This window comes from Butyrivibrio sp. AE3009 (assembly GCF_000420845.1).
In the GTDB taxonomy this organism is placed as follows: Bacteria; Bacillota; Clostridia; order Lachnospirales; family Lachnospiraceae; genus Butyrivibrio.
Genome location: NZ_ATVS01000013.1, coordinates 57672 through 99574, shown reverse-complemented (window position 1 = coordinate 99574; position 41903 = coordinate 57672). Strand labels below are relative to the sequence as shown.

Genomic DNA, 41903 nt, shown 5'->3' with positions numbered 1-41903 from the left:
CGTCCGCCACTAACTTAAAACAAGAATCCGCCGAAGCCTCATCAGCGTCTTAAGTCCGTTCGACTTGCATGTGTTAGGCACGCCGCCAGCGTTCATCCTGAGCCAGGATCGAACTCTCACGTTTAAATGTTTTGTTCAATCCGGCCAGAACTAAAAGCTTGGCTTTAATGTTCTGTCCGTTATTACTTTTGGTTTGTTAATTCTGAATAATTTCTCATGGAAATTTTCAGGGTTGCATTACTGTTTATTTGTCAAGGTGCAGGAGCCTAGAATCCGCTCCACTACTGCCTTTGCGAGCTTTTCGATGTGTCTTGTCCGCAGCGGCAACGTAGATAAATATATCACTGTGCAATATAAGTGTCAACACTTTATTTAACGATTTTTTTCACACTAAATATCAAACCGGTTTTTTCATGCGTTTTTCTTAATTACAATGGGCCATATAACCGTGGCAAACAGCGTAATAAGACTAAATGAGATCAGGTTCCCCCAATGCTTGCCAAAAGCAGCGGTTATAGTAGCACCGGCAAACCACTGGTTCCAGGCCAGCAGTATTCCAAGTCCTATGCATGTAAGGATTGGAAGATTAGTTGAGCCTTCAGGTATCTCATAATGAATATAATGGCGTTCAACGTAGCTACCCACCGACAATCCAAGCAGCAGTCCACATCCCTTGAAGGTATCGTTCATCATTTTCTGAGGATCAACCAGCAGCACTCCGTCTATGTAGTCCATGGGATAAGCCTTAAGCTGGATATATGCCAGCGTAGCGATGACCGCAACAATTCCTATAATAGAAAGAATATCCTGAGCCTTCTCGTTGCCTTCAACCTTTTTTCCAACTATTCCTATGATAAAAATCAGAAGTGAGGAATGAAGGAATCCCACCAAAACGTCCTGAGGAGTATGAACGCCAAGGAAATTCCTGGAAAATCCCGTCAGCAGTATCAGCACCGCACAGAGTATCGCTACGGCCTTGCGCTTATTTTTTTGCCATACGAAGGTTGTTCCGTACATGGTGGTGGCGCACATGGTATGGCCACTGGGAAAAGAGTACCCGGTCGCCGCTACTTTGGAATCCCCCGCAGGTTCTATCAGATCAGATCGGATCCAGGGTCTGTAGGCACATACCGTCAGCTTGATGATTCCGTTGATGACTTCGCCGCAGCTTAATGTAGACATGAAGCGATAGCCCCATTTCTTATCCACTGACCAGAAAATTATATAAGGTAAAAACGGTAGAAGATCCACCGCAAGTTTGGACAGCGCATTAAAGAATTCATCAAAAATTCCGCCTGATGCCCCTCTAAGGCCCTGCAGAAACAGCAGATACTGAATATCAAAGCTCATTATCATTCCCTCCTATAACATATCATTTGTTATAAAAATCAAATATTCTCTTATTAAAATCCCTTGCTTCGTTGTAGGCTTCGTGGCTAAGCCCTTTATAAATGTGGACCTCACAGCCAAGTTTCCTTGCTATTTCGGCTGAGGCTTCACCCGTAACTATTTTATCTTCGCTTCCTCCCAGCACCAGAACAGGGCATTTTATGGAGTCCAGCTTGTCATAGGTGTCGACGGACAGACAGGCTTTAGCCAAAGTGATGAAGCTCTCTTTTGGCATGAACCTCTGCGTTTTCAAAAGAAGAGGAAGAGCAATGCGGTATTTCTTCATATATTGCTCAGAATATCCTTTTTCAAGATAGTCCTTAACTATGTCTCTAAAACGCCCTGCCTGTGCCAGTTTTATCCAGCCACCTATGACCGCTTTCATGGTGTCGTTGGGCCTTGAGGCAGTTACGCCAAGCACCAGCTTTTTGACATATTCAGGGTGATTTATGGTAAGATCCTGGGCTATCATACCGCCCTGGGATGCGCCAAAAAGGTAAACTGACGAAAGCCCCAGCTTATCCAGGACTTTTTTCACATCTTCGGCCAGATCATGAATGGTGCAGCCCGTCGCCGGCGGAAACTTCCTGTCAATCACATATATCCGATAGCTTCGTCCGAATATGCGATAATACCAGGAAAGCGGCTGCGCCCCGCCGTCTATCGATGCAAACCTCAGCCCCGGAATCATGACAAGGGGCTTATCTCCTGTGCCGAAGGATATTACTGTTACCTTTCCATCTTCCAGTCTGACCGGAAAATCATTCGCATTGTAAGGCATCTTTTACCTCCGTCCGTCTTCTAGTATATCAAACATTTATGTGCTATATAAAGTGCATTTATGGATAAAAAAACTCCGAGCCGCTATATAAACGACTCGGAGCCGAAAAATATACTTGAATAATTACATGTTTTTGTAAGGATTCTCAAATCCATTTTCTTCAAGTTCAGCCGCCATAAGCAGATCCGTGAATCCCCTCTTTTGCGCTTCCTCCCCCATAATTTTGTTGATGATCGCTTTTCTTCGTATTCTCATTTTAATTCCTTCCCCAAGTAAACTTATAGCTCATGAACATGCAAATATTCTATCCCAAGCGGGCCATTACGGCGACATACAACCAGGTTCTTGTTCCGGATATTATCATATAGCCTGGGTGTTACATTACATTTATATCTGGTAAAATCCTTAAGCTGTACCGTTACATAATAATCGGGTATGAGATGATTCCTGTTGCCCCCCTCGTATGATCCGGATACATATGTGCACTCTTCATGGATTTCAGGACCACTCAGGCAATAACAGACAGTTACTACAGTAACCCCAATAACAGCTAACATGGTCATGCCATAATGGATGACCTGACTTACTTTATTCTCGCCTTTGATTCGAATACAACCAATCAGCACCATTATTATAAAAGCTGCTACAGTGATAATTGCGATTGTCTTGAATCCTTGTGATGTCTGCGCCTCAATCTTTAATGTGAGCAAAAGATACAACATCACAAGGACCTGAACAAGCATGTGCCACCTTTCCCAGATTCGTATATGAGTCTCTTCCCACAGCTTTTTCGATTCATCCGTTTTCCAATGTTCATCTTCGTCCCAGGAGGCTACTTCAGGATAGATCAATGCAAATATATGCTTGATCCAAGGAACAAGCGCCAGTGAAAGTAGCATAGCTATTTGCGAGGTGAGGATTTCCAAATGATATAGAACAATTATGAGCACTTCAACAAGTAGTGATATCAGCCGGATGGTCTTACCTATGGTAACAAGTTTCTTGGCTCTTTCAATATCATAAGAATCATTCATTTTAGATTTCCAGCTTCTCCTTTATGTAAGACAGTACTCAAGCTCTATGTCCCTGCCGATATTTTCCGGTGACCAGGGAATATAGTGGTCTACAGGAACACCTTTATGTGCAAGGCCTTTCCCATGATCAATTCTTATATCTCTCGAAGTTGGATAAACCAACTTGAAATCATCAAAGGAAATCATAGAACAGTTCGAATAATCCGTGATGCCCATGGTGGGCCTTCCTACTATAGTAACTTTGGGAGAAAAAGACATCACTTCCACAAATGAATCTCCTGAAGAAGCGCATCCCTCATCAGTTATGATAAATACCTTTTGAGGCTCCTTTCTTCCGACAATACCGGCCACGAATTCATCTTCCTCGCTGACAATGAAACCTTTTCCCATATTTTCCGTATTATCAGCAACCATTTTGTTCACCATCGGAGCCATATCCTCCGGAATGTTATCTCCAAAAATGGTCTTCAGAAGCTGTATTCGATCCTTGCAATTTCTGACAGAATAATTGATCTCAATAGGATATTCAGGTTTATAATAATCCGTAACGGAATGTCCTTCAGGAAAACAGTACTCCAGAAGTGGTACAAACGCAGAATCTGCGCCTCCTCCATTTCCTCGTACGTCCACAATCAGCTTTTTGCATGTATCAAGAGCATTTTTGCAGTCAGCATACAGCTGACCTATTGAATTCATGTCCACAAAATCTGCCAGCTTAATATAAAGAGTGTCCTCTCCATATTTCTTAAAAAAATATCCGGGCTCCTCTTCATCTTTGGAATCAGTAATAATGGAAATGTCTTCTTGTGTATCATCCTGATGGATTACAGTAATATGCTTATAAAACTTCAGCACAGAAGGCCACATTTTGCCTTCACGTTCAGAAGTTTCATTCATAAAGAAGCTGCTTTCCTTTTGCGCAATATCATTTACCGATTCCCCATCGATTCCAACTATTCTGTCCCCGGGAACAAGACCGGTATCAGCATTTGCTTTTACCACATACAATGTATCTTCCTGTCTCATCACTGAAAATCCTATTGTTCCAAGAGTTTCATCCGTAAAACTTAGATGTCCTTCCACTCCAAAGGCAGAGAGATACTCCTGTACCAGATGTAGGAACTCCATCCGATCCATACCATCAGTTATTTTACTCAGGTAATCCTTAAAATCTCCGGCTCCATAATCCTTGCAGGTTGCAGAATCCTCCTGCATAATCGCAACTATTTCTTTGAATATATCTGTATAAGTCATTTTTTTCCCCCTTCTAATCTATTAGGTTGATTATTTTACTTTTGTCCAGCCAAACTGCTCGTATACTTCCTCAATTTTCTCTATAAGCCGGGCTCCATACACCCATACCTCCTCTCTCCAGGGATGTCCTAAGTATCCAAAAGCAAAGTTTTCTTCGATAAAAAAGTAATAATCTCCGTCCGGAATAAAGCCTATTTTGGGTTCTTCGGGATGTCTCGGATCATAGAGATATGCCTCATGATGCCAGTCAAGGGCGTACATGCGCTGCCCTTCATTGGTTGTTTCAACAAAAATCTTTTTCATTATCTCAGGGACAAGGTCTATCTGATCGTCTGTCATATCGTCACAACCATATATGGCATAGGATTCTTCCAACTTAATGTACTTCGACCATCATATTACTGCATTATAGCATTGCATGACCACTAATAGGGGATTTTCTGACGAATGACATTTGAAATGGGATGAATGATACTTTGTCTCCTTGAGAATAAAAAAACCATCACTTTGCATAAACAAAGTGATGGCATAAATATACTCAATATGCTTTATCCCTTAGGGGTTGCTTCTTGCTTCATAATAGCCTTGATCTTGGGATTCTGCATCAGTTTAATTGACTCAACGGCACATCTGTAGATCATAGCCATTTCTCTCTGTGAACTGTTGGAAGCATCACATTTTTTCTCAAGCATCTCAAAATGCTGAATTGCCTTATCCGCTATCGACTTGGAAATAACCATTCCGTTGCAGTAAAGTGTCCCCGTTTCTGCATCAAATCTAGCTTCCTCAAGTGTCTTAGTTGCGAATTGTCCTGCTCCCATTGATGCTGCAAGCTGATTAATTAAATCTGATCTGTCTGCCATTTTCTTCACCTCAAAAAACTTTATTTTTGACTCATTTCTATTGTCGATGAAAAATTATAGTGTAATCATCTAAATCGTTCAATTTTAATATACACTAAAATCCAATATTTAAAAATGTTATTTCGAAAATGCCACAATCAAAATGAAACTAATTATTAATTCATAAAAGTCAAGACGTTAATTTTTTTTGTTCCGGTGATAGAATAAAAAAGATTTTGAAACAGGGGGGAGAACATGAATCAATCACACGCAGATGCAGAAAACATCAATAAGGAGAACAGCCTTAGCACCTTTGATCCGGATGCACATGTCATGCTGGACTACGACGATCAGCCCTATGGCGATGACAACGTGCTTGTTCGCTCATTCAAAAGAAGAGCATTTCTGTCAGATCTCTGATCATATGCCTTTCAGGCAGTTCTTCAAATAATCCATGTACTTATAATATTCCTCATCAGTACTTAGATGTTCCAGGATAATGGGCATATCCTTATATGCGCCGTCCCATATGGGGCCGAAGGCTCCCGCCACGTTGACGCAGCATCTGGCTCCGACGAAATCCGCCAGCCTTAGCTGCAGCACCGATGTCATTGCCTGAAGACAACCCAGTTGTGGGACCAGGGAACAGGGAGCCCAAACAAAGTTTTTACCTTGCCTGTGGGACAGCGATACCAGGAATAGTTCCAGCCGGCGCCCATGTCCATATATACCGCATTGGTGACGCCCAGCCTCTGCAGCTCTTCCATGAATTCGTCAAAATGCAGCATCTTCACTGAGTCAATGATGCACAGCTGCCCGTTAAGTTCCGCCAGAGTCCTGTAGCAGCGTGCTCTTGGCCTGTCGAAGTTCATGACCACTTCTTTGTCCCTGATAAGGGCAAATTGCATGAATCCGGCTCCTCCGGCATCCGCTGCCGTCTTCATAGCTTCTGTTTTATTCTCAAACTCGAACCTGAAATTCCCATCATAGAACACAAATGCGGCAAAAGCGTCCTTGTCGTAGGGGCTATCGTAGAATACGCCGCCCGATGCATGGTCGCCTTCTATGTCGTCCTCATCAAAGCCGATGCTTACAGTGTGCTGAAATGCTGCTCCCGAGCACCATGTAATGCTTTTGTCAGACTTGGATGGCCTGTCCTTACGCACAAGATCCACTTCAGAATACTTGGGGAAAAAGACATATACCGTCCCCGTGTTGTAGATCACTGTCTCATCCCCCGGGAGGATCTCCTCTACAGCCAAATTTGACGCAGCGATACTCTCCGGGATACTTACATGATACTGTGAGATCAGCCCCATGAAGATAAATATAAAAGCAGGCAGTACCAGTATAGACGACGCATATAACAGGTGATATAGCAGCTTCAAAGGCTTAAAAGCTATCTTTTCCGGTCCCCAGAGATACATTATAAGAGCTGCGATCTGCATTAACATAAGGCCAAGATATACCGCATGCAAGAGATTAAGCCACATCTGAGCTACAAAAAATGCGGTATAGGCTCCCAGGGACAATAATGTCATCCCCATGATCCACATTCCTTTTAGACGTTCCGATACCTTCATTTCTTTTTTCTCCTCCTGCGCTTTTGCTCCACCATCTCCTGCCGCAAAACCTTGAGGGAATCCAGCTGGGATTCTATACATACTATAAGAAGCAAAATAGCTATGTCCGTCAGATACTGAAGCGCATTTTCCCACCTGATAGTGATATCAAAGGATAACATAGCATTTGATATTATTAGTGCAAAATATATGACAACCTTAAAAGAGATTGCCATCTGATTAAAGATAACATTCTTTGGATTGCCTTTTTTGGCGTAATTTATAAAAAAGTGATTGACGGTAATAATGATCGTAAGCAGAAAAGACATGCCTGCAGCCGCCAGATAGACGCTCCCCTGAACTCCCACCACAAGGTAAGTATCAAAGTCCTCCTGCCCCCAGAGCCTCTCCAGTACCAGATCTCCCTCCTGAAACATCAGACAAAAGAGTATTCCTCCCATGAGGCCCTTGGCCACGTCCCATCTGTAGTGATAATACGCAAAATACATTGAGATAATGGTGATGACCTTCACCAGAATGATAAAAAGAGTGAAATTGTCCCCCATACGTCTGTTAAGTATCAGCGCGCAGATGCTGGTAATAATTGCAAATATGCTGGCAGCGGCCATTAGATATTCACTTAAGAATACAGATTCCTTTCGATTTTCCATATATTCATTGTACCATCCTATTTCTTAACCAAATAATTAAGAATTGGTTAAGAATTGTGCAAGAGACAGGTTAAGACTTCCGTATTTCATTGCGGTAAAGTAACAACAGTAACAAACATCCGCATAACGAAACGAGGGACATTAAAATGATCAGACTTTTAAATAACAAAAAAACTACAGCCGCAATAATAGCAACAGTTATTGCCGCAGCCGCAGGTATCGGAGGCTACTCCGTAAGCTCCAACGCAGCCATGGCGGTTGATGCCTACACAGTGGACTTTGGAGGTCTTGAAAGTGAGATTGAGGTAAACGGCACCGTGGAAAGTAACAAAGATATGGTCTGCTATTCAGAAATCGCAGCCCGTGTAGGAAAGATCCACGTCAAGGAAGGCGACTTTGTTAAAAAAGGTGATCTCATCATATCCTATGACCTTGAGGAACTTGAGCGTCTGGAAACAATGACAGACCTTCAGGCCAAAGCCGATCTCGGAAGCTATAACAACTCAGTTCAGACCGGCAACAGAACCGCAGGTCTCTACGGAGAGGCTAAGAGAAACCTGGCAACACTTGAGCAGCAGATCTCAGATACCCAGGAAGCCATCACAAGAACCCAGAACGCTCTCACCGAGAGAAAGGCCGCACTTGCTGATTTTGGAGCCAAGCTCCAGATATCTCTTATAGATTGGGCCGACCAGCCTGACTCAGATGAATACGAGAATCTTCAGAAGCTGGTTCAGACCAACGCCTATGAGCAGCAATACGCTCCCGACATCGTTAAGCTCCAGGAAGAGTTGAATGTCCTCAACGTTCAGCTGGCCAATCTCAAGGAGTACAAAGCCGAGATGACAAGCCAGAAAGCCAGCACCGTGATGAATCTCATGACGGAGGGTGCCAAGGAACAGCTTGAAGCAGTCAAAGAAGCCAACGATATAAGCAATAATGAGAAGCTTGCGGATTACGCCGCAGCCAAGGAAGGTATCAAGGCTGAATTCGACGGCATCATCACACAGATCGGCGTCATTGAAGGAAGCGATATTGCAAGAGGTACCAATCTTTTTACACTTAAGTCCTCTTCCGACATAATTATCAAAAGCACAGTAAACAAGTATGATATAGTTAATATTGAAGAAGGCCAGCCCGCCAGTGTCAACATCAAGAACAAGGACTATCAGGGCGTGGTTTCAAGGATTGCGAGAATGACCAAGGACTCGGGAACTGGCACCGGAATCGGCGTTGAGATAACTCTTCTAACTCCCGATGACGACATCATTCTGGGGCTTGAAGCCAAATCAAAAATATATACAGCCAGCCTTACACAGGTTCTCAGAGTCCCGGTGGAAGCCCTCAGTGAGGACGAAGAAGGCAGCTATGTATTCGTTGCCAAGGATGGAAAAGCAGAAAAAGTATTCGTTGAATGCGGCATCCGAAACGATGACATGGTTGAAATAACAGATGGTCTTGATGAGGGAACTCTCGTAGTCTGGAAGGATTCCGAAGAACTATCCGAAGGTATGGGCGTAAAGGTGAAATAATAATGATTACTGAAAAGAGAAGAATATTAAGCGCAAAGGATTTGTCCAAGACATTTTCCAACGGTTCAGTGCAGCAGCACGTGCTGAAAAACCTGAATCTTTCCATATACAAAGGAGATTTTACCGTTATCATGGGTAACTCCGGCTCCGGCAAGAGCACTCTCCTCTATGCCCTGTCCGGAATGGACCGCCCCAGCATGGGCACCGTCACCTACTACACGGATCAAAGCGGCGCCGAAACAGAGATATCAACCTACAACAACGACAAGCTGGCGACTTTCCGCAGAGACCACGTAGGCTTCGTTTTCCAGCAGAATTACTTGAACGACAGCATGAGCGCCCTTGATAACGTCATGGTCTGCGGTCTTCTGAAAAACAGCGACAGAAAGGCCCTGGCAAAAAAGGCTAAGGATCTCCTTAGCAGCGTTGAAATCGAAGAAAACGACTACAGGAAGTTCCCCACTCAGATGTCCGGCGGCCAGCAGCAGCGAGTTGCCGTGGTAAGAGGCGTCATCAACAGCCCCGAGGTTCTGTATGCCGACGAGCCCACCGGCGCTCTTAACTCTCAGAACACAGAAAATGTTCTTAATATATTATCCAACCTAAATAACGAAGGTCAGAGCATCGTCATGGTAACCCACACCATTAAGGCCGCTGAAAGAGGCAACAGGATCATTTACCTCTCAGACGGAGTCATCAGCGACGAAATAGACCTCGGTCCCTACGCAGGAGACTACAAAGATCCCGCCAACCCACAGCTTGAAAAGGCCAAGGAGCGCCACCAGCGCCTCAAGAATTTCCTCCAGGATATGGGCTGGTAATCAGAACCAGCAACTTGAAAGGATACTACCGTGTACAGATTTTTCTTTATCGCAAAGAATAACATAAAAAAGCAAAAGAGCGACATGATCACCTTCTTTATCCTGTCGATGCTCTCTTCTCTCTTTATCTTCATCAGTGCATCTTTCCTTGCCGATACCGGCAAAGTCATCGACACCAACAGGGAAAAGATCAATTCAGCAGACATCATGGTTCTTGCAACCTACAACGAATCAATGCTGAATAAACTGGAGGAAATCATCAAGGGTAATGTCTATCTTAAGAACTATGAAGTCCAGGACTACCTTAACTGCAATTCCAAGTATAGGAAAAAAGGTGATAAGAACTGGATTGAGTACTCCTTCCACCTCTACAGATATGAGCAGGAATGCAAGATTCAGACCATGAGTACCAAGGCAGATGGTCTTAGCGGCAATGCAGCGGTAGTCCCCATTTCACTTAGCAATGCCTATCCAAAAGGCTCTGTCCTGCAGCTCAAGATCGGCGACAATGTCTATGACCTTAAAGTGGCAGATTACAATGAGGACAACATCTTCTGCTCTCCCATGAATCTGGGAACCTACAAGGTATATATTTCCGATGATCTCTACGAGACAATACGTTTCGAAAATCCTATGGACGCCTACGATTCCAGGTGCGTGAAGACTCAGATCACCGACACAGCAAGGAAAAAGCATATCGACACCAATAAGCTGAATGATGAGCTGGGAGATGAAGTCCTTACCTGGTACAACGAATATGTGAAGGATCATCCCGATGCTGTCATAAACATGAATTTCCTTCCGGCGGAGCTTATGAAAACCGGGTCCATGATTCTTCCTTTGATCTTCGTTGCGCTGATATTCCTTTTTGCCGTGATAATTCTTGCAATAGCAATTGTTATTATAAATTTCAGTGTAAAAAACTTTATCATGACCAATATGAAAAACACCGCTATTATGGAGGCTTCAGGCTACACTGTCCGGGAGCTGGTACTGATCCTTTTATTCCAGCTGCTTCTGATATCGGGCCTGGGCGCAGCCATTGGCATTTTAGCAGGAGCTCTCCTTCTTGATAAGATTGGTATCATCATACTTATCACCCTGGGACTTAAATGGAATCAGCCCATCAATATCGCGGTTATTCTGGCTGTTTTCCTTAGTATCTGCCTGCTGGTGGCAATTCTCACCGTGATTCTTGGCAGGGAGTACAGCAAAGTCAGCGTTCTGTCTGCATTAAAAGGCGGCGTTAACACCCACAGTTACAAAAAGAACCTCTTTTCCTTCGACAAGACTTCTTTTTCAATACCTGTGACCCTTGCCCTCAAGGACACTTTTGGCAAATTCAGCAATCAGCTGGGCGTTATCTTTATCATGATGATCCTTGCGGTGTCTTCAATCGTGGCCTTTGGAATGGTTGATACCTACGGAAGTGATGAAGGCGTTCTGGAAATGGGCGGCTTTGACGTATACGATGCTTATTTTACCGGCGATGCTGCCATGGAAGAATCGGTTGCTGCCATGAAAACAGTAGCCAATACCCGCCGCGAGATATGGAATGGCCTTAATTTCTACAACAAGAAGATCAAGCAGTCCATCACCACCAGAGCCATTTCCGACACCTCCAATATCATCGGTGGTTCCGTCATAGAGGGACGCTGGCCCAAATATCCAAATGAGGTCATGCTGGCCACCAATTCTGCCGGTAAACTCGGACTGTCCGTGGGAGATGTGGTCACAGTAAGGAATGATATGGCCACCGAAACCTATATTGTCTGCGGTATCAGCCAGACCATGAACAATATGGGCATGATGGCTTACATGACCACCGAAGGCCTTGCCAAGGTATTCACCCTTCCCGATTCCATGAATGTCTGCATTAACTTCAAGCCCGGTGTATCTTTCGCAGATTTTGAAAAGGAGTTCAAGGATGCATATCCTGAAGTAACCGTTACTGACTACACCGAGGCAGCACACCAGACCGTTGGCCTTATCACAAGTGGTCTTAAGATGTTTGCATATTTCGTCGCTTTTCTTACGATCCTCATCGTTGCCTTTGTGGAGTCCCTCATCGTCAGGACCAACATCAACAAACAGTGGCGTAATCTCGGCGTCTGCAAGGCGCTTGGCTTTACCTCAAGACAGCTCATAGTTCAGGTCATGATGTCCAATCTGCCTGCAATACTGATAGGCGTATGCGTTGGTCTTTTGCTGTCTCCTTTCCTTGGCAGCAAGCTGATGATCTCAACAATGCTGATATTCGGCTTTAAAAAGATCAACTTCAGTATCGGACCTGTTTCCTATATCCTCACCGCTCTTATCATCTGCGGAGTGGCTCTTGCAACCGCAGCTTTTATGGGAAGAAAAATTAAAACACTTGAACCGGTGAAGATGATTACCGAAGAATAAGCCCCTGTGGTACAATAATCCATGTGGAGATGACATAACTATGCACTATAACTGCCTTATTGTGGATGATGAAATTGAACTTGCGAAGATGACCGCCGAATACTTCAGGATGTTCGACGTTTCCACCTGCTATGTGGACAGCGCTACCTCCTGCTACAACTTTTTTGACGAAGGTAACACCACAGACCTGGTGCTTCTGGACATTAACCTGGGTGACGGTTCAGGCTTCGAAGTATGCAAGAAGCTCCGCGAAGATATGCAGCTTCCCATACTGTTTATAAGCGCAAGACAGAGCGACGACGATGTTCTCATCGCCCTGTCCATCGGCGGTGACGACTATATCAAAAAGCCCTACAGCCTCTCTGTTCTTCTGGCCAAGGTCAAGGTTAACCTTAAGCGAATTGAGCAGATGAAGAATGCAGGCGCTCTGCAGGCACACAGCCCTGTAGCTGACACTGCAGATACTGATACCGGATTTCTTATGGACTATCCTACCATGTCCGTAATAATAGATGGAAAGAGCATTCCCCTAAAAGCCAAGGAGTATGCTCTTTTGGACTGTCTCTACAAGCACCACGACACCATAGTCAAGAAGGAGGTCCTCTTCGATGAAGTCTGGGGAGATACCTTTTTCAGTGACAGCACGCTAAACGTCCATATAAGGAAACTACGGGAGAAGATTGAAGAAAATCCAAATGAGCCAAAGCTCATCAAAACTGTTTGGGGAACGGGGTATATTCTGGAACTGTCATGAAAAGTCTAAAGCGCATCTTTATTTCTTTTACCATATTTATGATAATCACCCTTATCTTCTTCGGTAATCTAAGTCGCAAGACTGAATATGGCAAAAGAGACATTGTCTATTACAACGACCTTCTTCACCGGGTGGAGAAAGACCTTGAGGAGGGAGTGCCTGAAGCCGATGTGGAGGCCAGATACTCCTGTCTTATTGTCATGTCTACCAAGATCAATGATCCCGAGCTGGCAGATCTCTACACCAAAGGTGCCCTTGTTATGGACCTTGCGGTGAATGATGAATATGTGGGCAAGGTCGCCTGGAACGACAGAGAGGAGAACTTTAACAGCAGCAGATACAAGTTCCTGACAGCCTCTGTCCTTCTGTGGATGGCGGTTCTTGTCTGCGGATATCTGCTAATGCTCTATATGTATACAGTCTTTTTGAATCCCATTGAAGAACTTAAGGATTTTGCCTCTGATATCGCCAAAGGAGAGCTTGATAAACCTCTTCCCATTCACAAAACAAATATGTTCGGAAGCTTCGTTGAAGGCTTTGACATGATGCGCGAGCAGATAAAACTCTCCATGGACAGGGAGCGCAAGGCTGAGATTGCAAGAAAAGAGCTGATTCAGGGTCTGTCCCATGATATCAAGACTCCCCTTGCTGTTATCAATGCAACCTGCGAGGTTCTGGAACTCAAATTTTCAAGAAAACTTAAGGAACTGTCCTCTGCCCCGTCCCAAGACGCCTCCACGCAGTCGCAGATAGCAGAATGCGACGATACACTGGACAAAGTAAGGATCATCTCTTCCAAGGCCGCAAACGTAAGCAATCTCATGAGCGATGTTATGCATGCTAACCTCGAAGAGATGGAAAAGATTGAAATAAATGTAAGCGAAGAAAACACAACAATTCTTGAGGAGCATATAAAGAACCTGTCCACCTTCGGAAACATCATTCTGGAGAATCATATCTACCCATGCCTTGTCTACATGGACAGACAGCGTATGGAGCAGGTAATTGGCAATATCATCGATAACTCCGCCAAATATGCAGGCACCGATATCACTGTATCCTTCTCGGAGACCGAGGATATCCTCATGGAAAACGGCAAAAACGGCCGCTTCATCAAGATTAAGATCCGGGATAACGGCCCCGGTGCCGACAAGGATGATCTGCCGCTTCTTGCGGAAAAATACTACAGAGGCAAGAACGCTTCTAACAAATCAGGTTATGGCCTTGGCATGTATCTGTGTAAAACCTATATGAACAAGCAAGGCGGCGGTATGGAATATTACAACGACAACGGCTTTGTCGTGGAGCTGCTTCTTAGAAAGGTATAACTTTAAGATTTAAATCCGTATTCTTTTTCGATGATTGGCATGGATGTTACCTTCATAGACTCAATGGATATGAAGGTTCCCTGCTCTACCATCTGAAACACCTTATCTATCTGCGCTTCCGTCCCCTGGATCTCCATGGAGACGGAGCCGTCCGGGTTGTTTTTCACCCAGCCGGTGGCACCCACCAGACCGGCAGCGTGAATTGTTCTGTATCTGAAGCCTACGCCCTGAACCGAACCATAGACCGTTATGGCTTTTCTTATTATCTTTTCATCATAATCTGACATATTTTTTCCCTTATCATTTCGGTTTTTTTCCATTTTTGACGAATTTGCATTTTCTATTATATATAACATAAATTTTTTGTCCAAAAACCTCAACAAAATGGTCAATTATTCCATATTGAAAGGTTCCTTTCCTTGTTGTAATATACATTTCTGTGCATTTTTTGAGAAAAGGAAGATTAGACAAATGGATAACCAGTTATACTCTTACGAAGAAGTATGTGAGATCATTCAGGACAAAGGACTGAAGATGATAATGAAGCGTGATGAGGATCTTAACAAGATCTGCCAGTTCGGCGATCGCGGTTCAATTTTGAATGTAAATACACTTTTATATAACCGTTACCAGATTCATGCCACAGAAAAAGATTATAACGCCATCAAGAGAATGGCAGAATCCGAAAACCTGGCAATCGTCCTTAGAGAGAACGACAAGGACGAGATTGAAGATGTAATCTCAGGCTATGAAGAAGTAGGAAGCAAGGCTGTTCTGTTTATCAAAAACGGTAACCGTCTCCTGCAGCTAAATGAAACCGAGAAAAATCTGCCTCATGAGATAGTATTTTTTACCAATGAGAATCTTGTCCTTATTCTGGACTGCCTCTGCGAGAACGATACTTATAAGCCCAAGAGCAAATCCAAGGTAGCAGCTCCCGTAGTAGTTGCACCCAAGGTTGTGGAGCCTGAGCTGTCCGACGACGAGATCAAAGAGGTCTATCCCGAGGGTAGCACCGTCTCACACGTAAAATACGGAGAGGGCGTAGTTAAGACTGTTGCCGCAGGCAAGATCACCGTTGCTTTTGCTGATTCCGTAGAAAAGATCTTCGCAGCCAAGGTCTGCATTAAGAATAAACTGCTTACTGTAGTCTAATAAATATCAGCCATTATTTATAAACCAAAAGGGGTTCCCACCACTATCGTGTGAACCCCTTTTATAATTGAAGTACGTATTTGGTTAAATTATGCTTTCTTCAGTTCTTTGAACTTGCGAATTGCCTTAAGCTCAAGGAAGATCAGAAGTGCAGCAAGGATAATATCCACAACAATGAAGGCAATCTGCCAGCTGTAGAGACCTGTGTGAAGGTTCTCAGGCTCGTAAGCACGGCTGTTAACAACAGTGTACATGATGTTCTTGGCTGCTGTTCTGAGAGCCTTGATTCCTGTAGCGCTGGTCTGATCGTTAACGGTGTTGTCGCCCATCTCATAAGCTACGAGCATAAGGTCGTTACCGTTTCTGATGGCAGCGTCTGCATCCATGAAGTTAGCGCCAAGGAAGTAGTCAGTGATAACCATTCCTCTGAAACCCCACTCATCACGGAGAACCTTGTTAAGAAGGCTGTCATTTGCACCTGACCAGTGAGGTCCGATGTAGCTGTAGGAGCTCATTACGGCCTGTGCGCCACCCTCTTTTACTGCGATCTCGAAGGGCTTCAAGTAAATTTCTCTGATTGCCTGCTCGGGAGCCCAGATGGAAACCATGTTCCAACGGTTAGTCTCCTGATCGTTCATAGCAAAGTGCTTGATGTAGCTGTATACGCCGAATTCCTTTGCGGCGATAACTTCCTGTGCGATCATTGTTCCTGAGAGAAGTCCGTCCTCTGAAACATATTCAAACTCACGTCCGCCAAGGGCAGCTCTGTGGGTATTGATGGCAGGTGCATACCAACCTGAAGCATCCATCTCATCGCACATCTTACCCATGATATGGCCATATTCATAGCCAAGCTTTTTGTTGAAGGTGCAGGCAAGTGTTACGGATGATGGCATACCGATTGAATATTTGCCGGTAAAGTTGTTGGTGATTGATGCAGGGCCGTCGCAGTCTGTTGTTCTGGCCTTCTGTACTGAAGGAACCTCAAGAGTCTGGTAACCGCCAAGACCTACAAGAGATACCATCTCGGATACCTTGAGCTGATCAAGGAGCTGCTCCCATCTCTCATCATCGTAGGAAGCTCCTCTTAAGTCCTCAAGCTTAAGTCCGTTATCTGCGCCTGTTACAGGCATTACATCACTGTCGTTATTGTATGCTGTAGGATTGTAATTAAGATTGCATACATACTCAGCCTTAGCCTCATCTGACATTGAATAACTTGCAGGTGCAGCAGTTGCCTCTTCATAGTTGGCAAAATGATCTGCTCTTGATAAATATGTTGCGGTGCCGAGTGCTGAATCAAAATGGTTGGTTGCTGCCACGCTGTCTGAAGAGCGCTTGTTTGACTCGTCAAATACAACGGTTGAATCTACTGTATAAGTCTTTTCATCAATAACTGTATGAGCATCTGCTCTGAGTGAGATCACATAGTCACCTGCCTCAAGAACATAGCTCTTTGCGTTCTTGTCATCGTAGGATGCAAGTGATTCCTCAGTAAATGAAAGTGTAAGTGTCTGTGAGTTACCGGGCTGAAGAAAATCTGTTTTCTCAAAAGCAACAAGATTAACTGCAGCCTTCTCTATACCGCTGTTGGTATAAGGTGGTGTATCATAGAGCTCTACAGCGGATTTACCTGCAACAGAGCCTGTATTTGTTACTGTTACGGAAACAGAAATTGTTCCGTTCTGTACTGTGAGGTCTCCCATCTTCTGCTCGAAGGTTGTGTAAGAAAGTCCGTAACCGAAAGGATACTGAACCTCCTCATCATAATTGATAAGACCTTCAACAGCAGCTGTCTCATAGAATCTGTAGCCTACATAGATTCCCTCTACGTAGTTAACGAAGTGAGGCTTGCTTACTCCAAGGTACATATCACCTGAATCAAGTGTGAACTCATCAACGTTGTCAAATGCATAATCACCGAAGTTGTTGAACCAGGGTGACTTATCAATATGTCTTACAAATGTATCGGAAGTCTTACCTGAAGGGTTCTTCTCTCCGCTTAAGATATCGCCGAGAGCAGGGAAACCGCCCTGTCCAAGACCCTGGCACCAGATAAGTCCCTTGATGCTGGGATATTCATCCACAAAAGACATCTCGAAGGTGTTGGCACCTGTGTAAACAACAATTACATTCTCATAGCTTCCGCAAACTGTATCAAAGAGATCTCTCTCTGTCTTGCTGAGCTGAAGAATATGCTGGCCTTCTGAGAAATCGTTATACTCAGTGGAATTCTGATTATATGTAAGTCCCTCAGCTGTCATGTCCTTGGGAAGGTCTGCGCCCTCACCGCCGGAACGGGCAAATACAATAACAGCTGTGTCTGAATAATTCTTGGCATTTTCAAGCATCTGTTCAGGATAAGTTGAAAGTGCAGGCTCAGGAAGAGTCCAGTCCTGACCAAACAGTCCGATCTCAGGTCTGTCTGTTCTGTAAGCTGTGTAGAAATCAGAAAGCTCCTGGTTGGTTTCGAATCCTGCCTGATGAAGACCGTCAAGAAGTGATGTGGTCTCGAAATCTGCTGAGAATCCGCCTGAACCGGTTCCACCGTAATAAGGATTGGTTGAGGACCAGCCGAATACGTTGAGCTTTTTCTGGCTTAAAGGAAGAATTCCTTTATTCTCAAGAAGTACGATTCCTTCTCCTGCGACATCCTCAGATAAAGCTCTTGCTTCATCAATTGTCTTGTCGCTGATTTCACCGTTTCCGGTTGCAAGTGTGATCATGTTTGACATAGGGCCAAAGCAGATCAGGTTAGCTATTGCCACAATAGCAAGAAGGAGTGCGAGCAGAGACTGTCTGCGCATCATGAAGCGCGTAGCCTTCTCTCTTCTGCCGGCAATAATAACTACTGCAATTGCAGCTACCAGCACTACCCCTAGTGCGATCAGATATGGAGCGATCAGCTTGAGTACGTTGATCACGTCCGCCATGTTTACAGTTAACATTTTTATTACCTCCCTTTTTTCGATAAATCGCATTTTAGGCAAAAAAATTTTGAGTTTCAACAAAATGTCCTATCCTGTCATTTTGAATCCCTCTTTTGTCAAAATTCGAATTTTTCCTATGGTATAATCTTTTTGTAACGTAATTAAGGAGGTTTTCATGCTGAATATTGCATTGGTTGAAAACGATAACGCAGATGCCAAGCTGTTTACCGATATAGCCAGCTCTTATTTTAATGCAGCAGGTGAGCAGTTTCATATAGAGACCTATACCACCGGCGAAGCTTTCCTTGCAAGCTATCAGGGGCAGTTTCAGATGGTATTCATGGATATTGAGCTGGATGGTATTAACGGCATGGATACCGCCAAAAAGCTAAGACAAAAAGACAATAACGTCATCCTCATCTTCCTGACCAACCTGGCCCACTATGCCATCGCAGGCTATGAGGTTAACGCCATGGATTACATCCTTAAGCCGCTTAAGGCCGATGCCTTCAGGCTTAAGATTCCCAAGGTTCTGGCCCTTGTCCATCAGCAGGACAAAAAGACCATTACGGTTCTGTCAAAGGGGCAGCTTCACACCTTCTCAACCGAAGAATTGTACTACGTGGAAGTTCTGTCTCACCGTCTCTACTACCATACGACCCGTGGCGAATACGACGTAAGAGGAACCATTTCCGACGCAGAAGAAGAACTGTACAAATACGATTTCAGAAGATGCAACAACGGATACCTGGTGAACCTTCGCCTTGTCACCGGAATAGAGGGAAATGACGTAAAAGTGGGGCCCCACGTCCTTCCTATCAGCCGCCCCAAACGCAAGCTATTTGTAAATGAACTGACGAATTACCTAGGAGGACAGCTATGATAGCCTTTCACCTTTCACCTTTTATAGTGCTGGTAGAGCTACTCGCCACCACCGGCATACTTCTTTTTTATCAGGAAAAAAGAAAATATTTCCCTCTGAGGCTCATCCTGACCCTCTTTGTTCTTGCCGGTTTTAACTTTCTGTGGGGACTTATCCCGGAGCAATTTGATACTTTTACCTATGTTCTGCAGTTTTTCCTGCTTGTTATCGGTATAACAGTCTGCTTCAAACTGAACTTCCTCTCCGCACTTTTTTGGGGCGCCGCGGGACTTACCCTTCAGCATATGGGCTATTCTGCCATGACCCTTGTGGGCTCTGTTTTCCAGGATCTGAATTATTCCTTTGGCCTTATTATCGTGGTTTTCATCTTCGTATTTGTGGGTGAATACTTCCTGATCACCAAGAAGATCGGACTGAACTTTGAGCTTAAGGAAAACTATGTCTATCTTACGGCAATCGCACTTGTAGCCATGTTTTCCACCACATTCCTTAATTCCTACAGAATGAACTACGCATCGGATGTAAGACTCATAACCATCACTTCAATTTACTCAATCATCTGTTCTTTTTTGACTCTTGCTCTGCAGCTTGGCTTATTCGAAAAAACCAGGATGGAGCAGGAAGTTCTTGTTTTGGATCAGATAATCGCCAACGACAGACAGCACTACGATGATTCCATGAAGAATATGGAAATGCTTAACATGTATTGCCATGACCTTAAGTATTTCCTTAGAAGAAATGCCGACGAAGTGGGATCCTTTAAGCAACAGGCGGACAAATTCCTTCAGACCTTCGATGCGGAAATTGCCACCTACAACCACGCCCTTGATACGATCCTCACTGAAAAATCTCTGTATTGCAGCAGCCACGATATTCAATTCACCTGTATGGCGGATGGTCAGCTCCTTAGTCACATGGACACCGCGGATGTATACTCGCTCTTTGGTAATCTCCTGTCCAATGCCATAGAAGCGGTCTCTTCCCTGCAAAATAAAGAGCGCCGGATGATCTCGCTGACCATCAGACGCCGCAATGACTTTGTTCATATTTTGATAGAAAACTATTATGACAGCAGGCTTACGTTCAATAACGGACTTCCGGTTTCAACCAAGGAAGATGCACATCTCCACGGCTATGGCTTAAAAAGCGTGCGTTACCTTATTGAGAAATATCACGGTAACCTCACTATCAACGCCGATGAGGATGTTTTCCATGTAAATATCCTGCTTCCACTTAAAGAATCTCTATAGCATCACCGGTATGGATATATTCCAGCTGCCCGCCCATGATGTTTTTCATAGCTTCATAGGCTGTGATTCCTGTACAGTGACAGGTATAGAACTGCGACCTATATGCTGTAAGAGCCTCTGCAGTAGCAGTTATCTCGCGCATCTGCTCCGGTGAGTACTCGGTCTTCTTAACAAGATGAAAGCCGCTGATGGCTATATCCGGCTCCTCACCGTATTTTGCCTTATATGCTTCCATGAAGTTAATAATCCCGTTGTGAGCACAACCTGACAACAGCACAGTTTTGCCCTCTGATTTAATAACAAGCGCTTGTTCATGAGAGAAATCGTCCTGAAGAAATTCATTTTCTCTTTTTATCTTAAGTCTTGAGTTGGTAAAAGGAATGTCTCTCACTCTTTTATCTACAACAAATAATGAGAGTTCGTCATCAATGATGTAATCCCCCTCAACAAATCTTACCTGTGGAAGCTTAGCAATATTCTTATCAATACCAATGTATCTGTTGCCTTCGCTCCCCTCGGAGTAATAATCGCCGGTAGCTCCCCTCTGCATATAAATAGGTGCCTTACTGTTAAGCTCCGCAAAAGGAATTATTCCTCCTGAATGATCATAATGTCCGTGACTTAAGATTGCCACATCCACTGCTGCAAGATCAATTCCCAGTACTCCGGCGTTGGAAAGCGTAACCTCAGAAGGTCCAAAATCCATAAGAAGCCTATGCTCCCCGGTCTCAATGTAAAAAGATAGTCCGTGAGCACAGCTGCAGCCATTATTTCCCTCGGTATTCTCGATAAGATTAACTATTCTCATTTCTTTTTCCTTAATTCACGTACCTTGTCTCTGAGTTCATCGGTGATTCCAATAAGTGGAATACGGTTAACCTCAGGCTGCTCAAATCCGGGCTTTGGCATGAATTTCTTGATTCCAAGAAGAAGTCTTTTCTGGTTGAGGGACAATTTCTCGGCATAGGCCTTAACAAGCAGGTGCTGCCTTGCCTCTGCGTTTTCCTTCTCTTCCATGATCTTCTGCTCAAGGCGTTTGGGTGCGGAAGCTACCATCTCATAGCGCTCCTGGGCCTTTAAATTAAACTCCTCATGCATCTTCTCAACGTTCTTAAGAAGGGCTGACAGGCTGGCCTCGGTAAGAGCGTAATCTGCTCCGAATATCATGGCGAAAATAATGGCAAGAACCTCATAAACAACAGGGCTGACAACGGCATGAACACCTTCAACCGCAGGTATCAGGAACTTAACCACCGCTACTCCCGCAAGTCCGAATGCGATACTCACCGGAACACAGATCCTTCCGTTGATATTAAGAGGAATTGTGCTGTAGTCCCACCATCTGGCGTGGAATCTTTTTTCCAGGATCCAGGAAGTGACATATTCCGCAACGGCGCTTCCGAGATAGCATATGATAAATATCCCCCAGATTGGAAAATCCGGAGAAGACAGAAAATCAAGCAAACTAAATAACGCGGATGTTACAACGACGCAAGATCCATATATTGGACAGATAGGCCCGAACAAAAATCCTCTGTCAGCCCATTTGCGCTCCTTGGCGGAGCAATATATAGACTCCCATACCCATCCAAGAAAACTGTAAAAAACAAATTCAACAAAATACTGTGCGATTATCATCAGACTCTCCTATATACACATATTACAGGTTAAGAATTTCCTTGATTTCTTGCAGATTTTTAATCTCATAGTCGATTCTTACGTCTCTGTCCAGCGGAAGTCCCTTTGGATTGTACCAGCAGCACTTGATACCTGCATTATTACCTCCTAGAATATCGCTGGTAAGCGAATCTCCTATTATTATCATCTCATCCTGCTTTATGGGTCCAAGGTATTTGCCCTCTGAATATGGCAGGTCGCTCTCATGCTCCTTGAGCCATTTATCAATCTCGGCAAAGCAGGGTGTGAAAAAATCTACGGAAGGCTTCTCTGCACCTATTTCCTCGGAAATAAACTTAAGATCGAAGATCTTGTCAAATCCTGAGTTTCCAAGCTTACCGGTCTGGGCCTTCTTGGTTCCGTTTGAGGCCATGCACTGAAGAATCTTACCTTTATAACCTGCAAGAAGCTCATAAGAATTATCCCTAAAGCAGATCGTCTCACCCAGAAGCACCTGATATCTGTCATTAAATGCCGCTGCTATGGAAGTATCCATTCCAAGAAGTGCAAAGAACTCACGAAAGCGCCCCTCAAGAACCTCTTGTTTCTCCATCTCGCCGCGCTCAAGGGCCTGCCAGCGCCTTCTGTTTATCACCATGTACTCCTGTAGCATTTCCTTGGTAAACTCTCCCAATCCGAATTCACGAAAATCGGTCGAAAGAGCCTCCCACTCAGCCACGTCAAAATCCAAAAGTGTGTTATCCAAATCCCAAAGTACTGCTCTTATCATAAAATCTCCTTACTTCTGACTATTGTTTAAGTATAATACAAAGACCAAAAAATGAAAAACTCACATCAAAAAATGATTTGACGTGAGTTAATTTGGTATGTATATTATAATGGTTTTGTATTCTTAAGAGAGGATTAAATTTTTTTGTACTATGACAAAGGGGTCAATTACAAAAAATCTGGTGACGTTTGCCATTCCGCTGTTTTTCGGGCAACTCCTTCAGCAGCTGTACAATGTTGTTGATTCTGTTGTTGTAGGCAACGTACTTGGAAAAGAAGCTCTGGCTGCGGTTAGTACAACCGGTAGCCTTATTTTTCTTATGGTCGGATTTATCAACGGCCTGTTCATGGGTAACAGCGTTATCATCGGTAAGAGCTATGGCGCTAAGGATTATAAGAGCGTAGAAGTGGCAACTCACACAGGGATAACATTTGCTATTATAATGGGACTTGTAATGACGGTATGGGGCTATTTCTTTACCCCTATCCTTCTTGGATGGATGGGAACTCCTGCCGATGTTATGCAGAATTCGGTTTTGTATTTCAAGATATATTTCCTGGGAGGCCTTGGAAACATCCTCTACAGCGCCTGCTGTGGTGTATTTCAGGCTATGGGCGATTCCAAGCGTCCCCTGCACTACCTGATGGTTAGTACGGTTCTCAATACTATTCTCGATATCACCTTCGTTAAATTCCTTGGATTTGGCATTGGCGGAGCCGCCTTCGCAACTATTATCGCACAGTTTGTCAGTGCCTTTTTGGCATTTTCAAAGCTTACAAGAGTGGATGGCCCGCATAGGATCTACATCCGCAAGCTAAGGATCAACAAGGACGTCCTTGCCAGGGAGCTTCGGATCGGTTTCCCTACAGGAATCCAGAACAGCGTTATAGCTATAGGAAATGTTGTGGTTCAGTCCAATATCAACGCCTTCGGCTCCGTCGCCATGGCGGCCTGCGGCAGTTACTTTAAGCTCGAGGGCTTTGTATTCCTGCCTATAACCTGCATGTGCATGGCTCTTACCACCTTCGTAAGCCAGAATCTTGGCGCCGGTGAGATTGACAGAGTCAAGAAGGGAAGCATTATCGGAAGTGCCATCAGTATCGGCTGCGCAGAACTTATCGGCGTTCTTGTCTATATTTATGCACCTGTTTTCCTCAGGATGTTTTCCAATGAGGAGGTTGTTCTTGGCATAGGCACTACCCAGGCAAGGACCGAGAGCCTGTTCTTCTGTCTGTTAGCCCTTAGCCACTGCCTCGCAGGAATCTACCGAGGAGCCGGCAAGACAACCATTCCCATGATTGTTATGCTCTCCAGCTGGTGTCTTCTTAGAATTACCTATATCACCATAATCGTCAGGATCATTCCTGTGGTTAATGTGATATTCTGGGCTTATCCACTGACTTGGTCAGTTAGCTCCATCGTATTTATTATCTATTATTTCAAAGGAAAATGGCTCCGGGTCGGAACAGCAGTCTGATTCCCGGCCAAGAGCCATATGATTTAATAACACTTACTATTTCCTGAGAAAAAGTACCTTTTTGAACAGCTCTGTGGTCTTTTCCTTGCCGAATTTCTGAACAAATACGTCGGTTGCAGGGCCTCCGTTGTTCAAAAGGCCGTCCACGTAATAGTCAATTTTCTTAGCTTTGGCATCGTAGTCCGTAACCTTTGGTGCATCAATCTCAAGAAAAGTCTTATAGTACTCTCTGCAGATCTCATCAAAGGTCTCGGTATCTGCCTTTTTTCCCTGATAGCTCACAGTTTCCGGAAGTCTGACATCGTCGTACCAGGCAGGTTTTGCTTCCTCAGTAAATACGTATTTAAGATTCTTTTCCTTGATGGGATGAAGCTTATCCAGAGAGGTCTTTTCGACCATAGTATCGTAGAACTCAAGCATTGCCTTATCTTTTCCAAAGGCGAATATCCTGTCATAAGAAAAAAGAGGTAGATCAATAACAATTGGATTGATAATGAGCGTATCCATGCGAAGAAGTCCAAAGAATCCCTTCGCCACCATAGTGGAAACGTACCCCAATCCTTCTGCTTCATAGGAGTTCATGGTGAAGGTCATCCCCTTGACCTTGAGCCCGGAGAACCCCTGAGATCCAAGCTCTTTTAATTTGTGCTTCCCGTTGATGATTTCAAGCAATTTGTCCATACTGCCTCCCAACAATTATGTAGTAATAGAATGCCTTGATTCAAACCAAGTATCATTATATTACAAATATATGGGAAATAGTCATTTTTATTGCTCAAAATCCCTGTTCATCCAGAAATTCATTAACGATCTGCTCATACCTGTCAGGTGAAGCGAATCGTGACATTGCATGTCCTGCTCCTTCAAAGAGTTCAATCCGCTTATATCCCTTTTGAGCTTCGTAGATGCGTCTTGCATTATCCGGAACAATGAAGTCATCCGCTGCGCCATGCATGATAAGTAGTGGCACTTCATTATCGATGATTGCTGTTTCCGGCTTGACGCTTGTAAAGAAGTACCCATAGATAATACCGGCTGCAACAGAGGCAAAATACACAAGAAAAGGCGGCAAATGCATATTTTTAAGGCCAACCTTCTGCACATTGATAATGTCCGCAAAGCCGCAGTCTTCTACCGCAAAGGCAACATCCGGTTTGTATCTTAACGCAGAGATCGTAGAAGCGGCTCCAAGAGACTCACCATGTAGTCCAAGAAGAATGTCCTTACCGTATCGCTCCCTTGTATCCCTTATAACACACAGAAGGTCCCGACATTCTTTTTTACTGAAAGTACATATATGTTTCCTGCCGATGCGTGCCGGCATCTTCGTGCTGTCACCAAACAGATTCTCGCCGTGTCCCCTCAGATCATAGATGATGCAGTCGTAACCTCTCTTGATGAATATGGGAACATACTTAAGTGCTCCGTGCCTGGTTGATGAAAATCCATGGGTAAGAATTACAAAATGCTTCCCATCCCCGCATTCCGACTTGATATGCTCAGCATGAAGAACATAGCCCTCATAACCATTTATAGTATATGGAGTGCCCTTACCTATAAATGCAGCTCCCTGTGGATCATCTTTTCTCTCTATTTCGGCAGTCTCCTCAAGACTACAACGCTTGCCTCTTACAGCATATGCCGCCAGAGCATAGGCCACAGCTATAATCAGGACTATTATAATAACAGCAATTATCATAATCTACTCCCTTCATTTCGCCTACTTAACAATAAGAGCCTGACCTTGATAAGATCAGACTCTTTGGTCACAAATTACTTATATACTGCGACAGGTCTTATCGCTCCTTGCCATAGAAGAATAATCCCAACATATCAGGTCCAACATGGGCACCTGAAAATGGCTCGTGCTGAGCTATTGTAACAGGTACATTAGGAGTAATCTCCAGAACCAGATCCCTTAGGAGTTTTGCATCCTCAAGGCAGTCACCGTGGGAGATGCATACCTGCTGATCCGGTATATCCATCACCTTCTCCTCATATTTCTTAGCAAGAGTACGTATCGCCTGACTGCGGCCTCTTGCCTTGACGCAGGATACGATGTGTCCTGTATGATCTCCGTAGAGAATCGGCTTGATATTAAGAACATTACCGATTGTTGAAGCTACGCCGCTGACTCTGCCGGTTCTTCTAAGGAAATTCAGATCTCCTACAGTAAAATACTGGCACATATGAGGAACATCCTCGTCAAGAAGCCTTGCCGCTTCTCTTACATCAGTTCCGTTCTTGGCAAGCTTCGCCCCTCGAACAGCGAGAATTCCGTTGCCAAATCCGCAGCCATGGGAATCCACAATATGAATGAATCTGTCCGGAAACTCCTCCATAAGCTCTTCCGCAGCAATTCTGGCTGCATTATAGGTTCCGCTGATACCCGAACTCATGGAAATATAGATAATATCCTGTCCCTCTTCGAGAGCAGGTCTAAAAGAAGTCTCAAATAAATGTGAATTCAAAAGAGAGGTCTTAGCAACCTTCCCATTACGTAAATCCTCATAAAATGCATGACCATCAAAATGATCAATATCTCCTGAATATGTCTGTGGAATATCATCCAATAAATACTCATTCGGAATAAGCCTGATGCCTTCAAGCATATCCTTAGGAAGGTTCGCACAACCATCTGCGAACACCACAAAACTAAAGCCCATAAAAAACCTCCACTTTAAGCAATAATAACTAAGTATAACACAATTAATTAACTGCTGCTTTAAGTATTTTTTTGTTCTCGTACATAGCAACGTCAGCTCTTTCAAAAACGTTGGCTACATTTCTGTCCCCTTGATAGCGAGCCATTCCGCCTCCATGACTCCGATTATGGGATCACACCATCTTGCAAGTGCCTCCTCATCGCTTACTTTGCCATTGGCAGCACGAATAATAGGCTGGTTATACACCTGTATCCAGCCTTCCTTAAGCGCTCTGTCAAAATTCTCCAGAACGTACTCTCTATCATCATCATTGATTGGGGGGATGTAGTTTCTCTGAAATTTGCCCATGCACTAACCCTCAACGGATATAAGTAATAGCAATTTGCGTATTTCGGCACATTCCCATACTATATTATACTGCATTTAGACATTTTTTTATTAGATTTTTTTTATGAATACTTTATATGGGAAACAGATATTAGTCACAATTATGGTATAAGATATTCACCATATATGGAGGACAATGCCAATGGAGAATATCAGACCCTCAGATAACGATTACATTAAGAATTCATCAAAAAAGGTGATTGAGACCGTCAATTACAACGGAAAATATGTTGATGTCACGACCATCAGAAACAGGATCATATCCATGTCCATTGGAATTATTGCCCTTGTTTCTGTCGCAGTACTAATTTTTCTGTAAGAAACATGCGCCAATACGTGCATATAAAAAAGCTCTTATCCCAAGGATAAGAGCTTTTAATAATTCGCGTTATTTTTTAGTTCCAGGCTTTTCGCCCTCCTGAAGCTTCTTGATGCCCTCAATTGCCGTTTTGTATATCATTGCCATATGTCTTGAAGCCGGATCACTCATATCACATTTATTTTGCATCAGCTTAAAATGCTGTAATGCTTCATCGATCACACTCTTCGAAATAACATATCCGTCACAATACAAAGTACCGGTTTCAGGATCAAATCTGGATTCCTCAAACCTCGTCTTAGCATAATCTCCCGCACCCATACTTGCTGCCAGCTGATTAATAAGATCACTTCTAGAGTCCGCCATATAAACCTCCTTTTGGGGTTCAACCTCTCATTAGCTAAGGATAATTATATCATACGGACAGCCGGGCAAATATTAAATGAGTTTAAAAAATTTTGAAAGGCGTTGAAAAAAACACAAAATATCATATGTTCTTGACCAGTGTAAGCACATTCTTACCATCAAGTCTCTGATATTTCATATCATCCATGGTTTTTTTCACCATAAAAATACCAAGCCCGCCGATTTCTCTCTCTTCTGCGGACAAGGATACGTCAGGATCTTCCTTTGCAAGAGGATCATAAGGAATACCCTCATCTATAAACGTAATTACAGCCCGATCAGGATTATCTTCGTGACTGATCCTGATCACGGCATCTCCCGTGCCGGATTCATAGGCGTAGCTGGCTATGTTCACGAAGATCTCTTCCACAGCTACATCCAGCTGTATCTGAATCTTCATTGAACATCCCATGCTCTCTAATTGCTCATCCAAAAAGGCTGTAACCCTGTCAAGATTGTCAGTTTTAGCTTCAACAATGAGCTCTTTCATTATTCTCTGCCTTTTATTCAATATTGAGAATGTCAACGAATCCTGTTACTTCAAATATCTCATTGATCTCTTCGCTTACGTTCTTAACCACCATATTACCCTGCTTATTCATAACCTTCTGAGCAGACAGAAGAACACGAAGTCCGGCTGAAGAAATGTACTCAAGCTTTGCCAGGTCAAAAGTAAGAGCATTTACGCCCTCAAGCGCAGTCTTAAGCTCGTCATCAAGAGCCGGTGCTGTAGTTGTGTCAAGTCTTCCCTCCAGACCGATTGTAAGAGCGTTTCCGTTAAGTGTTTTGTTGATTGTCATTTTTTCTCTCCTCTCATAGATAATCTCTGCCAAGCTATCATTTACCGCTTAATTCGCAGATAATTGTCATCTCGACAATATTCCTTTGTACGCCCACCTTTACATCCTTCGCAAGATTGGCCACTATTGACTTCTCAAGCTCATCCCAGGCCTCTTTGGCCGCAACGTTATCTTCTGCCTCTTCCTCCAGGGACGTTCTGTAATCGTACAAAGACCAGGCAAGCGCCGAGTCACCTATAACATCAACGCTTCCACCCATTCCCATTGTACCATAATCAATGTAACCACCGCCATATTCCTGCTGAAGTTTCATGACATTATCGTAATTAAGAAGGCCATTCTCAATGATTTCTGCAATTTTACCCATTAAGCCCTTGGCCTTGGCGTTGGTTTTCTCCGTAGAAACCTCTATAAGTTCCTTTTTACGGTTAATATCGATATCCTCGGCCTTGACCGTAACATCGATGCTCACTGTCTTCTCATCATCCTTATTAAGCTTAATGGCAGCGTCATAATCCCCCGCCATTGCCCTCAGCATCCCAAGGGTCTCCTCCACCAGAAGCCTTACATGAAGGCTGTCTTTTATGGCAAGATTAAAACCTTCAATCTGTTCATCGATCCTGTCGAAGGAAATGTTCTGTTTCTTTACGTCTCCCATGATAAACCTCCTAAAAATGTAACCCTATATCACAGCTGCTGATTCTCAACAAGTTCATAGAAGCTTCCTCTTAGCTCCATAAGCTCATCATAAGTCCCTTCTTCTATGATATTTCCTTCAGAAAGAACCATTATCCTGTTACAGTTCCTTATGGTGGAAAGCCTGTGCGCCACTACTATTCTCGTACATTTCAGATTATCAAGAGCATCCGAAATTTTCTTCTGAGTAATATTATCCAACGCACTGGTTGCTTCGTCAAATATTAGTATCTTTGGCTTTGACGCTATAGCCCTTGCAATCAGTATCCTTTGTTTCTGCCCTCCGGATATGCCGCCCTGCCCTTCTGCAATGACGGTATTCATACCCATAGGCATCGATTTAATATCATCTGCTATGCCTGCAATCTCAGCTGCTTCCCAGGCTTCCTCCTCGGTAAGGTTGTCTGAGGCAACCGCAATGTTCTCAAATATGTTCCCGAAAAAGAGCTTGCCATCCTGCAGTACGCTTCCTATTTTCCTTCGAAGTGCCTGGATATTCACTCTGCTGATGTCCATACCATCGATATACACAGCGCCCTTCCGGGGCTTCTCAAAGCCAAGAATAAGGCGGATCAGGGTCGATTTGCCGCAGCCTGTCTTTCCTACGATAGCGACATAATCTCCCGGCCTTATCTTCAGCGAAAAGTCGTTCAGCAGATAGGGTTCGTTGTCTGAATACCTGAAGGAAACCCTGTTGAACTCAATTGACCCTGACAGGCGCTTAATAACTCCCCTGTTTTCTTTTATCTCCGGCTCTGCCTTAAGAATCGGCTCCGCCAGTTCAAATACAGGCCTTATCTCAGCCAGAGACAGGGACACCTTAGCCATTTGGGAAAAGGCCTCGGCAACAAAGCCGTATACAATCGTAAACGCATAGAAATTGGCTGCCTTCACTCCCGCCTTAATGGCCAGATAATACAGCACAATGGTTCCGGTCAGCGATATCGCCATATTTATTACTTTGTTGAGTTTAAGGAACAGTGGCGGGTTATAAGTAAGACTTGCCTGCTCCGCATACTCCGATGCCCATTTGGCAAAAGCTCTTTTCTCGGCACCTGCCAGTCTTATTTTCTGAATTCCGCTTATAAGCGCATAGGTAAGACCATATTCGCTTGCCGCCAGCTCCATCTGCTTTTTGGTTACCTTCATCTGCACCAGAGTGGATATGATATTGTGCAATATCGTAACAAAAGTTATTAGAAGCGCCGGTACCACCAGCAAAGGAGTTATCGTGAAAATCTGTAGCACGTACATCAGTGCGATAATCGAAGTAATACCCATGCTAAACAGGTCCCTGATGATCATCTCGCATATCGCACTGACGCTCCCTGCCCTTATGGTCAGTTCGCCTGCACTGTAATCCCTGAAAAAAGCTGTAGGGAGCGAAAGTATCCTGTGAATGACCGCTCCTTCCACCGGAATCGTAACTTTCCATTTAACTCTGGCGGTAATGACTTTTTTAACCGAATCCAGAATATTCGACAAAAGCTCGGCACTTGCTATTGCAATCGCCAGAACCAGAAGTAGATTAATGCTCTTTTCCTCAAGAACCATAGAGGTCATAACCAGGGATAACTGAGGCGTCACCATGCTGATGCCGGTAGCTATAAAGGTTACCAGAATGAAAAAAACAACATCATAGGAAGAAACGCAGCTTTTCATATAACTTACAAGTTCAGATATGCCCAGTTTCTTTAAGGGAAGCGGATTGTAAAAACAGTAGGCAGTTTCATCAAGAAGATCCAGCCGCTTTTTGTTTATCACAACCCTTTTGCCGGTCTCTCTGTCATAGAAATAGTAACCGGTAAAACCTATCGGAAACAGTACTACCGGATCTCCTGTCCCTCGCAAAAGAGTAAGCAGCGGGCCAAAGCTGTCCAGATACCACCTGCCTTCTAATGTGATCTTCCTCTTCATCATTCCCACGGAATTGGTACAAAAGTCTATCTTTTTGTTAAAATCCGTGATATACGCAGGAATTGCCACAGACTTATGCCCGTAAAAAGCAAAAATATCCTCCAGCGCTGATTCCAGGGTATATTTGTGGTCGGTACGCCCTGAACCGGTCCTGTCTCCGAGAACCTTGCGGCTAAGCTTTTCAAAGGAACTCTTATAGAGCTCCTCATCGTTTTTATTCCGTTGTCTTATCTGATCGTCAAAAAAGCCCACCCGGTCTATGCTCCTTCACTTGATACCAGTTGTTTGTAATATCCGTCTTGTTCCAATAGTGCGGCATGGGTACCGCTCTCGGTTATTTTACCTTTGTTTAGAACTATGATATTGTCACAGTCTTTAATGGTGGATACGCGATGCGCAATAATAATAAGTGTTATCCCACGCTGCTTGATTGCCTCTATCACATCCTTCTCGGTCTTGGCATCCAGAGCACTGGTGGCCTCATCCAGGATTATTACAGACGGATCCATCGCAAGAACTCTGGCTATTTCAAGCCTCTGCCTCTGTCCTCCCGACAGGTCCTTTCCCCCTTCTGTCAGAACATGCTGATAACCGCCGCTCTTTTGCATTATGTCATCATGAACCTGGGCATCTCTTGCCGCCAGGATCACTTCAAAATCTTCGATGGAGGAATCCCACATTTTAATATTGTTCTCGATGGTATCGGCAAAAATCGTGATCTCCTGATCAACCACCGCCAAGGAGCCCGTAAATACCCCCCTGTCGATCTCTTCAATCCTTTTCCCGTCAAAAAGTATTTCGCCGCCCCAGGGCTTATACAAGCCTGATATAAGCCTGGATATTGTCGATTTGCCGCTTCCGCTGCTACCAACTATGGCTATCCGCTGCCCCTTCTCGATCTTCAGCGAAAAATCATCTATTATTGGGGCTGAAAGCCTGGAATAACCGAATGAAACATTCTTTATCTCGATATTTCCCGAAAGCTTGTCATGATTATCCCCCGGACTTATAAACTCCCTGACAGCGCATTCGTCATCGGGGTAATTCATAACATCATCTATTCTCTCCATCCTGGCCCGCATCTCCTGAAGATCTGCCCCGGCATTCATTATTGTCTGAGCAGGCTCCATAAAGTTGCCCATGATACCCTGAAACGAAGAGATCATACCTATTGTGAATTCCCCCTTCATAGTCAGGTACACGCCTATAAACAGCACCATATGATTGGCCAGCGCAGCGATATATGTGGGAATTCCGCCCATATATGCGTTTATTCTAAGTGCTGCTACTTCTTTATCATCATATTCAGCCTTAATATCAGACCATTTGGAGAAAAAACCGTTCTCTGCACCGCTTCCCTTAATGGTCTCGATCATGCTTATTCCGGAAATAGTGGCGGTTTCAAGTTTACCCTTGTCCACCAGCATTCCCCTTGTCACATTCTCTTTTTTTATAGATACAGCCCTGGTGATCGACACATTGATAACCACCGTTATTATACCAATAGCCGCCAGAACCATTGATTTTCTGACCATGATTATTAGGTAAAATACCATCATAATGCAGTTCAGATACAGCGGAGCCAGTGTATTTACCATTGTCTTGGCTATTACTTCATTGGTGGAAAGACGCATGAGAAGGTCTCCCGAAGTCCTCTGAGAAAAGAATTCCATTGGCATCATCAGGATCTTCCATAGAAAAGAAGTGCTTCCGTTAACCGCAAGCTTGCCGTCTATCTTAAGGGATTTGACCGAATTCACCCACTGTGCGGCAATTTGAACAATAGCAAATAGTATTAAAAAGATCATCAGAACTTCAAAATGCTCATTTTTTCTTCCCGTCAGGAATTCATCTATAACATTCTCCCTGATAAGAGGATTAATAATGGTAAAGACATAGGATAGAATTGCCATAACAGTCGTAAAAATAACTGCTCCTGCAGCTCCTTTAAGGCGCTCCCCGGCGTAGTCCCAGATACTTTTTCTCTTGCCACCCTTCTCGAACTGCTCCGTCGGCTCAAATACCATAGCGACTCCCGTATAGGATTTCTCGAACTCTTTTGCGGAGACAACCACATTGCCCCTTGCAGGATCGCATAAATAGGCTTTCTCTCCTTTGAATCCCTCCAGCACTACGAAATGATTGTATTCCCAGTGTATTATGCACGGAAAAGAGCCCCCTTCCCTTATGGAAGAAGGCGGAATTCTGTAGCCTGTGGCCTTAAGCCCATATTTTCTGGCAGCGATCAGTATATTTTTCGCATTGGAGCCGTCTCTTGATACTCCGCAATCTATACGAAGCTGTTCCAGCGCAACCCACCTGCCGTAGTACGCCAATATCATGGCAAGTGCAGCAGCTCCGCATTCCAGCGCCTCCATCTGCATCACTACCGGAACCTTGACCCTGCTTTTTTTCTTCACCAAAGCCCCCTCATGCCAATAGTTTCTGTAGTCTTCCAAGCGCCTCTCTGTGTCTTAATTTGGTTATACCATAGGAAAGTGACATTTTCTCAGCCACTTCCTGAAGCGTCAGACCCTTATAATATCTGAGCACTATAATATCCATCTGTTCCCTTGGAAGCTCCCTCAGAGCCTCCGCCAACACCTCAAGGCTCTCCTGATTCAGATAATCCTCCTCGATGGTACTCTTTTCATCGGACAGATCCTCCGGTATTTCGGAGTGGATATGATTTGTCCTGTAAAAATCTATTACTGTATTACCGGTCACGGAATAAATCCAGGTTGAAAGCCCGGATTTCGTTTCATCGTAGGTATCAATTTTCTCAAAAATCTTTACAAAGACATCCTCACACAGATCCTCTGCATCTGCTAATGAATTCACATGTTTTCTGATGTAACCAAAGACCTTGTCCTTGTAGTCCCTGTAAATCTGTTCCTTTGAGAACTTTTCTCCCATTAATTATTTCTCCTGCTGATTGTTCCTATTCGGTGGAAACAGCTTAGCCAGATCAGGCCTTCCGGCTGCGGCGATCATATCCAACTCGTCGTCCGACAGCTCAGCCTTCTCAGTATCCGGGTATCTTTCTTCAACCTCATCTATGATGGCTGCAAGTTTGCTGTTCCCCGCATATTTCTGATAATCCATAAGCCTTGACAGTTTCTTTTCCATAAGAGTTCACATCCTTTCCACGTGACCACAATACTATTATACCCGCATTAACGCATTATTTCGACTTATAATATTCTTTTCTACGATAATAATCAAAGTCTGTAGAGCATTTTGCCATTCATCATACGCTCTTCCTTCAAAAGTCTTCTCACATCTCTTGCCATAGTGATGGTAAAAGTCACATACATGCAGAAATCTCTGATCTTATCAATAACGTTGTTCATAGCTTTTTTACCTCCGCTTAATATGTTCTTCTGTTTATTTATACGAACATAAACATCACTGTGGCAAAAAAACTTGAATCATTCTCTACATTTTTCTATTCTTTTAATATAAACATTTAGGGGGACAGTCATGTACATAAACATGAAAAAGCACATACTTTCCAACGCCATTATGATGGTTGCCGTGATCAGAATAGTTGCAGCAGCCCTGGAAGGTTTTTGCAGATTTATTATCAAAAAAAGCTCCGGCCTCAGCCCGGATATGATGGATACCTATTCATGGAATCTGCAGATGTGCATCTCAGTTCTGCAGATAATCGTTACCACCACGGTCTTTTTTGTTTCTTGGAAAAAATTGAATCACTATATGGAACTGGTTCCCAAAGATGATCAAAAAGAGATGGGTGATCTCCAGAAGGAATTCCTCGGGAAAAACATCGCATCTCTTTCTGTGTCTTCTATAAGCCGCCTCCTGCAGCTGTGGGCCGTGATATTCGTAGGTGCAGAGCTTATTTACGATTTTACTTCCATTATGTATCGCCGCTTTATTGCAGTACTTATGGATGCACTTGCCACCGGTACCGGGCTTTCTGACGGCACCTTTGTACTTCTGTATAACATGACCCACGGTTTCAAATATCTGGAGATCCTGACAGCAATCCTTTTGGGCGTTGTTATGACCGGAATCTTTTTAAATGACAGATTTTTAAAGGGATTCTGCCTGGCAACACTGGTTCTTTTTATGCTTGCCTTCGGTCTCCTCAGAATGCATACCGTGTCCCTTATGGGACGTGAGATAGGAATCGTGTGGACCTCCATTATCTATCACGTCACCGAGACACTTGGAGTTGCTCTTTTCTCTTTTTATCTCGCAAACCGCTATAAGGGCCTGTGAGTTACCTTGCTGCCCTTCTTTCTCTTCTTGCCTTTCTTCTGTAATTAATAAGGCTTACGAAGCAAATGATTGCCAGAACAAGTGATATGCTTGCAATTATTAAGAATCTCAATATCAGCTTGTTTACATTAATGGCCTCATAGGCAATTGCATACTCTGAGAATCTGTCGGTCCTGAATCTTACTGTGTCAGGATCATCTCCGATATCCTGAAGGATATCTACCACTCCGTTGTGATTTCTTATAACGTAGAACTTGCGTCCGGCCTTACGGTACTGCTCAGGTATAGGAATCACAACCTCAAGCTCTGCATCGGTGCTGTTGATCACCGTACTGGTTCCGCCGCTGGTCTTCATTACAAGGAAGTCAAAATAGCTGACCGGCTTGTATCCAATTTTTTTCTGCATCACTTCCTTGATCCTGCTGTCAATTGTATCGGTATTCTCAGTGATATCCACGTTGAAGGAAATAGGCGTTCCGGTAAGAACCTGGTATTTCTCTTCTTCCGTAAGTGTAGCAACTATAACATCCTCGAAATTGATGGCTGTCGGCTGACTGTAGTAGGTAGTTACAGCTGTTTCCTGAGTGTCTGCTGCATAGGAATTATTAACGGTTATCTGCAGTGTGCCATCCTCAAATGCTTCTTTTAACATAGGTGTCACGGCGTTGTCGTTGATAAGCATTCTGAGAGTTTCTTCATCAAGATTATGCCTTGCCATGATTCCACCGCCTGTATAAGGATCAGCTGCTTGAGGAACTTCCTCTGCTTCAATGAAAGTATCCTCGCCGTATTCTTCCTCTTCAAGAAGCTCTACCTCTTCTAAAGTCTCTTCTTCGACAATTTTCTGCTCGGGAACTGCCCCCTGAGTAGCTGTATCCTTGTTATATTCGGTCTTCTTGGCATTCTGGGATGCTTTCTGAGTCTTGGTGTTATCAGCCACCTTTTTGCCGGTAGCTGCGGTAGTGGCTGTTGATTTTTGGGAAGGAGCAGGCGCAACCTTCTCAAAACTTGCAACAATCGAATGGGCACCTCTTACATTATTGAAGGTATAGCTGGCAACTGCGCCAATATTCTTGCCATCCACTACAACCGCTTTAATCTTGTAGTCTGAAGCTGCTGCAATATTAAAGGTTGAGCTGCCGCCTTCTGCGACGATGATATCTCCGCTTGGAAGAACAGCACCTCCCTCGCTTGAAATACCTGATGTTATTTTATAAGTAGCTGCTTCCTTCTTGATAAAGTTTGCAACCACATTTACATCATGCTCGATCTTGTCGATGGTATATGATCTGTCATAGCAGACAACCTGTCCGTTAATTGTCCAGCCGGTAAACTCATAGCCCTGATATGCCTCTGCCTTGAGATTAACCTTGGAGCCCTTGTTATATTTACCTGCACCCTCATATTTACCGGTGTCCTGAGGATTAACCGTAACGCTTACTATGCATGTATCTCTTTTAAATACCGCTGTGATATTCCTATCTGTGGTGATATTGTTAAGCTCCAGTGACTGTGCGGTACTTATTGTCTTATTGTTTTCAACAAAACCTTCGAATCTGTATCCGTTCCTAGCTTTTGCTGTGATGGTGGTATTTCCGCCATAATTTACGCTGAGGCTCTTACTGATAGTTCCTCCATCCGCATCATTAACGGAAGTTTTGACATAACAGGTGGCTCTCTCAAATTTGGCTACAAATACTTTGTCGTCTTTGATATTGGTAAAAGTCGTCTGCTTCTCTGTAGATATCAGCGTCTTACCCTCATACCATCCCGCAAAATAATAATTGTTATTTGGAGATGCAGAAACAGTGCAGCTTGCGCCGTCCACAACAGCTCCGCCTCCCGCTACGGCTCCGCCCTTGGCAGGCTCAGCCTTTACAGATACCACATGGTCAACGTTCGCAACCATAACAACTGCTCTGCTGACATAGCTAGAATCCTCTCTGGATGTAGCAATAACTACAAAAGAGGATGCTGTCTCATTCTCTCCTACCTTAAGCGTTCCGTCGGAATTCATGTAGGTGCCTGTGCTCTGATTGGCCGCAACCGACCAGCTAACGCCCGGATCATATCCGCTGCCGCCGGTGACATAGGCATCAAATTTATAGGATTTTCCTCTTGGCACGGTTGCGTTACCGGGAATTACCTCAATGCTTGAAACATAGGGCTCCTCAGCCTTTACCACCAGTGAAACCTTCACCACCGCAACGTGATGTCTTCTGTAGTCATTGGCAGAAAAGAAAGTATAAGTGGCATTATATTTTCCCGCAGACAGTTTCTTGTCTACATATACCTGATAAGTTGCGGAATCTCCGGGATCAAGATACTCTTTTTCTGAAACCATGGATAAAGAAAATGCGGTTGAAGGATCCACTTCCTCCCAGGTTATGGGGAAATTGGTATGTCCCACATTTACAACAGAGAACTGCTTGGTCTCTACATATTCGCCCTCATAGCAGGTTCCCAGACTTATGTTTGGAGTATAACAGGCAAGGTCATAGTCAAAAGGATCCGGCTCATCATCGTATGTCTGCTCTGGTTGCAGCTGTTCTTCCTGCTGCTCTTCCTGCTGTTCTTCCTGCTGTTCTTCCTGCTGCTCAGGCTCTTCCCAGCTTCCGGTATCCGAAGTGTCGTCCGTTGGCTCATAATCTTCATTTTCGGAGCTGTACTCTACTGCCTCCCCTTCCTCTGCATAAACCTTTGCGATCTGAACAGCGGAAGCACTGGTTACAAATAACGCTATCGTCAGTACGATCGCGTAAATCCTGATAAAAATATCCTGTTTCATAATTTTCCCCTCTTTTGAAAAAACATGCTTACATATCTTTATACGAAGCAAAATAAGTGCCGGCAAAAGAATTATTCAAGATCATAAACCAATGTCATGTCCACTCTGTTGCCCTTAACACCCACAAGCACATCCTTGGCTAGGCTGGCAACTATGGACTTCTCCAGTTCATCCCAGGCATATTCCGCCGCTTCGCTGGTCTCTGACGCATCCTTGAGAGCCTGTCTGTACTCAGCCAGTGACCACATGACCCCCGAATCCGCCATGCCCTCCACATGGCTGTAGATTCCCATACTTCCGTAGTCCACCATATTAAAGCCATACTGCTGCTCAAGTTTCATTACATTGTCATAATTAAGAAGACCGTTCTCAATTACCTCTCTGACCTTATCCATAAATCCCTTCACAAACATATTGTTATGGCGCTTGGATACTTCGATCAGGTGCTTCTTTTTATCGGCATCCATCTCGGTCTTGGCCGTAAGCTTGATACATGCCTCATTCTTGTATCGCTCCATGTACAGGGCCACATGGTATTCCCCCACCATTGCCTGTAACATTCCGACTGTTTCTTCAAATAACAGCTTCATATGAAGCTCGTCTTTTTTGCCGATTCCAAGATCCTCTATAAGTTCTTCCGCTCTGTCTGCGGCTTTTTCCATATTTATGTTGCCACTTGTTATGAACATATAATCAGTAACAACCTGTGGAACTCTCGAGCCCACAGTACACAAGGCTTCCGAGAAATCCTTAGTCACCTTCATATGAATCTTATCGAATTTAATACTGATTTCTATATCATCCGCCAGATTGGCGACAAGAGATCTCTCCAGATCCTCCCATGCCTCCTGGGAATATTTATCATCAGCTCTTTTTTGCAAAAGCTCTTCCTGATAATCCTTGAGACTCCACCTCTTTTCAGTGGGCGGATTGGCTATAAACATCGATAACAGCTTGTCAAAAAATCCGACTTTACTGCCTTCAGAAGCTGAACTTATGGATATAAGCTTGGCCCTCTGATTGGCATCAAGATCGTTGTCTGCAGTCAGATTTATATATGCAACCCTGGAATTCCCCTCCAACCACAGAGTCACTGCTTCTTCCACAAGAATTGACTTAGCAAGCCTTAGTACCTCTTCGGTCAAAAGTCGTAGCCTTAAAGCATCTCTCTTCTTGATAAAGCTGTCCGCTATGAATTTGTCCATTGTCTGGTAAACTTCATGAAAATCAGATACATCGCCGATTTCGACGTGTCTAGACGTTAAATAACTCATTTTTCCCCCTCCAACATGTTATCAGATTAATCATAAAAGAAAGCCGGTCCAATTCTCAAGACCGGCTTTCTAAAGATTTTATAAATTTTTACTTTTGGGTATTCTCTTCAAGTTCTTTTTCTTTGCGCTTTTTGTACATCTCTTCGCCTGTAATTCCCAGTACAGCGATGATCAGGAGCCACCACCAGCTGATCTGTGAGTCTTTTTCTGCCTCAACAGGTATGCCTGCTGCAAGAGGTACCGCTTCTTCGCTAATGGTAACAGGCGCTTTGTTATTATCCTTCTTATTTGCTACCTTCATGGAAGGTGCTGCGATACTTTCAAGTTCTGTCTCAGTCTCTTTTTCTTCTGCAATATCGTTAACCAGATCAATGATGCTTCCTTCGGTCCATCCGGTGTTAGTTGTAACCGGACCGAGAACCGGCTGCGTAGGCTGAGGAATCGCTGCCTCATCCATTACGGTATTGTCGATGGTGCTAAATATGATTGTCCACTCCTGAGTGGGTTCGTAATTAAAAGCTACTGCGTCGGACTGTGTGTTTGCTTCGTCAGAAGGAGCGCTGTCTTCGTTATTTTCAGCTGCAGGGGCAGGAGTTCTCTTCTTGGAGGTATCCTTCTTATCCTCTGTCTCAAGTACTTCTTCTTTCTCTTCTTCCTTTAGCTCTTCCTCTTTACCGTTATCTTCTTCGTCCTTTTCCTCTTTATTTTCTTCGTCCTTCTTATCTTCTTCGGTTTCTTTCTGTTCGTCCTCTATCTGGTTGTTGATCTCATTTATTACTACTGCAGGATTGATCTGACTTTCCTTAGCAAGATCATTTATTACCTGCTTAGCTGCTTCCTTCTGGGAGGTCAGGGCACTCAGATCCTGAATGGCATCTTCCATCTTCTCATTGGCCTTATCAAGAAGCTTATCAAGATATCCGATTGCTTCCTCGATGGTCATTGAATTCATATCAACTTCTTCAGGAACCTCAATTCCCAGGAACTTGGCTACATCTGTAACACCAAGTGCTTCAGCAGCGGTGAGTACGTAATTGTCACGGGTCTTAAGATCTTCAATAGCATCCGCAAGCTTTTCAACTTCTTCTTTTGCCTGAGCCGTTGCATCCTCTGCATTGGTAACTGCATCGGAATACTCTTTGTACTTCTCAACGTAGCTGTCTGCTTCCTTGATGAACTGTGCTACTTCGTTATCTGTTTCTTCCTCACCGGTGGTGATATACTGGGTATTTCCGATTATTGCCGGATTGCCATGAGTATTACTGTTCTTGTTCTGAATAACTTCTGTTATTACACAGCCTTCAACTTTAATGGTTCCGTCCTGGTCCACTTCAATTTTTCTTGTCTCAGGCTTATTACCATCGAGCTGTTCCTGTGCGATATAGTAAGTAACTCCGTCCTTCTCGTAGCTGTATACTCTGAAATCTCCCTGTCTCATCTTATCTTTGACAGTATTCAGCTCTTCGCTGTTTACACCTTTTACGACTCCCTTTTCATACCAAGTCTCATTGCTATAGAGCTGTCTGAGATATGTATCTGCTCCTACCTCAAGCTCTGACTTTTCGAAGATCACTATCTCTTTGCTTGAGCCTAACTTGTTGTAGGGATCTGAACAAACCTGCTTGTCTACTCTGTCCAGGTTGAAATACTTGGTTACTTTGTTCCCGTCTTTATCGGTATAAGAGAACTCGTAATATGTATAATCCTGTCTGTCGAAGCCCTTAACCTTCTTTTCAAACTTAACGCTGGTCTCGTCGTCTGTTCCCAGCACCTGAGGAATATAATAATCTAAGATATATGCCTTAAGGAGTTCACCCTGCTTATCCCAGTTAGCCCAGTTCTGTCTGTTATTTTCAAGCTCGTCCTTAAGATCCTGAGCTGCTACTGATTCAGCTTCCAGCTTTTCCTGAGCTGTTTCAACGGCATC

General features: G+C 43.9%; 43 protein-coding genes and 1 rRNA gene (1 of these 44 only partly in view). 12 read left to right on the top strand and 32 right to left on the bottom strand.

Annotation, left to right across the window (positions count from 1 at the left end; all coding sequences use genetic code 11):
• The 8 genes from G588_RS0109005 to G588_RS0108970 form a co-directional block, all read right to left on the bottom strand.
• Positions 1–124 (bottom strand): 16S ribosomal RNA (locus G588_RS0109005); the annotation flags it as partial.
• 287 nt (positions 125–411) lie between these two features.
• Complete coding sequence (locus G588_RS0109000) at positions 412–1350, bottom strand: phosphatase PAP2 family protein (RefSeq protein WP_022778409.1); 939 nt, start codon at positions 1348–1350, stop codon at positions 412–414.
• 22 nt (positions 1351–1372) lie between these two features.
• Complete coding sequence (locus G588_RS0108995) at positions 1373–2170, bottom strand: alpha/beta fold hydrolase (RefSeq protein WP_022778408.1); 798 nt, start codon at positions 2168–2170, stop codon at positions 1373–1375.
• Positions 2171–2293: 123 nt separating this feature from the next.
• Complete coding sequence (locus G588_RS23275) at positions 2294–2425, bottom strand: hypothetical protein (RefSeq protein WP_022778407.1); 132 nt, start codon at positions 2423–2425, stop codon at positions 2294–2296.
• 23 nt (positions 2426–2448) lie between these two features.
• Positions 2449–3204: a hypothetical protein gene (locus tag G588_RS0108985; protein WP_022778406.1), complete on the bottom strand. Its 756-nt coding sequence runs from the start codon at positions 3202–3204 to the stop codon at positions 2449–2451.
• A 21-nt stretch (positions 3205–3225) separates the two neighbouring features.
• Positions 3226–4458, bottom strand: coding sequence for a S41 family peptidase (locus G588_RS0108980; RefSeq protein ID WP_022778405.1), 1233 nt, complete (start codon positions 4456–4458; stop codon positions 3226–3228).
• 30 nt (positions 4459–4488) lie between these two features.
• Entirely contained in the window at positions 4489–4797 is a 309-nt protein-coding gene (locus tag G588_RS19720; protein ID WP_022778404.1) for a DUF2716 domain-containing protein, read from the bottom strand.
• A gap of 209 nt (positions 4798–5006) precedes the next feature.
• Positions 5007–5321: a hypothetical protein gene (locus tag G588_RS0108970; protein WP_022778403.1), complete on the bottom strand. Its 315-nt coding sequence runs from the start codon at positions 5319–5321 to the stop codon at positions 5007–5009.
• A 234-nt stretch (positions 5322–5555) separates the two neighbouring features.
• Between G588_RS0108970 and G588_RS22480 the strand changes: the two genes are divergently transcribed.
• Positions 5556–5720 (top strand): hypothetical protein, encoded by a 165-nt coding sequence (locus G588_RS22480; protein ID WP_022778402.1) that lies wholly within the window; start codon positions 5556–5558, stop codon positions 5718–5720.
• On the opposite strand, the gene G588_RS0108960 is transcribed toward G588_RS22480, so the two are convergent.
• From G588_RS0108960 to G588_RS0108950, 3 genes are read right to left on the bottom strand one after another with little or no spacing between them, the layout of a single operon-like run.
• Positions 5721–5912: a hypothetical protein gene (locus G588_RS0108960; RefSeq protein WP_022778401.1), complete on the bottom strand. Its 192-nt coding sequence runs from the start codon at positions 5910–5912 to the stop codon at positions 5721–5723.
• The gene (locus G588_RS0108955) at positions 5909–6883 is read right to left on the bottom strand and encodes a hypothetical protein (protein ID WP_022778400.1); all 975 of its coding nucleotides are present in this window, start codon (positions 6881–6883) and stop codon (positions 5909–5911) included. The genes G588_RS0108960 and G588_RS0108955 overlap by 4 nt, the downstream gene beginning before the upstream one ends.
• The gene (locus G588_RS0108950; RefSeq protein ID WP_155830772.1) at positions 6880–7533 is read right to left on the bottom strand and encodes a hypothetical protein; all 654 of its coding nucleotides are present in this window, start codon (positions 7531–7533) and stop codon (positions 6880–6882) included. The genes G588_RS0108955 and G588_RS0108950 overlap by 4 nt, the downstream gene beginning before the upstream one ends.
• 146 nt (positions 7534–7679) lie before the next feature.
• On the opposite strand from G588_RS0108950, the gene G588_RS0108945 reads away from it, so the two are divergent.
• The 5 genes from G588_RS0108945 to G588_RS0108925 are packed head-to-tail and all read left to right on the top strand — an operon-like array spanning position 7680 to position 14374.
• Positions 7680–9065, top strand: a complete 1386-nt coding sequence (locus G588_RS0108945; protein WP_022778398.1) for an efflux RND transporter periplasmic adaptor subunit — start codon at positions 7680–7682, stop codon at positions 9063–9065.
• A gap of 2 nt (positions 9066–9067) precedes the next feature.
• On the top strand, positions 9068–9886 hold the full coding sequence (locus G588_RS0108940; RefSeq protein WP_022778397.1) for an ABC transporter ATP-binding protein: 819 nt from the start codon (positions 9068–9070) through the stop codon (positions 9884–9886).
• A 30-nt stretch (positions 9887–9916) separates the two neighbouring features.
• The gene (locus G588_RS0108935; protein WP_022778396.1) at positions 9917–12292 is read left to right on the top strand and encodes an ABC transporter permease; all 2376 of its coding nucleotides are present in this window, start codon (positions 9917–9919) and stop codon (positions 12290–12292) included.
• A gap of 40 nt (positions 12293–12332) precedes the next feature.
• Positions 12333–13046, top strand: a complete 714-nt coding sequence (locus tag G588_RS0108930; protein ID WP_022778395.1) for a response regulator transcription factor — start codon at positions 12333–12335, stop codon at positions 13044–13046.
• A complete protein-coding gene (locus G588_RS0108925; RefSeq protein WP_022778394.1) occupies positions 13043–14374 on the top strand; it encodes a HAMP domain-containing sensor histidine kinase in 1332 nt (443 codons plus the stop codon). Before G588_RS0108930 ends, G588_RS0108925 begins: the two co-directional genes overlap by 4 nt.
• A gap of 2 nt (positions 14375–14376) precedes the next feature.
• Here the strand turns inward: G588_RS0108925 and G588_RS0108920 are convergent, their stop codons facing one another.
• On the bottom strand, positions 14377–14661 hold the full coding sequence (locus G588_RS0108920; protein WP_022778393.1) for an acylphosphatase: 285 nt from the start codon (positions 14659–14661) through the stop codon (positions 14377–14379).
• A 184-nt stretch (positions 14662–14845) separates the two neighbouring features.
• On the opposite strand from G588_RS0108920, the gene G588_RS0108915 reads away from it, so the two are divergent.
• Positions 14846–15529 carry a hypothetical protein gene (locus G588_RS0108915; protein ID WP_022778392.1) on the top strand — a complete coding sequence of 228 codons (684 nt, stop codon included), beginning with the start codon at positions 14846–14848 and terminating at the stop codon, positions 15527–15529.
• 89 nt (positions 15530–15618) lie between these two features.
• Here the strand turns inward: G588_RS0108915 and G588_RS0108910 are convergent, their stop codons facing one another.
• Complete coding sequence (locus G588_RS0108910) at positions 15619–18477, bottom strand: glycoside hydrolase family 3 C-terminal domain-containing protein (protein WP_022778391.1); 2859 nt, start codon at positions 18475–18477, stop codon at positions 15619–15621.
• 157 nt (positions 18478–18634) lie between these two features.
• Here G588_RS0108910 and G588_RS19715 point away from each other — a divergent pair, with 157 nt between their 5' ends.
• Both G588_RS19715 and G588_RS0108900 read left to right on the top strand, forming a co-directional pair.
• Positions 18635–19342, top strand: a complete 708-nt coding sequence (locus G588_RS19715; protein ID WP_022778390.1) for a LytR/AlgR family response regulator transcription factor — start codon at positions 18635–18637, stop codon at positions 19340–19342.
• Positions 19339–20592 (top strand): ATP-binding protein, encoded by a 1254-nt coding sequence (locus G588_RS0108900; RefSeq protein ID WP_022778389.1) that lies wholly within the window; start codon positions 19339–19341, stop codon positions 20590–20592. Before G588_RS19715 ends, G588_RS0108900 begins: the two co-directional genes overlap by 4 nt.
• On the opposite strand, the gene G588_RS0108895 is transcribed toward G588_RS0108900, so the two are convergent.
• The 3 genes from G588_RS0108895 to G588_RS0108885 are packed head-to-tail and all read right to left on the bottom strand — an operon-like array spanning position 20576 to position 22999.
• Entirely contained in the window at positions 20576–21400 is an 825-nt protein-coding gene (locus G588_RS0108895) for an MBL fold metallo-hydrolase (RefSeq protein ID WP_022778388.1), read from the bottom strand. The genes G588_RS0108900 and G588_RS0108895 overlap by 17 nt on opposite strands.
• Positions 21397–22230 (bottom strand): putative ABC transporter permease, encoded by an 834-nt coding sequence (locus G588_RS19710; protein WP_022778387.1) that lies wholly within the window; start codon positions 22228–22230, stop codon positions 21397–21399. The genes G588_RS0108895 and G588_RS19710 overlap by 4 nt, the downstream gene beginning before the upstream one ends.
• Positions 22231–22252: 22 nt before the next feature.
• Entirely contained in the window at positions 22253–22999 is a 747-nt protein-coding gene (locus tag G588_RS0108885) for an HAD hydrolase-like protein (RefSeq protein WP_022778386.1), read from the bottom strand.
• Positions 23000–23150: 151 nt separating this feature from the next.
• Here G588_RS0108885 and G588_RS0108880 point away from each other — a divergent pair, with 151 nt between their 5' ends.
• A complete protein-coding gene (locus G588_RS0108880) occupies positions 23151–24476 on the top strand; it encodes an MATE family efflux transporter (protein WP_022778385.1) in 1326 nt (441 codons plus the stop codon).
• A 36-nt stretch (positions 24477–24512) separates the two neighbouring features.
• Here G588_RS0108880 and G588_RS0108875 read toward each other — a convergent pair whose 3' ends face one another.
• The 4 genes from G588_RS0108875 to G588_RS19700 form a co-directional block, all read right to left on the bottom strand.
• Positions 24513–25157, bottom strand: coding sequence for a hypothetical protein (locus tag G588_RS0108875; RefSeq protein ID WP_022778384.1), 645 nt, complete (start codon positions 25155–25157; stop codon positions 24513–24515).
• Positions 25158–25251: 94 nt separating this feature from the next.
• A complete protein-coding gene (locus G588_RS19705; RefSeq protein ID WP_022778383.1) occupies positions 25252–26175 on the bottom strand; it encodes an alpha/beta hydrolase in 924 nt (307 codons plus the stop codon).
• 97 nt (positions 26176–26272) lie between these two features.
• Entirely contained in the window at positions 26273–27142 is an 870-nt protein-coding gene (locus G588_RS0108865; protein WP_022778382.1) for a DegV family protein, read from the bottom strand.
• Positions 27143–27256: 114 nt separating this feature from the next.
• Positions 27257–27490 (bottom strand): EAL domain-containing protein, encoded by a 234-nt coding sequence (locus G588_RS19700; protein WP_022778381.1) that lies wholly within the window; start codon positions 27488–27490, stop codon positions 27257–27259.
• A 181-nt stretch (positions 27491–27671) separates the two neighbouring features.
• On the opposite strand from G588_RS19700, the gene G588_RS22475 reads away from it, so the two are divergent.
• Positions 27672–27848, top strand: coding sequence for a hypothetical protein (locus G588_RS22475; RefSeq protein ID WP_022778380.1), 177 nt, complete (start codon positions 27672–27674; stop codon positions 27846–27848).
• A gap of 69 nt (positions 27849–27917) precedes the next feature.
• Here G588_RS22475 and G588_RS0108850 read toward each other — a convergent pair whose 3' ends face one another.
• From G588_RS0108850 to G588_RS23270, 9 genes are all read right to left on the bottom strand, one after another.
• Positions 27918–28214 (bottom strand): hypothetical protein, encoded by a 297-nt coding sequence (locus G588_RS0108850; RefSeq protein ID WP_022778379.1) that lies wholly within the window; start codon positions 28212–28214, stop codon positions 27918–27920.
• Positions 28215–28335: 121 nt separating this feature from the next.
• A complete protein-coding gene (locus tag G588_RS0108845) occupies positions 28336–28764 on the bottom strand; it encodes an ATP-binding protein (RefSeq protein ID WP_330361409.1) in 429 nt (142 codons plus the stop codon).
• Positions 28757–29053 (bottom strand): STAS domain-containing protein, encoded by a 297-nt coding sequence (locus G588_RS0108840; RefSeq protein ID WP_022778377.1) that lies wholly within the window; start codon positions 29051–29053, stop codon positions 28757–28759. Before G588_RS0108840 ends, G588_RS0108845 begins: the two co-directional genes overlap by 8 nt.
• Before the next feature lie 37 nt (positions 29054–29090).
• Positions 29091–29711 (bottom strand): hypothetical protein, encoded by a 621-nt coding sequence (locus tag G588_RS0108835; protein WP_022778376.1) that lies wholly within the window; start codon positions 29709–29711, stop codon positions 29091–29093.
• Positions 29712–29740: 29 nt separating this feature from the next.
• Positions 29741–31918: an ATP-binding cassette domain-containing protein gene (locus tag G588_RS0108830; protein ID WP_022778375.1), complete on the bottom strand. Its 2178-nt coding sequence runs from the start codon at positions 31916–31918 to the stop codon at positions 29741–29743.
• Positions 31919–31923: 5 nt separating this feature from the next.
• Entirely contained in the window at positions 31924–34086 is a 2163-nt protein-coding gene (locus G588_RS0108825) for an NHLP family bacteriocin export ABC transporter peptidase/permease/ATPase subunit (RefSeq protein WP_022778374.1), read from the bottom strand.
• Positions 34087–34096: 10 nt separating this feature from the next.
• Positions 34097–34582 (bottom strand): RNA polymerase sigma factor, encoded by a 486-nt coding sequence (locus G588_RS0108820; protein ID WP_022778373.1) that lies wholly within the window; start codon positions 34580–34582, stop codon positions 34097–34099.
• A gap of 3 nt (positions 34583–34585) precedes the next feature.
• Positions 34586–34795: a hypothetical protein gene (locus tag G588_RS0108815; protein WP_022778372.1), complete on the bottom strand. Its 210-nt coding sequence runs from the start codon at positions 34793–34795 to the stop codon at positions 34586–34588.
• A gap of 92 nt (positions 34796–34887) precedes the next feature.
• Positions 34888–35019 carry a hypothetical protein gene (locus tag G588_RS23270; RefSeq protein ID WP_022778371.1) on the bottom strand — a complete coding sequence of 44 codons (132 nt, stop codon included), beginning with the start codon at positions 35017–35019 and terminating at the stop codon, positions 34888–34890.
• Between the two features lie 130 nt (positions 35020–35149).
• Between G588_RS23270 and G588_RS0108805 the strand changes: the two genes are divergently transcribed.
• Positions 35150–35914, top strand: coding sequence for a hypothetical protein (locus G588_RS0108805; protein ID WP_022778370.1), 765 nt, complete (start codon positions 35150–35152; stop codon positions 35912–35914).
• A 1-nt stretch (position 35915) separates the two neighbouring features.
• On the opposite strand, the gene G588_RS0108800 is transcribed toward G588_RS0108805, so the two are convergent.
• From G588_RS0108800 to G588_RS0108790, 3 genes are all read right to left on the bottom strand, one after another.
• Positions 35916–38702, bottom strand: a complete 2787-nt coding sequence (locus G588_RS0108800) for an InlB B-repeat-containing protein (protein ID WP_022778369.1) — start codon at positions 38700–38702, stop codon at positions 35916–35918.
• Between the two features lie 71 nt (positions 38703–38773).
• Positions 38774–39976 carry a hypothetical protein gene (locus tag G588_RS0108795; RefSeq protein WP_022778368.1) on the bottom strand — a complete coding sequence of 401 codons (1203 nt, stop codon included), beginning with the start codon at positions 39974–39976 and terminating at the stop codon, positions 38774–38776.
• An 88-nt stretch (positions 39977–40064) separates the two neighbouring features.
• Positions 40065–41903, bottom strand: the 3' portion of a protein-coding gene (locus G588_RS0108790; RefSeq protein ID WP_155830771.1) for a hypothetical protein. Its footprint extends 810 nt past the window's final position; the window shows 1839 of its 2649 coding nt (coding positions 811–2649); the start codon falls outside the window, past its right edge; it ends in the stop codon at positions 40065–40067.

What these genes read in the sequence shown, in the direction of transcription:
- G588_RS0108820 (WP_022778373.1), bottom strand. Translation starts at nt 34,582, where the DNA reads ATGGGAGAAAAGTTCTCAAAGGAACAGATTTACAGGGACTACAAGGAC.
- G588_RS19710 (WP_022778387.1), bottom strand. Translation starts at nt 22,230, where the DNA reads ATGATAATCGCACAGTATTTTGTTGAATTTGTTTTTTACAGTTTTCTT.
- G588_RS0108895 (WP_022778388.1), bottom strand. Translation starts at nt 21,400, where the DNA reads ATGAGAATAGTTAATCTTATCGAGAATACCGAGGGAAATAATGGCTGC.
- G588_RS23275 (WP_022778407.1), bottom strand. Translation starts at nt 2,425, where the DNA reads ATGAGAATACGAAGAAAAGCGATCATCAACAAAATTATGGGGGAGGAA.
- G588_RS19720 (WP_022778404.1), bottom strand. Translation starts at nt 4,797, where the DNA reads ATGACAGACGATCAGATAGACCTTGTCCCTGAGATAATGAAAAAGATT.
- G588_RS0108850 (WP_022778379.1), bottom strand. Translation starts at nt 28,214, where the DNA reads ATGGCGGACTCTAGAAGTGATCTTATTAATCAGCTGGCAGCAAGTATG.
- G588_RS0108945 (WP_022778398.1), top strand. Translation starts at nt 7,680, where the DNA reads ATGATCAGACTTTTAAATAACAAAAAAACTACAGCCGCAATAATAGCA.
- G588_RS0109000 (WP_022778409.1), bottom strand. Translation starts at nt 1,350, where the DNA reads ATGAGCTTTGATATTCAGTATCTGCTGTTTCTGCAGGGCCTTAGAGGG.
- G588_RS0108985 (WP_022778406.1), bottom strand. Translation starts at nt 3,204, where the DNA reads ATGAATGATTCTTATGATATTGAAAGAGCCAAGAAACTTGTTACCATA.
- G588_RS0108915 (WP_022778392.1), top strand. Translation starts at nt 14,846, where the DNA reads ATGGATAACCAGTTATACTCTTACGAAGAAGTATGTGAGATCATTCAG.
- G588_RS0108815 (WP_022778372.1), bottom strand. Translation starts at nt 34,795, where the DNA reads ATGGAAAAGAAACTGTCAAGGCTTATGGATTATCAGAAATATGCGGGG.
- G588_RS0108910 (WP_022778391.1), bottom strand. Translation starts at nt 18,477, where the DNA reads ATGTTAACTGTAAACATGGCGGACGTGATCAACGTACTCAAGCTGATC.
- G588_RS0108900 (WP_022778389.1), top strand. Translation starts at nt 19,339, where the DNA reads ATGATAGCCTTTCACCTTTCACCTTTTATAGTGCTGGTAGAGCTACTC.
- G588_RS22475 (WP_022778380.1), top strand. Translation starts at nt 27,672, where the DNA reads ATGGAGAATATCAGACCCTCAGATAACGATTACATTAAGAATTCATCA.
- G588_RS0108840 (WP_022778377.1), bottom strand. Translation starts at nt 29,053, where the DNA reads ATGACAATCAACAAAACACTTAACGGAAACGCTCTTACAATCGGTCTG.
- G588_RS0108885 (WP_022778386.1), bottom strand. Translation starts at nt 22,999, where the DNA reads ATGATAAGAGCAGTACTTTGGGATTTGGATAACACACTTTTGGATTTT.
- G588_RS0108865 (WP_022778382.1), bottom strand. Translation starts at nt 27,142, where the DNA reads ATGGGCTTTAGTTTTGTGGTGTTCGCAGATGGTTGTGCGAACCTTCCT.
- G588_RS0108925 (WP_022778394.1), top strand. Translation starts at nt 13,043, where the DNA reads ATGAAAAGTCTAAAGCGCATCTTTATTTCTTTTACCATATTTATGATA.
- G588_RS0108955 (WP_022778400.1), bottom strand. Translation starts at nt 6,883, where the DNA reads ATGAAGGTATCGGAACGTCTAAAAGGAATGTGGATCATGGGGATGACA.
- G588_RS23270 (WP_022778371.1), bottom strand. Translation starts at nt 35,019, where the DNA reads ATGAACAACGTTATTGATAAGATCAGAGATTTCTGCATGTATGTGACT.
- G588_RS0108980 (WP_022778405.1), bottom strand. Translation starts at nt 4,458, where the DNA reads ATGACTTATACAGATATATTCAAAGAAATAGTTGCGATTATGCAGGAG.
- G588_RS19700 (WP_022778381.1), bottom strand. Translation starts at nt 27,490, where the DNA reads ATGGGCAAATTTCAGAGAAACTACATCCCCCCAATCAATGATGATGAT.
- G588_RS0108800 (WP_022778369.1), bottom strand. Translation starts at nt 38,702, where the DNA reads ATGAAACAGGATATTTTTATCAGGATTTACGCGATCGTACTGACGATA.
- G588_RS0108940 (WP_022778397.1), top strand. Translation starts at nt 9,068, where the DNA reads ATGATTACTGAAAAGAGAAGAATATTAAGCGCAAAGGATTTGTCCAAG.
- G588_RS0108960 (WP_022778401.1), bottom strand. Translation starts at nt 5,912, where the DNA reads ATGACATCGGTGCTGCAGCTAAGGCTGGCGGATTTCGTCGGAGCCAGA.
- G588_RS0108950 (WP_155830772.1), bottom strand. Translation starts at nt 7,533, where the DNA reads ATGGAAAATCGAAAGGAATCTGTATTCTTAAGTGAATATCTAATGGCC.
- G588_RS0108995 (WP_022778408.1), bottom strand. Translation starts at nt 2,170, where the DNA reads ATGCCTTACAATGCGAATGATTTTCCGGTCAGACTGGAAGATGGAAAG.
- G588_RS19715 (WP_022778390.1), top strand. Translation starts at nt 18,635, where the DNA reads ATGCTGAATATTGCATTGGTTGAAAACGATAACGCAGATGCCAAGCTG.
- G588_RS0108835 (WP_022778376.1), bottom strand. Translation starts at nt 29,711, where the DNA reads ATGGGAGACGTAAAGAAACAGAACATTTCCTTCGACAGGATCGATGAA.
- G588_RS19705 (WP_022778383.1), bottom strand. Translation starts at nt 26,175, where the DNA reads ATGATAATTGCTGTTATTATAATAGTCCTGATTATAGCTGTGGCCTAT.
- G588_RS0108880 (WP_022778385.1), top strand. Translation starts at nt 23,151, where the DNA reads ATGACAAAGGGGTCAATTACAAAAAATCTGGTGACGTTTGCCATTCCG.
- G588_RS0108805 (WP_022778370.1), top strand. Translation starts at nt 35,150, where the DNA reads ATGTACATAAACATGAAAAAGCACATACTTTCCAACGCCATTATGATG.
- G588_RS22480 (WP_022778402.1), top strand. Translation starts at nt 5,556, where the DNA reads ATGAATCAATCACACGCAGATGCAGAAAACATCAATAAGGAGAACAGC.
- G588_RS0108970 (WP_022778403.1), bottom strand. Translation starts at nt 5,321, where the DNA reads ATGGCAGACAGATCAGATTTAATTAATCAGCTTGCAGCATCAATGGGA.
- G588_RS0108920 (WP_022778393.1), bottom strand. Translation starts at nt 14,661, where the DNA reads ATGTCAGATTATGATGAAAAGATAATAAGAAAAGCCATAACGGTCTAT.
- G588_RS0108795 (WP_022778368.1), bottom strand. Translation starts at nt 39,976, where the DNA reads ATGAGTTATTTAACGTCTAGACACGTCGAAATCGGCGATGTATCTGAT.
- G588_RS0108875 (WP_022778384.1), bottom strand. Translation starts at nt 25,157, where the DNA reads ATGGACAAATTGCTTGAAATCATCAACGGGAAGCACAAATTAAAAGAG.
- G588_RS0108930 (WP_022778395.1), top strand. Translation starts at nt 12,333, where the DNA reads ATGCACTATAACTGCCTTATTGTGGATGATGAAATTGAACTTGCGAAG.